This window comes from uncultured Flavonifractor sp., assembly GCF_944385615.1.
GTDB lineage: Bacteria > Bacillota > Clostridia > Oscillospirales > Oscillospiraceae > Flavonifractor.
In genome coordinates this window covers 1-56,179 of sequence record NZ_CALWXV010000010.1, presented here as the reverse complement: position 1 = coordinate 56,179, position 56,179 = coordinate 1, and the positions used below count along the sequence as shown (strand labels likewise).

46 protein-coding genes and 1 pseudogene are annotated in these 56,179 nt (G+C 59.2%); 33 read left to right on the top strand and 14 right to left on the bottom strand.

The genetic code is table 11. The annotated features are described in order from the left end of the window. The 4 genes from Q0J75_RS04610 to Q0J75_RS04595 form a co-directional block, all read right to left on the bottom strand. Nucleotides 1-318: phosphate ABC transporter ATP-binding protein (locus Q0J75_RS04610; protein ID WP_297197336.1), on the bottom strand; the 318-nt coding region annotated here is incomplete at its 3' end. A 12-nt stretch (nt 319-330) separates the two neighbouring features. Next, a complete protein-coding gene (pstA, locus tag Q0J75_RS04605; protein WP_297197342.1) occupies nt 331-1,191 on the bottom strand; it encodes a phosphate ABC transporter permease PstA in 861 nt (286 codons plus the stop codon). Between the two features lie 15 nt (nt 1,192-1,206). Then, on the bottom strand, nt 1,207-2,073 hold the full coding sequence (gene pstC / locus Q0J75_RS04600) for a phosphate ABC transporter permease subunit PstC (RefSeq protein ID WP_297197332.1): 867 nt from the start codon (nt 2,071-2,073) through the stop codon (nt 1,207-1,209). Between the two features lie 86 nt (nt 2,074-2,159). Continuing rightward, the gene (locus Q0J75_RS04595; RefSeq protein ID WP_297197329.1) at nt 2,160-3,032 is read right to left on the bottom strand and encodes a phosphate ABC transporter substrate-binding protein; all 873 of its coding nucleotides are present in this window, start codon (nt 3,030-3,032) and stop codon (nt 2,160-2,162) included. A gap of 395 nt (nt 3,033-3,427) precedes the next feature. On the opposite strand from Q0J75_RS04595, the gene Q0J75_RS04590 reads away from it, so the two are divergent. From Q0J75_RS04590 to Q0J75_RS04550, 9 genes are all read left to right on the top strand, one after another. Continuing rightward, nucleotides 3,428-4,000, top strand: coding sequence for an inorganic diphosphatase (locus tag Q0J75_RS04590; RefSeq protein ID WP_297197325.1), 573 nt, complete (start codon nt 3,428-3,430; stop codon nt 3,998-4,000). A gap of 99 nt (nt 4,001-4,099) precedes the next feature. Next, complete coding sequence (glf, locus tag Q0J75_RS04585) at nt 4,100-5,269, top strand: UDP-galactopyranose mutase (protein WP_297197322.1); 1,170 nt, start codon at nt 4,100-4,102, stop codon at nt 5,267-5,269. 12 nt (nt 5,270-5,281) lie between these two features. Then, a complete protein-coding gene (locus tag Q0J75_RS04580) occupies nt 5,282-6,310 on the top strand; it encodes a glycosyltransferase family 2 protein (RefSeq protein ID WP_297197319.1) in 1,029 nt (342 codons plus the stop codon). A 37-nt stretch (nt 6,311-6,347) separates the two neighbouring features. Continuing rightward, nucleotides 6,348-6,671 (top strand): hypothetical protein, encoded by a 324-nt coding sequence (locus tag Q0J75_RS04575; protein WP_297197317.1) that lies wholly within the window; start codon nt 6,348-6,350, stop codon nt 6,669-6,671. A 368-nt stretch (nt 6,672-7,039) separates the two neighbouring features. Then, nucleotides 7,040-8,227: a substrate-binding domain-containing protein gene (locus tag Q0J75_RS04570; RefSeq protein ID WP_297197314.1), complete on the top strand. Its 1,188-nt coding sequence runs from the start codon at nt 7,040-7,042 to the stop codon at nt 8,225-8,227. Between the two features lie 111 nt (nt 8,228-8,338). Beyond that, nucleotides 8,339-9,838 carry a sugar ABC transporter ATP-binding protein gene (locus tag Q0J75_RS04565; RefSeq protein ID WP_297197311.1) on the top strand — a complete coding sequence of 500 codons (1,500 nt, stop codon included), beginning with the start codon at nt 8,339-8,341 and terminating at the stop codon, nt 9,836-9,838. Nucleotides 9,839-9,857: 19 nt separating this feature from the next. Beyond that, a complete protein-coding gene (locus tag Q0J75_RS04560) occupies nt 9,858-10,940 on the top strand; it encodes a galactose/methyl galactoside ABC transporter permease MglC (RefSeq protein ID WP_297197308.1) in 1,083 nt (360 codons plus the stop codon). Beyond that, entirely contained in the window at nt 10,940-11,380 is a 441-nt protein-coding gene (locus Q0J75_RS04555; protein ID WP_297197305.1) for an InlB B-repeat-containing protein, read from the top strand. The genes Q0J75_RS04560 and Q0J75_RS04555 overlap by 1 nt, the downstream gene beginning before the upstream one ends. Nucleotides 11,381-11,608: 228 nt before the next feature. Continuing rightward, on the top strand, nt 11,609-13,309 hold the full coding sequence (locus tag Q0J75_RS04550; RefSeq protein WP_297197302.1) for a methyl-accepting chemotaxis protein: 1,701 nt from the start codon (nt 11,609-11,611) through the stop codon (nt 13,307-13,309). 78 nt (nt 13,310-13,387) lie between these two features. On the opposite strand, the gene Q0J75_RS04545 is transcribed toward Q0J75_RS04550, so the two are convergent. After that, the gene (locus Q0J75_RS04545) at nt 13,388-14,098 is read right to left on the bottom strand and encodes a DUF554 domain-containing protein (RefSeq protein ID WP_297197299.1); all 711 of its coding nucleotides are present in this window, start codon (nt 14,096-14,098) and stop codon (nt 13,388-13,390) included. A gap of 150 nt (nt 14,099-14,248) precedes the next feature. Between Q0J75_RS04545 and Q0J75_RS04540 the strand changes: the two genes are divergently transcribed. Then, nucleotides 14,249-15,778: a putative polysaccharide biosynthesis protein gene (locus Q0J75_RS04540; protein WP_297197295.1), complete on the top strand. Its 1,530-nt coding sequence runs from the start codon at nt 14,249-14,251 to the stop codon at nt 15,776-15,778. 4 nt (nt 15,779-15,782) lie between these two features. On the opposite strand, the gene Q0J75_RS04535 is transcribed toward Q0J75_RS04540, so the two are convergent. After that, nucleotides 15,783-16,712: a CPBP family intramembrane glutamic endopeptidase gene (locus Q0J75_RS04535; protein ID WP_297197292.1), complete on the bottom strand. Its 930-nt coding sequence runs from the start codon at nt 16,710-16,712 to the stop codon at nt 15,783-15,785. 216 nt (nt 16,713-16,928) lie between these two features. On the opposite strand from Q0J75_RS04535, the gene Q0J75_RS04530 reads away from it, so the two are divergent. The 10 genes from Q0J75_RS04530 (at nt 16,929) to Q0J75_RS04485 (ending at nt 30,986) form a co-directional block, all read left to right on the top strand. Beyond that, the gene (locus Q0J75_RS04530; protein WP_297197289.1) at nt 16,929-19,229 is read left to right on the top strand and encodes a vitamin B12-dependent ribonucleotide reductase; all 2,301 of its coding nucleotides are present in this window, start codon (nt 16,929-16,931) and stop codon (nt 19,227-19,229) included. Nucleotides 19,230-19,347: 118 nt separating this feature from the next. Continuing rightward, complete coding sequence (gene bsh, locus Q0J75_RS04525; protein ID WP_297197286.1) at nt 19,348-20,316, top strand: choloylglycine hydrolase; 969 nt, start codon at nt 19,348-19,350, stop codon at nt 20,314-20,316. Nucleotides 20,317-20,620: 304 nt separating this feature from the next. Next, a complete protein-coding gene (locus tag Q0J75_RS04520) occupies nt 20,621-21,397 on the top strand; it encodes an enoyl-CoA hydratase-related protein (protein ID WP_297197283.1) in 777 nt (258 codons plus the stop codon). Between the two features lie 103 nt (nt 21,398-21,500). Then, nucleotides 21,501-22,352, top strand: coding sequence for a 3-hydroxybutyryl-CoA dehydrogenase (locus tag Q0J75_RS04515; RefSeq protein ID WP_297197280.1), 852 nt, complete (start codon nt 21,501-21,503; stop codon nt 22,350-22,352). Between the two features lie 93 nt (nt 22,353-22,445). Next, nucleotides 22,446-23,606, top strand: coding sequence for an acyl-CoA dehydrogenase (locus Q0J75_RS04510; RefSeq protein ID WP_297197279.1), 1,161 nt, complete (start codon nt 22,446-22,448; stop codon nt 23,604-23,606). A gap of 23 nt (nt 23,607-23,629) precedes the next feature. Next, on the top strand, nt 23,630-24,430 hold the full coding sequence (acrB, locus tag Q0J75_RS04505) for an acryloyl-CoA reductase electron transfer subunit gamma (protein WP_087187835.1): 801 nt from the start codon (nt 23,630-23,632) through the stop codon (nt 24,428-24,430). A 19-nt stretch (nt 24,431-24,449) separates the two neighbouring features. Next, the gene (gene acrA / locus Q0J75_RS04500; RefSeq protein WP_297197276.1) at nt 24,450-25,553 is read left to right on the top strand and encodes an acryloyl-CoA reductase electron transfer subunit beta; all 1,104 of its coding nucleotides are present in this window, start codon (nt 24,450-24,452) and stop codon (nt 25,551-25,553) included. Nucleotides 25,554-26,021: 468 nt separating this feature from the next. Next, entirely contained in the window at nt 26,022-28,883 is a 2,862-nt protein-coding gene (locus Q0J75_RS04495; protein WP_297197273.1) for an EAL domain-containing protein, read from the top strand. Nucleotides 28,884-29,092: 209 nt separating this feature from the next. Further along, entirely contained in the window at nt 29,093-29,341 is a 249-nt protein-coding gene (locus Q0J75_RS04490; protein WP_297197270.1) for a DUF6514 family protein, read from the top strand. Between the two features lie 259 nt (nt 29,342-29,600). After that, on the top strand, nt 29,601-30,986 hold the full coding sequence (locus Q0J75_RS04485) for a sodium-dependent transporter (protein ID WP_297197267.1): 1,386 nt from the start codon (nt 29,601-29,603) through the stop codon (nt 30,984-30,986). A gap of 46 nt (nt 30,987-31,032) precedes the next feature. Here Q0J75_RS04485 and Q0J75_RS04480 read toward each other — a convergent pair whose 3' ends face one another. The 3 genes from Q0J75_RS04480 to Q0J75_RS04470 all read right to left on the bottom strand — a co-directional run bounded on the left by Q0J75_RS04480 (nt 31,033) and on the right by Q0J75_RS04470 (nt 34,495). Next, nucleotides 31,033-31,761, bottom strand: a complete 729-nt coding sequence (locus Q0J75_RS04480; RefSeq protein WP_297197264.1) for a polysaccharide deacetylase family protein — start codon at nt 31,759-31,761, stop codon at nt 31,033-31,035. A 79-nt stretch (nt 31,762-31,840) separates the two neighbouring features. Next, nucleotides 31,841-32,518 carry a DUF2461 domain-containing protein gene (locus tag Q0J75_RS04475; RefSeq protein WP_297197260.1) on the bottom strand — a complete coding sequence of 226 codons (678 nt, stop codon included), beginning with the start codon at nt 32,516-32,518 and terminating at the stop codon, nt 31,841-31,843. A 102-nt stretch (nt 32,519-32,620) separates the two neighbouring features. Further along, complete coding sequence (locus Q0J75_RS04470) at nt 32,621-34,495, bottom strand: VanW family protein (RefSeq protein ID WP_297197257.1); 1,875 nt, start codon at nt 34,493-34,495, stop codon at nt 32,621-32,623. A gap of 367 nt (nt 34,496-34,862) precedes the next feature. Between Q0J75_RS04470 and Q0J75_RS04465 the strand changes: the two genes are divergently transcribed. Then, a complete protein-coding gene (locus Q0J75_RS04465; RefSeq protein ID WP_297197254.1) occupies nt 34,863-35,981 on the top strand; it encodes a 5-bromo-4-chloroindolyl phosphate hydrolysis family protein in 1,119 nt (372 codons plus the stop codon). 291 nt (nt 35,982-36,272) lie between these two features. Here Q0J75_RS04465 and Q0J75_RS04460 read toward each other — a convergent pair whose 3' ends face one another. Both Q0J75_RS04460 and Q0J75_RS04455 read right to left on the bottom strand, forming a co-directional pair. Further along, nucleotides 36,273-37,238 carry an Ig-like domain-containing protein gene (locus Q0J75_RS04460; RefSeq protein WP_297197251.1) on the bottom strand — a complete coding sequence of 322 codons (966 nt, stop codon included), beginning with the start codon at nt 37,236-37,238 and terminating at the stop codon, nt 36,273-36,275. Nucleotides 37,239-37,417: 179 nt separating this feature from the next. Beyond that, nucleotides 37,418-37,834: a hypothetical protein gene (locus tag Q0J75_RS04455; protein ID WP_191435275.1), complete on the bottom strand. Its 417-nt coding sequence runs from the start codon at nt 37,832-37,834 to the stop codon at nt 37,418-37,420. Between the two features lie 182 nt (nt 37,835-38,016). Here Q0J75_RS04455 and murI point away from each other — a divergent pair, with 182 nt between their 5' ends. The 7 genes from murI to Q0J75_RS04420 all read left to right on the top strand — a co-directional run bounded on the left by murI (nt 38,017) and on the right by Q0J75_RS04420 (nt 47,881). Then, the gene (gene murI / locus Q0J75_RS04450) at nt 38,017-38,832 is read left to right on the top strand and encodes a glutamate racemase (RefSeq protein WP_297197242.1); all 816 of its coding nucleotides are present in this window, start codon (nt 38,017-38,019) and stop codon (nt 38,830-38,832) included. A gap of 89 nt (nt 38,833-38,921) precedes the next feature. Beyond that, nucleotides 38,922-39,365 carry a DUF1934 domain-containing protein gene (locus Q0J75_RS04445; RefSeq protein ID WP_297197239.1) on the top strand — a complete coding sequence of 148 codons (444 nt, stop codon included), beginning with the start codon at nt 38,922-38,924 and terminating at the stop codon, nt 39,363-39,365. 55 nt (nt 39,366-39,420) lie between these two features. After that, nucleotides 39,421-41,169, top strand: a complete 1,749-nt coding sequence (gene argS, locus Q0J75_RS04440) for an arginine--tRNA ligase (RefSeq protein WP_297197236.1) — start codon at nt 39,421-39,423, stop codon at nt 41,167-41,169. A 320-nt stretch (nt 41,170-41,489) separates the two neighbouring features. Then, entirely contained in the window at nt 41,490-42,764 is a 1,275-nt protein-coding gene (locus Q0J75_RS04435) for a glycosyltransferase family 2 protein (RefSeq protein WP_297197233.1), read from the top strand. A gap of 133 nt (nt 42,765-42,897) precedes the next feature. Continuing rightward, nucleotides 42,898-44,121: a homocysteine S-methyltransferase family protein gene (locus Q0J75_RS04430; protein ID WP_297197230.1), complete on the top strand. Its 1,224-nt coding sequence runs from the start codon at nt 42,898-42,900 to the stop codon at nt 44,119-44,121. A gap of 221 nt (nt 44,122-44,342) precedes the next feature. Then, nucleotides 44,343-46,664, top strand: a complete 2,322-nt coding sequence (locus Q0J75_RS04425) for an anaerobic ribonucleoside triphosphate reductase (RefSeq protein WP_297197339.1) — start codon at nt 44,343-44,345, stop codon at nt 46,662-46,664. Between the two features lie 14 nt (nt 46,665-46,678). Beyond that, on the top strand, nt 46,679-47,881 hold the full coding sequence (locus tag Q0J75_RS04420; RefSeq protein ID WP_297197227.1) for a class I SAM-dependent rRNA methyltransferase: 1,203 nt from the start codon (nt 46,679-46,681) through the stop codon (nt 47,879-47,881). Nucleotides 47,882-48,096: 215 nt separating this feature from the next. Here the strand turns inward: Q0J75_RS04420 and Q0J75_RS04415 are convergent, their stop codons facing one another. From Q0J75_RS04415 to proB, 3 genes are all read right to left on the bottom strand, one after another. Continuing rightward, on the bottom strand, nt 48,097-48,438 hold the full coding sequence (locus Q0J75_RS04415; protein ID WP_297197224.1) for a hypothetical protein: 342 nt from the start codon (nt 48,436-48,438) through the stop codon (nt 48,097-48,099). An 87-nt stretch (nt 48,439-48,525) separates the two neighbouring features. Continuing rightward, on the bottom strand, nt 48,526-49,773 hold the full coding sequence (locus tag Q0J75_RS04410; protein WP_297197221.1) for a glutamate-5-semialdehyde dehydrogenase: 1,248 nt from the start codon (nt 49,771-49,773) through the stop codon (nt 48,526-48,528). Nucleotides 49,774-49,808: 35 nt separating this feature from the next. Next, nucleotides 49,809-50,621, bottom strand: a complete 813-nt coding sequence (gene proB, locus Q0J75_RS04405; RefSeq protein ID WP_297197217.1) for a glutamate 5-kinase — start codon at nt 50,619-50,621, stop codon at nt 49,809-49,811. Between the two features lie 192 nt (nt 50,622-50,813). On the opposite strand from proB, the gene Q0J75_RS04400 reads away from it, so the two are divergent. From Q0J75_RS04400 to eno, 5 genes and pseudogenes are all read left to right on the top strand, one after another. After that, nucleotides 50,814-51,308: a tRNA (cytidine(34)-2'-O)-methyltransferase gene (locus Q0J75_RS04400; RefSeq protein WP_297197213.1), complete on the top strand. Its 495-nt coding sequence runs from the start codon at nt 50,814-50,816 to the stop codon at nt 51,306-51,308. Further along, entirely contained in the window at nt 51,305-52,495 is a 1,191-nt protein-coding gene (locus Q0J75_RS04395; RefSeq protein WP_297197210.1) for a phosphoglycerate kinase, read from the top strand. The genes Q0J75_RS04400 and Q0J75_RS04395 overlap by 4 nt, the downstream gene beginning before the upstream one ends. Nucleotides 52,496-52,723: 228 nt before the next feature. Continuing rightward, nucleotides 52,724-53,497 (top strand): triose-phosphate isomerase, encoded by a 774-nt coding sequence (gene tpiA, locus Q0J75_RS04390; protein ID WP_297197207.1) that lies wholly within the window; start codon nt 52,724-52,726, stop codon nt 53,495-53,497. Between the two features lie 65 nt (nt 53,498-53,562). After that, nucleotides 53,563-55,083 carry a 2,3-bisphosphoglycerate-independent phosphoglycerate mutase gene (gpmI, locus tag Q0J75_RS04385; RefSeq protein ID WP_297197204.1) on the top strand — a complete coding sequence of 507 codons (1,521 nt, stop codon included), beginning with the start codon at nt 53,563-53,565 and terminating at the stop codon, nt 55,081-55,083. A gap of 329 nt (nt 55,084-55,412) precedes the next feature. Further along, nucleotides 55,413-56,179, top strand: a pseudogene (gene eno / locus Q0J75_RS04380) (phosphopyruvate hydratase); the annotation flags it as partial.

Here is a 56,179-nt window from a genome sequence, read left to right as displayed (position 1 = left end):
GTTGTCATAGATGGACATGGGGAAGGGGTTGGGCTTCTGGAACACCATGCCGATCTGCTTGCGCAGCCAGGTCACGTCCACCTTGGAGTCGTAGATCTCCTGGCCCCGGTACTGGATGGAGCCGGTGATCTTGATGCCGGGCACCAGGTCGTTCATCCGGTCCAGGGTTTTGAGGAAAGTGGACTTGCCGCAGCCGGAGGGGCCGATGAGGGCGGTGACCTGCTTTTCGGGAATGTCCACGCTGACGCTTTTCAGAGCCTGGGTGGGGCCGTACCACAGGTCCAGGTCCCTGACAGACAGAATCGTATTTTCATCCATAGGGGAAACTCCTTACTTTCTCTTTAATTTCTTGCCCACCAGCTTGGCGGTCAGGTTGATGACCAAGGTGAGCAGCATCAGGATGGCGGCGATGGCAAAGGCCACGTCGAACTCGGCCCGCTCCTTGGCGTACACATACAGAGCCACGGTGAGGGTGGCGCCGGAGGAGTGGATGAAGTTGTCAAAGGAGGAGAAGAAGCTGTTGAGGGCCATACCCATACCAGCGGTGAAAAGCAGGGCGGCGGACTCGCCCACGATGCGGCCGATGGACAGGATACAGCCGGTGACGATGCCGTCCACCGAGGAGGGGAGCACCACAGTGCGGATCATCCGCCACTTTCCGGCGCCCAGGCCCAGAGCAGCCTCCCGATAGGAGTTGGGCACAGTCTTCAGGGCCTCCTGAGTGGTGCGCACGATGGTGGGAAGGGTCATAATGACCAGGGTAAGAGCGCCGGCCAGCAGGGAGGACTTCAGGCTCAGGAACTGGCAGAAGAAGAGCATACCAACCAGACCGAAGATGATGGAGGGGATGCCGGTGAGGGTCTCGGTGGCAAACTCGATGATGGACACCAGCCGGCGGTTCTGGGCGTACTCGGTCAGGTAGACGGCGGCGCCCACGCCCAGGGGCAGGATAAAGATCAGGGTCACCACGACGATATACACAGTGTTTAGAATATTGGGAAGAATACCAATTGTATCCTTAATATAGCTGGGAGATGAGGATAAAAAGTCCCAGGTGATGTTGGGCAGACCTTTGATAAAGATATAGCCGATGACAAACACCAGCAGAGCGCAGGTCAGGATGGCACAGAAATAGAGCAGGAAGCGGAGCGTACGGTCATAAGCCTTCCGCTTTCCAGAAAGAGGCTGCATGGTTATCACAGTATATCACCCCTTCTTCCGTTTGAGAAGTGTGTTGAGAATGACATTGATGAGCATGATGAAGAGAAAGAGCACCAGGGCGATGGAGAACAGGGCCTGGCGCTGGAGGCCGGAGGCATAGGACATCTCGCTGGCCACGGCGGTGGTGAGAAAGCGAACGGAGGAGAAGAGGGAGGGCATGTTGGCCACGTTTCCCGCTACCATGATGACCGCCATGGCTTCGCCGATGGCCCGGCCGATGCCCAGCACCACAGAGGCGGCAATGCCGCTGGAGGCGGCGGGGACGGATACCCGGAACACCGTCTCGATGTGGGTGGCGCCCAGGGCCAGGGAGGCCTCCTCGTACTCCTTGGGGACCGCCTTCAGGGCGGTCTCAGACACGCTGATGATGGAGGGCAGAATCATGATGGCCAGTACGATGATGGCACAGAACAGGCTGGCGCCGTCAGGCAGGTTGAAGAGCTCCCGGACGGCGGGCACCAGCACCATCATGCCGATCAGACCGTATACCACCGAGGGGATGCCCGCCAGCAGGTCCACGGCGGTGCGCACGGCGGCGGCCAGCTTGGGAGGCGCGATCTTGGCCAGGAAAACCGCCGTCATAAAGCCCACCGGAACGCCCAGCACGATGGCGCCGGCGGTGCCGTAGATGGAGGTCAGGATAAAGGGAAGGATACCGAAGGAGGGCTCCGCCGCTGTGGAGGCCCACTTGGTGCCAAAGAGGAAGTCCACCAGCCCGATCTCCTTGATGGCGGGCAGACCGGAGATAATCAGATAGATGCTGATGAACAGCACAAAGACGACCGCAATGAGACCGCACAGGAAGAACAGCAGGTTCATAAAGACTTCCAGCGGTCGGAGCTTTTGTTTCATGGTAACTAACCGGCCTTTCGTAAAGAGTTGATAGTATGGAGATTGCCCCCTCGCAGCCGAGGGGGCAATCCGGAAATCGGGCGTGGTTACTTGGCCACAGGCACCGCGCCAGCGCCGGCGATCAGATCGGCGGCTTCGGCGGAGGTGGCCCAGTCAATGAAGGCCTGAGCCGGGTCGGAGAGCTCGGTGCTGTCGCTGACGATGAAATTGAAGTTACGCTGAATGGCATAGGTGCCGTCCAGAACGGTCTCCTCGGTGGGAGCCACACCGCCCACGGTGATGGCCTTGACGGTGTCGTCCACAGCGGACAGAGAGGCGTAGCCGATGGCGTTGGGGTTGGAGGCCACGTTGGCGATGACCTCACCGGTAGAGGTCAGCTCGTTCTGGTACTTGCAGGCGTCCTCGGTGCCGGTGATGGACTCAAAGCCGTCCCGGGTGCCGGAACCGGCCTCGCGGCCGATGAACACCACCTGGCCGTCGTTGCCGCCCACCTCGGACCAGTTGGTGACCTCACCGGTGGCCAGCTGGGCGATCTGCTCCACGCTCAGGTCGGCCACAGGGTTCTGGGGGTTAACAATGATGGCGATGCCGTCCTTGGCCACGGTGATCTCCTTCACACCGGTCTCCTCATCCTTCAGGTCGCGGCTGGCCAGACCGATGTCGGCGGTGCCGTCCTGGGCGGAGGTGATACCGGCGCTGGAACCGGAGCCGGTGTACTGGATCTGGACGCCAGGCTGTACCTCACGGAAGGCCTCGGTCAAAACGCCCATCAGGCTCTCCATGGAGGTGGAGCCGTTGGTCACCACGGTGCCGGACAGCTCAGTGGTGTTGCTGGAAGGGGTCTGGCTGCTGCCGGCGGCGGGGGTGCTGGTGTTGCCGGTATCGCCGCCGCCACAGCCGGCCAGCATACCCACACACAGGGCGGTGGAAAGCATCAGCGCAAGCGTTCTCTTTTTCATGTCCATTCAATCTCCAATCATGCAATGTATTCTTGGTGTCTTGGAACAAGCTACAGTATATCGGGCGATTGTAAAGTTGTCCCTCAGCCGATTGTAAAGAATCGGTAAAGTCACTCTCCCGCAAGGGGTTGCGGACTTTACAATGTAGCATGTCCCGATTTTTCCGGGAGATACGCCGCCGGAGGGAGAATCGGCCGGTGATATACAAAACGTGGAAAATTGCGGGGGGCAAGGTATTGTATTCTTTTTGCGGGAAAGTTATAATGACAATAATGTCTGCTGAATCTGCCGCGGAGCGGCCTGCTTTTTATAGGTATGCCCCTGTCACCGGAAGGGGTGTTTCCGGCGGACAGAGCGCGGTATCAAACAGACGATAGGATAAAGGAGAAAATACGATGTCGAATATTTGGCATGATATCAGCCCCAGCCGCATCCAGCCCGAGGACTTTGTGGCGGTCATTGAGATCCCCAAGGGCAGCAAGAAGAAGTACGAGCTGGACAAGGAGACCGGCCTTATCATCCTGGACCGGGTGCTTCACACCTCCACCCACTACCCCGCCAACTACGGCTTTATCCCCCGGACCTACGGCGACGATGGCGACCCGCTGGACGTGCTGGTGCTGTGTTCCGAGTCCATGGACCCTCTGACCCTGGTGCGCTGCTATCCCGTGGGCTATATCTCCATGCTGGACGGCGGTAAGAACGATGAAAAGATCATCGCTATCCCCTTCTCTGACCCCACCTATAATGACTATCAGGATTTGATGGAGCTGCCCGGCCACATTTTTGACGAGATGGCCCACTTCTTTACCGTCTACAAGGCCTTGGAGGGCAAGGAGACGGTGGCTGGCGACGTCAATGACCGGAAGGCCGCTATCCAGGTCATTCAAAAGGCGATGGACCATTATGCCGAGTGCTTTCTGGGTGGGGCGACGCCCCGGGCGGATCATCGCTTTTCGGATCGGTAAAGGGTCTGTTAAGGAAATCTTAATGGATATTTTGCTTCAATTTTTTCCGTGCTGTGTTAAAATTGGGCCATGCCTTGTTTAAAAAGGAGGACGGATCCCATGGACCATCCATTTGACTGCCTGGTCATTGGCGCCGGTATGGCGGGTGCGATATGCGCCCGGGAGCTGGCCGAGCGGGGAGGGAAAAAGGTGCTGGTGCTGGAGCGCCGGGACCATGTGGGCGGCAACGCCTATGACTGCTTCGACAAGGCCGGTGTGCTGATCCACCGGTACGGCCCCCACATCTTCCACACCAATGACAGCCGTGTGTTTGAATATCTCTCCCGTTTTACCACCTGGTACAGCTATCAGCACCAGGTGGTGGCCAACATTCCGGCGGAGGGGGGCCGGATGGAGCTGCCGGTGCCCTTCAATCTGATCTCTTTGGAGGTGGTTTTCGGCCCGCATAAGGCCGCCAGCCTGGCCAAACGGCTGATTGCCGCCTATGGTGTGGAAAAGAAGGTCACCATTTTGGAGCTGCGCCAGCATCCCGACCCGGAGATCGCCGCTCTGGCCGACTATGTCTATGAGCACGTGTTTGTCCACTACACCATGAAGCAGTGGGGACAGCGCCCGGAGGAGATCGACCCCAATACCACCGCCCGGGTGCCGGTGTTCCTGTCTGAGGACTGCCGCTATTTCCAGGACCTGTACCAGGGAATGCCCATAGAGGGTTATACCCCCATGTTCCAGCGGATGCTGGATCATCCTGATATCACCGTGGCGCTGGGCGCCGACGCCGGGGACCGCCTGACCCTGGCGGAGGGAACAGTGCTGCTGGACGGGGTCCCCTTTGACGGCACGGTGATCTACACCGGCGCGGTGGACGAGCTCTTCGGCTGCAAGTACGGCCGGCTGCCCTACCGTACCCTGCGGTTCCAGTTTGAGACCCACCCGGTGGATTTCTGGCAGAGCCATGGCACGGTGAACTACACCATGGACCAGGAGTATACCCGTATCACCGAATTCAAGTATCTCACTGGTCAGGAGCTGCCCGGCGTGACCACCATTATGAAGGAGTACTCCGAAGCCTACACCGGTGAGGAGGGCCAGGTGCCCTATTATGCCATCATCAATGAGGCCAACAACGCCCTTTATGCCCGTTACCAGGCGGAGGCCGCCCGCTACCCCCGGTTCCACCTGCTGGGCCGGCTGGCGGAATATAAATATTACAACATGGATGCCATTGCCGCCCGGGCTTTGGCGCTGTGTGACGATCTGCTGAAGTGAGGAAAGGTACCTATGTCAAAGCTCATCACGTTTGCCGTACCCTGCTATAACTCCGCAGCCTACATGGAGCACTGCGTGGAGACACTGCTTACCGGCGGGGAGGACATTGAGATCATTCTGGTGGACGACGGCTCCACCAAGGACGACACCCCCGCCATCTGCGACCGGTACGCCGCCCAGTATCCCGATATTGTCAAGGCCATCCACCAGGAAAACGGCGGCCACGGCGAGGGAGTGAACCAGGGCCTGCGCAACGCCACCGGCTTTTATTTCAAGGTGGTGGACTCCGACGACTGGTTGGACGAGGAGGCGCTCCAGAAGGCGCTGGCCAAGCTGCGTAAGTTTGCCAAGATGGAAAAGCCGGTAGACCTGTTTATCGCCAACTATGTCTATGAACATGTGGAGGACAACACCCAAAAGGTCATCCGCTATACCAACGTATTTCCCGAGGAGAAAATCTTCAGCTGGAGCCGGATGGGCCGTTTCCGGCCCTCTCAGTACCTGCTGATGCACTCGGTGATCTACCGTACCCAGATGCTGCGGGACTGCGGCCTGGAGCTGCCCAAGCACACCTTTTATGTGGATAACATCTTTGTGTATCAGCCCCTGCCCTATGTCAAGCGCATCTACTACATGGATATTGATCTGTACCGCTATTTCATCGGGCGGGAGGATCAGAGCGTCAATGAAAAGGTAATGGTCACCCGGGTGGACCAGCAGCTGCGGGTCACCCGGCAGATGATCGAGAGCCATGATTTGCATAAGCTCCACCAGGAGCAGCCCAAGCTGGCCCGGTACATGAGCAGCTATCTGTCCATGATGATGACCATCTCGTCCATTTTCCTGATTTTGGACGGCTCCCCTGAGGCGCTGGGCAAAAAGACTGAGCTGTGGGAGTATCTGCGCACCCGGGACGTGGGGCTGTACCACAAGTATAAATACCGTTCTCTGTCCTTCGTGGGCAATATCCCCGGCTATCAGGGCCGCAAACTGTCGGTAAAGCTGTACCGGCTGGCCCGCAAGATCTACAAGTTCAACTGACCTTCGGTCGGTTTTCCATTGTCAGGAGCGTGATTCTATGGCCTTCAAACGCCGCCCCAAGCGGGAGTTTCGTCCCTCTGCCCATGCCACCGTCTATCTGCTGGGTTTGCTCTACCTGGGGTATCTGCTGGTACGGATGATTCTGGACGCCAGGGCCGACGGCCCGGATGCCCCTACGGTCCTCCATCTGGTGGCCGGAGGCGTGGTGCTGGGTGGTGGAATGGTCTTTCTGGCTGTTCTGGCCTGGCGGATGAGCCGGATGCCGGTACCAGAGCAGAAGGAAGAGGCATCCCCTTCGGAAGATGTCCCGGAAGCGGATGACGAGGACGACTGGGAGCGGGAGTCAGACTCCAAGGAATAAACAGAAGCGGGGCTGAACCACTTCGTACGATATGGGCAGTATGCATAAGAGCCGCCGTCTTTTTCCTTGACGCAAGGGAAAAGACGGCGATTTTTTGTCGAAAAGTCACCAGAGGACAAAAAAGCAAATACAGACATTTGGCTTGATTTTTTGGATTAGAACGTGAATAACGGAATTTTTATTAAAATTTCAGGAGTTTTAGGCTGAGAATTGCTTTTCCTATAAAAAATAAACGAAGCGTTTTGTGACATTATGACAAGTTTGGCAAAAAGATTGGTAAATTTATATTGAAATTTATACCTGACTAGCAGTATAATAAGGGCGCCGGATCTGTCCGGCAGCTACTCATAAAAAGGAGGATACTTGCGATGAACAAGAAAAAGCTCGTCTCTCTGCTGCTTGCGCTGGCCATGGTCTTTGCCCTGGGTGCCTGCGGTGGCGACACCCAGGGTAATCAGGAGAGCCAGACCCCCAGCACCTCTTCCCCCAGCGGAGAGAACAACGCCAGCAGCGGTGATGCCAAGGTGGCTGTGTTCTACTACAACTACGCGGATACTTACATTGCCAGTGTGCGTACCGCTCTGGATGCCGCTCTGGACGCTGCCGGCGTGACCTATCAGGACTTCGACGGCAACAACAACCAGACCACTCAGAACGAGGCCATTGATACCGCTCTGGCCGACAACTACAACATCCTGGTGGTCAACATGGTGACCACTGGCTCTTCCGACACTGCCAAGGCCATTCTGGACAAGGCTGCCGCCAAGGGCGCCAAGGTCATCTTCTTCAACCGCGCCATCGAGGAAGACGGCGCCGAGGGCTCCGTGCTGGGCGCTGACACCTACAAGGACATGGTTTCCTTCGTGGGCACCGACGCTCCCGAGGCCGGCCATCTGCAGGGCCAGATGATCGGCGAGTACCTGCTGGAGAACTATGACACCGTGGACCTGAACGGCGACGGCGTGATCAGCTATGCTATGTTCAAGGGCGACGAGGCCAACGTTGAGGCCATTTACCGCACCCAGTACGGCGTTGAGGACGCCAACAAGGTTCTGACCGAGGCTGGTAAGCCCGAGCTGGCTTACTTCGACCCCGCCAGCTCCTCCGGCTATCAGGTGGACATGGGCGGCGCCTGGTCCTCCGCTGCCGCTCTGGAGTACATGACCACCAACCTGGCCCAGTACAATGAGACCAACGGCAACATGATCGAGCTGGTCATCTGCAACAACGACAACATGGCCGAGGGCGCCATCTCTGCTCTCCAGGCTGCCGGCTACAACACCGGCGCTGAGGGCTCCAAGACCATCCCCGTGTTCGGCGTGGACGCCACCGATTCCGCTCAGGCTCTGATCGCTCAGGGCGTGATGACCGGTACCGTCAAGCAGGATGCCGAGGGTATGGCCAACGCCATCTGCGAGATGGTCACCTCCACTGCCGCCGGCACCTCTATGGCCGACGCTGCTGCCGCCATTGCCTCCTCCAACGAGATCTACACCGTGGCCGAGGGCATCGACAACAAGCTGTATGTGGCTTACGCTCCCTTCACCGGGAAGTAATCCCATTCGGTACAGCACTGTAATGTGAAAGCCGGGGGCTGCCGCTTTGGCGGCAGCCCCCATTTCATCACAAAAGCAACGCGAGAAAAGAGCGAGAAAGGAGGATTGCAGATGGAGCAGGACGTATTACTCCAAATGACTGGTATCTGCAAGAGCTTCCCCGGTGTCAAAGCGCTGGACAATGTGTCACTGACCGTCCGCCGCGGTACCGTACATGCCCTGATGGGTGAGAACGGCGCCGGCAAGTCTACCTTGATGAAGTGTCTCTTCGGCATTTACTATAAGGAAGAAGGAAGTATCCAGCTGGAGGGGAAAGAGGTCAGCTTCAAAAGCAGTAAGGAGGCTCTGGATAACGGGGTTGCCATGGTCCATCAGGAGCTGAACCAGGCCCTCAAGCGGAGCGTCATGGATAACCTGTGGCTGGGCCGCTACCCCAAGACCGGCGGCATCATGGTCAACGAGCACAAGATGTACGAGGAAACCAAGCGGGTGTTCCAGGAGCTGGAGATCGATGTGGACCCCCGGCAGAAGATGAGCACCCTTCCTGTGTCCAAGCGTCAGATGGTGGAGATTGCCAAGGCTGTCTCCTACAATGCCAAGGTCATCGTGTTTGACGAGCCCACATCCTCTCTGACCGAGCAGGAGGTGGAGCACCTGTTCAAGATCATCAACATGCTGCGGGACAGAGGATGCGGCATCATTTACATCTCCCACAAGATGGCTGAGATCCTGCGGATCTCCGACGACATCACCGTCATGCGGGACGGCAAATGGGTGGCTACCAAACCGGCTGCCGAGCTGGATATGCCCACCATCATCAAGCTCATGGTGGGCCGCGAGCTGGGCAACCAGTTCCCGCCCAAGACCAACAAGCCGGGAGAGGTCTCCCTGGAGGTGGAGGGGCTGACCGCCCAGTACTCTGCCCTCAAGGATGTTTCCTTCCAGGTCCGCAAAGGTGAGATCCTGGGACTGGCCGGTCTGGACGGCAGCGGGCGTACCGAAGTGCTGGAAAACATTTTCGGTATCGCCACCCGGCATGCCGGTACCATCAAGCTCAACGGCAAGGAAGTCAAGAATAAGAATTCCAGACAGTCCATCAAGGCGGGCTTTGCCCTGCTGACCGAGGAGCGCCGGGCCACCGGTATCTTCGGGATTCGGAGCATCCGGGACAATACGGTTATTTCCAGCCTGAAGAAGCACTTGATTGCTAACATCTGGCTGAATGAGGGGACCATGCGGAAAGATACCGACTGGTCGATTGACGCCATGCGCATCAAGACCCCCACCCAGGAGACCAAGATCCGGACTCTGTCCGGCGGCAACCAGCAGAAGGTGATTCTGGGCCGGTGGCTGCTGACCAACCCCCAGGTCCTGATGCTGGACGAGCCCACCCGCGGCATTGACGTGGGTGCTAAATATGAAATTTATCAGCTGATCATTGATCTGGCCGCCCGGGGCACTACGGTGCTGATGGTTTCCTCCGAGATGCCGGAGCTGCTGGGTGTGTGTGACCGTATTCTGGTCATGAGCGGCGGCCGTCTGGCCGGCGAGGTGGACGCGCGGAACACCACCCAGGAGGAGATCATGACTTTGGCTGCGAAATACGTGTAAGAGAGGGAGGCTTAACGCTATGACAAATCCAGTCACTTCCCTGAAGCGGATCAGCGATCACTATAAGACCCTGGACGCCAAGGACAAGCGATCTTTCTGGATCGACGGACTGCTGAATAACGCCATCTATATCATTCTGGTGGTGTTCGTCATTTATACCGTGATCAAAAACCCCAGAGTGGCTACCAAGGACAGTATCATCAACCTCATCAGCCTGGTGGCGGCCAACCTGCCCATGGCCCTGGGTATTGGCGGATGTATCGTACTGACCGGTACCGACCTGTCCGCCGGCCGTGTGGTGGGCCTGACGGCGGCCGTTTCCGCTTCTCTGCTCCAGGCCACCGACTACATCAACAAGTTCTGGGACAACCTGGGCGAAGTGCCCATCGTGGTGGTCCTGCTGGTGGCTCTGCTGATCGGCGGCGTGGTAGGTATCGTCAACGGCTTCTTCGTGGCCAAGTTCCAGCTGCACCCCTTCATCGTGACTCTGGCCACCCAGCTGATGGTGTACGGCGCCTGTCTGCTGTACTTCATGTCCAACGACAACAACGGCCAGCCCATTTCCGGCCTGTCCCAGACCTATAAGGATGTGGTCACCGGCAGCATCATCGGCGACCTCACCGGCGGCGCTCTGGTCCTGCCCAACTACGTGATCTATGCCCTGGTGGTGTTGGCTATCATGTGGTTTATCTGGAACAAGACCACCTTCGGCAAGAACATGTTTGCCGTGGGCTCCAACCCCGAGGCGGCCAACGTCTCCGGCGTCAACGTGTTCATGACCACCATGATGGTCCACGCCCTGGCCGGCGTGACCTACGGCTATACCGGCTTTATCGAGGCTGCCCGTATCAGCTCCAACCAGCCCGGTACCGGCCTCAACTATGAGTCCGACGCCATCGCGGCCTGCGTCATCGGCGGCGTGTCCTTCGTCGGCGGCACCGGTACCATCGGCGGTGTGGTGCTGGGCGTGTTCCTGCTGCGCATCATTTTCGTGGGCCTGAACGCGCTCTCCATTGACAACAACATGCAGTATATCATCAAGGGCGCCATCATCCTGCTGGCCTGCTCCATTGATATGCGCAAGTATCTGTCCAAGAAGTAATGGAAGACAGACCCCGGCAAACCCCTGCCCAGGAGGAGTCTAGCGGCGGCAGCCGCCGGCGCTACGGCCTGTTCGGCGTGTCTGCCTATCCCCAGAAGAGCGGGATGGACGACAAACAGCGCAAGAGTATGGTCCGTTGGGCCAACGCCGTGGTGGCGTTCATTGCCCTGGCGGTGGTGGCCCTGGTGGTGGTGGGCACTCTGTCCTCCGCAGGGCTGACTGTTACCTTCGATACCCAGGGCGGCAGCGAGGCGGCCATCCAGTCCATTCAGCACGGAGGCAAGGCCACCCCGCCGGAGGCGGTGGTCCGGCCGGGCTATACGCTGGCGGGCTGGAGCGTCACCCCAGACGGCAGCGAGCCGTGGAATTTTGAGGAGGATACGGTCACCCAGCCGCTGACGCTTTATGCTATCTGGGTTCCGGAGGGGGCGCAATCCTAGAGCGAATATCCAGACGGAAACTACAAATTGCCGGGGACCGGCCTGACAGGCTGGTCCCCGGCTTTTTCGTTCTCACAGACGGCAAGTATGATTCTTTCGGCAAAGAAGGATTTTCCATAGTCTGATATTGACACAGGTTTCTTTTGTAGAGTAAAATAATGTCAAAGCATAAAATCCATCTGGGAGTATTGATATGTTGAAATGGGGCGATGGCATGTGAAACGAAGCATGAAGCAATCTACCCTGATGTCCATTCTGAACTTTGTCACCATTGGGCTGGCGCTCTTGTTGGTGGCTTTTTTCCTGTTGGTGATGCTGCTCAATACCAGGGTCCTCAGCGAATGTCAGAATCAACTGAACCTGACCCAGTATGCCCAGCAGTTCATTGACGCTTCTGAACGGCTGACCGAAAAGGTCCGCGCCTATGCGGCCTCGGGGGACAGCATCTATTATGATGAGTACAATCAAGAAGTGGATGTGGATCAGAACCGGGAGAAGAGCGTCACGGCCATGGAGGAGATCGGCATTACCGATGCCGAAGCCCAGATGATTCAGAATATGTCCGATCTGTCCAATCAGCTGGTCCCGTTGGAGCTGGAAGCCATGGAGATGGTCCGCAGCGGCAACACGGAAGGCGCCATCAACTATGTGTACGGCAAGGAATACTGTGATACGCTGGACCAGATTCACGACCTGCAAAGCCAGTTCCTGGAGGAGATCCAGGCCCGCACCCAGGCAGAGATCAACAATCTGGAGACGGTCACCCTGCTGCTGGAGGGTCTGGCCATTGTTTTCGCCGCCATCGTGGTGGCCTCTCAGGTGTTTGGCCTGATTATCACCCGTAAAAAGATCATCCGTCCCATCCAGACCATTTCCAGCGAGATGCTGGAGCTGTCCAAGGGCAATCTGACCCAAAACTCCTCCCTGAAGGGGGATACCTCTGAGCTGGGTATGCTGGTCCATGCCATGCAGACCACCCGGGAGACCTTGCAGCAGTATATCTCCGATATCCGGGAGAAGCTGACCGAGATGGCCCGGGGCAATATGGACCAGCGGGTGGAGCTGGAGTACATCGGAGATTTTTCCCAGATCAAGGAGTCCATGGAGACCATTCTGGCCTCTCTCAGCGAGACGCTGTACAACATTGACCAGTCCGCCGAGAACGTCAACATGAACGCCGACCAGGTAGCCAGTGGCGCCCAGGCCCTGGCCCAGGGCTCTACCGAGCAGGCGTCCGCTGTGGAGGAGCTGGCCGCCACCATCAGCGAGGTCAGCCACCAGATCGCCAACACCGCCCGGCGTGTGGACGAGGCCATGCAGGAGATCAACCACTCCAGCGAAGAGGTGGTTCGCTGCAACCAGAAGATGCAGGAAATGACCGGGGCCATGGATGAGATCCGTACCACCTCCCTGCGCATCAGCGAGATCATCAAGACCATTGAGGACATTGCCTTCCAGACCAACATTCTGGCTCTGAACGCGGCGGTTGAGGCCGCCCGGGCCGGTACCGCCGGCAAGGGCTTTGCCGTGGTGGCTGACGAGGTGCGCAATCTGGCCGAAAAGAGCGCCGCCGCCAGCCAGCAGACGGCGGCCTTGATCCAGAACTCCTCCCAGGCGGTGGACAAGGGCGTGCGCATCACCACCGAAACAGCCGAGATGCTGACCAATGTGGTCCAGAGTATCCAGAAGAGCGACAGCTATATGTCCGAAATCTACGAGGAGAGTAAGGTACAGGCTGAGTCCGCCGCCCAGATCAACCAGGGTGTGGACCAGATCTCCAGCGTGGTGCAGACCAACTCCGCCACCGCTGAGGAGAGCGCCGCCGCCAGCACCGAGCTGGGGGGACAGGCCAGAAAGCTGAAGATGATGGTCAACCGCTTCCATCTGCGCCAGGACACGCAGTACACCTCCTTCCAGTCGGAGTCCTGAAGAAACGACATAAGCCAAACAAACCGCCGCCGCGCAACCTTCTGATTGCGCAGCGGCGGTTTTATCATGCCGTTTTGGTCAGGCCATCAGTCCCGCCAGCCAGTCCCGCAGAGGCAGATAGGCCAGGGGCAGGAAAATGGCGGGCAGCATGTTGCCCACCCGCAGCTTTTCCTTGAGCAATCCCAGCATATTGAGCCCGATGCCCACGATGATGGTGCCTCCCACGGCGCTCATCTCTGTGACCGCCGCCGGGTCCATGCCCTGGCCCACGGCGCTGAAGATCAGGGTCAGCCCGCCCTGATAGAGCAGAATGGGCAGGGCGGCGAAGGCCACCCCCACCCCCATGGCGGCGGCAAAAGTGATGGAGGTCACCCCGTCGATCACCGCTTTGGAGATAAGGATATCATAGTTGCCGTTCATGCCCGCCTCCATGGAGCCGTTGATAGCCATAGCTCCTACGCAGAACAGCACCGAGGCATTGACAAAGCCCTCCACAAACCGGCTGTTGCCCTCTCCCCGGATCAGCTTACGACGAAGCAGGGTGCCCACCGAGTCCATCCGCTTTTCAATGTCGATCAGCTCCCCCAGCAGGGTACCGATCACCATGCATACGATGACGCACAGGGTATCCGCCGTGGAGATCATGCTGGAGATGCCGATGCCCAGCACACACAGTCCCAGGGCAAAGGTGATGCCCGAGGCAAAGCGGGCGCTGATGCGGTTTTTGAACAAAAGGCCCAGAAAACTGCCCAACAGGATCAGGACCACATTGATGACGGTGGCGATCATAGGGATTCCTCACTTTTATACTGCAATTCGTTAAAATGTGCAAGTACTATCATAGGACAAAATTCCCTGTTTGTCAAAGCATTTCTCCCCGCATGGGGGACAGCCCTTCCCGAATACAGTAGAGTGAACCGCTGAAAGGGGGAGAGACTGTTGAAACTGGACCGGACGTCCATGCTGTACGGTACTCTGCTGCTCACCGGCACCGGCATTGCCGGGCAGTTTCTAGGCTTTGTCTACCGCATTTTGCTCTCCCGGCTCATCGGGGCGGAGGTCATGGGATTGTACCAGCTCATTATGCCGGTGTATTCCGTCCTGCTATCCCTCACGGCGGTGGGACTGACGGCGGCAGTGTCCAACCTGTCCGCCGGGTATTTTGCCCGGGGGGAACGGGGGGGAGCAGCCCAGGTGCTCCGCCGGTGTCTGGTGGGTTTTCTGGTGCTCTTTGCCCTGCTGGCCACCGTCACCGCCCTGCTGTACGATCCCATTTCAGTGTATCTGTTGGGGGACGCCCGTACCCAAACCGGGCTGCTGCTGCTGCTGCCCTGTATCCTCCTCACCGGGGTGGAGAATTTACATAAGCATTTCTTCTACGGCACCGGCGCTATCCGGCCGCCGGCGGCGGTGGAGCTGTGCGAGCAGGTGATTCGGGCGGCGGCGGTGCTGGGCTTGCTGGTCCTTTTCCTGCCCCAGAACCCGGAGCGCACCGTGGCCATCATTGTGCTGGGTATGATTCTCTGCGAGCTGTTTTCCTCGGTGACTCTGGTTCTGTTGGCCCGCAGGCGGCTGGCGGGAGAGCGGCTGCAAGAGCCGGGGGCCTCCGCCCGGATGAACCGGCAGATCCTGTCTATCGCTCTGCCGGTGGGACTTACCAGCCTGCTGGGTAATCTGATGGGCTCGGCCAACGCGGTCCTCATCCCCCAGCGGCTGGTGGCCGCCGGAGCGGAGGTGAGCCGGGCCATGGAGGAATTCGGTGTGCTGTGCGGCATGACTATGCCCATGCTCTGCCTGCCCACCGCATTCATCGGGGCTCTGGGGCTGGTGCTCATGCCCAAGCTGGCCCAGGGCACCGCTCTGGGCAGCGGCGGGCTGGTCCGGCGGCGGATTGACCGGTCCATGCTGGCTACCTCGGTGCTGATGTTCCCGGCTCTGACCTTGCTGGTGGTGTTGGGACCCACCCTGGGCCAGCTTCTGTTTCAGGAGGAGAACGTGGGGCGGCATCTGCTCCCTCTGGCAGTAGGGGTGCTGCTGTCCTGCTGGCAGGCGGTGCTGGGCTGTGCCCTCAACGGTCTGGGCCGACAGCGGGGAGCTGCCCGCAGCTCCATTCTGTCCGGTGGAGTGCAGCTGGCCTGCACCTATGTATTGCTGGGTACCCCCGGCGTAGGGGTGGGGGGCTATGCGGTGGGAGTGGTGCTGTCCTCTGCCCTGGGGGCGCTGCTCAACTGGGCACAGGTGCGGCGGGCTACCGGCCTGAAGCTGAGGCTGTTTGACTGGGGCGTGGCCCCCGGCCTGGCCGCCCTGTTGATGGGACTGACCTGCAACCTGCTCTTCCACATCCTGCTGGACGCCGGGGCTGGGGATCTGGTTGCCATAGGGGCCTGTACCCTCTTTGGGGCGGTGCTCTACCTGGCTGCCCTCCAGGCCCAGGGAGTCCATCTGGTAGGCCTGTTCCGCCTGAGATAACAGATCACAGGAAATAGCTGGCCGCCAGTACAAAGGCCAGAAGGCAGAAGCACAGCATGCCGGGATTTTCAAAGAAGAGCCGCCATTTCCAGCCCTCGGACAGGGATACGCTGCCCCGCTCCAGCCGCAGGTCCCGCCAGCTGGTGATTAAAAAGGTGATGCCCACCACGATGGACCCCAGCACCAGCAGGGAGGTAAGCTGCTCGCCCACCTCTCCCAGCAGCTCCAGCAGGGGGACCAGGGCAACGGAAGAGGCGTTGGTCAGGGCGTGGAGCAGGATGGACTGCCACAGGCAGCCGGTGCGCAGCACCACATAGGCAAAGAGCGCCCCCACCGCAAAGGCGTAGAAGAACTGGTTCAGATTGCCGTGGAACAGACCAAAGCACAAAGCGGAGGTCAGAATGGCAAACCGGTCGCCATAGGGCCGCAGCCGCTCCAACAGCAACCGCCGGAAGAGCAGTTCCTCTGACACGGGGGCGATGACGCACCCCAGCAGGATGTTCAGAACGGTGGGGTAGGAGGCCAGGCTATCCACCGGGTTGGTCACCGCCGCGCCCCGGGCCAAGCCGATTACCAGAGTGAGCAGCAGAGTGAGCAGATTGGCCAGGTAGATCAGCCCCAATGAAATAATAAGGGCTTTGCAGAAGGACAATGGACCCATGGGGCGGCGGGCTGGCGGCGTAGGGGCGGGCGTTCCCCGCAGGACCAGGCAGAAGGCGGGAACGCCTGCGCCGTAGGCCGATCCCACCGACAGCACCCAGAGAAAGATTGGCTGGGTCAGGAGGGAGGGGAAGAGGATACGTACCAGCACACTGACCAACAGCTGGACCACTACCATGGAGGCCATCTGGGCGAACAGGGCCCAGCCCAGGCGGGAAAAGTGCTGGCAATGCGCCCGCAGCAGGGCGGCTTGATTTGGCTGAAGAGGATACATTCCGTCACCTCGCACAAAAATAAATGGGGCGGCGTGTGTTTCCGACGGAAAAAATCCGGCCGGAAAGGCCCACCCGCTTCGGACACAAGGGTTCCAGGGTCCCATTATAGCAAGAAAGGGAGAGAAGGGCAAGAAATCGGACATATTGACAAGTTTCGGTTTCATGATACAATATCTTGTGTTTGAATTTATTACAACTCAGAGGAGAGATCGTATATGCCCATTTCAGAAAACGCCAAGGCCGTGCTGGAGCGGCGCTACCTGGCTCGGGACGAGCATGGAAATCCTACCGAGACAGTGGACGGGCTGTTCCGGCGGGTGGCCAACGCGGTGGCCGAAGGGGACCGGCATTTTGATCCCAAGGCCGACGTGGTGGCCACGGCGGCTGAGTTTTATGAGATGATGACCAATCTGGACTTTCTGCCCAATTCCCCTACCCTGATGAATGCCGGCCGGCCCCTGGGTCAGCTGTCCGCCTGTTTTGTGCTGCCGGTGGACGACTCCATGGAGGATATTTTTGACGCCATCAAAAACGCTGCCCTTATCCACAAAAGCGGCGGCGGTACCGGCTTCTCCTTCTCCCGGCTGCGGCCCAAGGGCTCCACCGTCAACTCCACCGGCGGCGTGGCCAGCGGCCCCATCTCCTTTATGAAGGTGTTCAACGCCGCCACCGAGGCGGTGAAGCAGGGCGGCACCCGCCGGGGAGCCAATATGGGTATTCTCCGGGTGGATCACCCCGATATCATGGAATTTATCACCTGCAAGAACGACACTGCCGAAATCACCAATTTCAACATCTCTGTGGGCATCACCGAGGCCTTCATGGAGGCGGTGAGCACCGGCGGAATGTACGATCTGGTGGACCCCGCCACCGGGCGGATCATGGGCCAGCAGAATGCCAAGGAGGTCTTTGAGGCCATCGTGTCCTCCGCCTGGCAGACCGGCGAGCCGGGCATCATCTTCCTGGACCGGCTCAATCGGGACAACGCCGTGCCAAGCCAGGGGGAGATTGAGTCTACCAACCCCTGCGGTGAGCAGCCCCTGCTGCCCTATGAGAGCTGCAACTTGGGGTCCATCAACCTGGTCAACCACCTGATGAAGACAGTGGCGGGCTGGGTGCTGGACCGGGCCAAGCTGGAAAAAACCATCCGCACCGCCGTCCACTTCCTGGACAACGTGATTGAGGTCAATCAGTATCCCCTGCCCGAAATCGACAAGATGACCCGCTCCACCCGGAAGATCGGTCTGGGCGTCATGGGCTTTGCGGATATGCTCCTCTATATGGGCGTGCCCTACAACAGCGAGGAGGGCGTGGCCCTGGCCCGGGAGATCATGGATACTGTCAACACCATCGGCCATCGGGAGAGCGAGCGGCTGGCGGAGACCCGGGGAGCCTTCCCCCTCTTTGACAAGAGCATCTACAAGGACGGCAAGCCCATCCGTAATGCTACCGTCACCACCATCGCTCCCACCGGCACCCTGTCCATCATCGCCGGGGTGTCCTCCGGAGTGGAGCCGGTCTTTGCCTACGCCTATATCCGCAACGTGATGGACCACACCCACCTGATCGAGACCAACCAGATTTTAAAGGACAAGCTGGTGGAGGCGGGCGTTTACTCCGAGGATTTGATGAAGCAGATCGTGGAGCAGGGCTCCCTGGCCCATGTGGACGGCATCCCTGAGGAGATCAAGCGGGTGTTTGTATGTGCCCACGATGTGTCCCCCATCTGGCATGTAAAGATGCAGGCCGCCTTCCAGGAGTATACCGACAACGCGGTGAGCAAGACGGTGAACTTCCCCAACTCCGCCACAAAGGCCGAGGTGGCCGAGGTCTACCGGCTGGCCTATACCCTGGGGTGCAAAGGCACCACCATCTACCGGGACGGCAGCCGCAATGAGCAGGTGCTCAACATCGGCAAGGTCAACGACGGCAAGCAGGCTCCCGTCTCTGCCGGCCGGGTGTGTGAGGAGTGCCAGATCCCCCAGGAGACCTACGGCCATATCCAGCCCCGGCCCCGTCCGGCGGTAACCACCGGCTTTACCGAAAAGGTGCATATCGGCTGTGGCAACCTGTATATCACCGTTAATTATGACGAAAACGGCATCTGCGAGGTGTTTACCAACACCGGGCGAGCGGGGGGCTGCCCCAGCCAGAGCGAGGCTACCGCCCGGCTGGTCAGCGTGGGCATTCGCTCGGGCATGGACCCCAAGGAGATTATCCAGCAGCTCAAGGGCATCCGTTGCCCCTCCTGCCTGCGGCAGCCAGGGGTGCCGGTGACCTCCTGCCCTGACGCCATCGCCAAGGCGCTGGAGAAGGTGCTCAAGGTGTCCCAGAAGCCCCACGAGCCCGCTCCCGCTCCCATCAGCGCCGCCCCTCCGGCAGCGCCTGTCCCCCATCCGGGGATGACCCCCGCAGAGGCCAAGCTGGCCAAATTCTGCCCCGAGTGCGGGTCTATGCTGGAGCATGAGGGAGGCTGCGTCACCTGCCGTGACTGCGGCTATTCCAAGTGCGGCTGAGAAGGATCAGGGCCTGTCGCGTTTCCCCGCGGCAGGCCCTTTTCTCATAGGTTTGGGGATAGTGTTGGGATGAGTTCGCCACACTAGATAAGATCATATGAAATGGGAGGCGTCAGCCATGTGTACCAGCATTACCTTTACCACTTCCGACCCCTATTTTGGCCGGAACCTGGATCTGGAGTACCACTTTGGCCAGCAGGTGGTCATTACGCCAAGAAACTTTCCGCTGACCTTCAAGCAGATGCCCACGCTGGAGCGGCACCACGCCATCATTGGCATGGCCACGGTGGCGGAGGGCTATCCCCTCTATGCCGAGGGGGTCAACGAGAAGGGGCTCTATCTGGCAGGGCTCAACTTTCCAGGCAACGCCTGTTATCCCTGCGGCCCGGCCGACGGCATCCCTGCCGCCCCCTACGAGCTCATCCCCTGGCTGCTGGGCACCTGTGAGACGGTGGAGCAGGCGGCGGAACAGCTGCGGCGCACCCGCCTGCTGGATCAGCCCTTCCTGCCCGACCTGCCCTCCGCCCCTCTCCACTGGCACCTGGCCGACGCCAAACGGGCGGTGGTGGCCGAGCCTATGGCCGACGGCCTGAAGCTGTTTGAAGACCCGGTGGGAGTGCTTACCAACAACCCTACTTTTGACTTTCACCTGACCAACCTGAACCAGTACCTGGGCCTCTCCGCCGGCCAGCCGGAGAATCGGTTCGGCGGGCTGTCGCTCAAGCCCTTTGGACAGGGAATGGGGGGACTGGGGCTGCCTGGGGATTACTCTCCCGCCTCCCGGTTTGTGAAGGCCGCCTTCCTCAAATGGAACAGTGTCTGCGAAGGGGATGAGGCGTCCAGCGTCAGTCAGTTCTTTCACATCCTGGACGGAGTGGCCATGCCCCGGGGGGCGGTGCGCACCCCGGAGGGGAAATGGGATATCACCGACTACGCCTGCTGTGTCAATGGAAGAACGGGCACCTATTATTATAAAACCTACGACAACAGCCAGATCACCGCCGTCCCCATGGACGAGAGCAAGCGGGAGGGAAGCGCGTTGATCTGCCATCCTCTGGTAACCGCCCAACAGTTCCGGGTGGAGTGAACGGCGACAGGCCGGGGCGGCCCGCCCCGGCGGTTGTACACATTGCCCAAAAAACGGCGGAATCTCTTGGGGGACAAAGGGGGAAGCCGGGCGGAAAACCAGGTATTTTGCAAAATCGGACCAGAGTAGGCCGGGGTTTTCAAAAATGAGTTGTGCAGATTGCCTATAATCATTGATAAAAAAATAACGAAATTCTGCTGCATTTTACTTGCCTGTTGGCCGGGGGTGCGTTATACTTATTAGGTAAGAAGTTGTTAAAAATATAACAATTCTGCATAGGTTACAGGACAAGGAGGCACAACAAATGGGTTTTGTAAAGCTGGAAAAGCAGGGCCATGTAGGTGTGGTCACCATTGACCGGCAGGAGGCGCTGAACGCGCTGAACAGCCAAGTGCTCAGTGATCTGGACGCGGTCATCGATCAGGTGGCTGCCGACGACGAGATCTATGTCATGGTCCTCACCGGTGCGGGCCGCTCCTTCGTGGCGGGCGCCGACATCGGTGAAATGAAGGGCTTCTCTTCCATCGACGGCAAGAAGTTCGGCGTTCATGGCAACAGTGTGTTCCTGAAGCTGGAGAATATGGCCAAGCCCGTCATCGCGGCCATCAACGGGTTTGCACTGGGCGGCGGCTGTGAGCTGTCCATGGCCTGCGATATCCGTCTGGCCAGCGAGAAGGCCAAGTTCGGTCAGCCCGAGGTGGGCCTGGGTATCACCCCCGGCTTCGCCGGCACGCAGCGGCTGCCCCGCATCGTGGGCATCTCCAAGGCTATGGAGCTGATCCTCACCGCCAAGGTCATCAAGGCCGACGAGGCCAAGGCCATCGGCCTGGTCAGCGAGGTCTATCCCCCCGAGGAGCTGATGCCCAAGGCGCTGGAGCTGGCCAACGCCATCTGCGCCAACGCTCAGATCGCCGTGCAGGAGTCCAAGCGCTGCATCCGTATGGGTATGCAGACCGACATCGCCACCGGTTCCGCCTTTGAGGCCGAGGCCTTCGGCGTCTGCTGCGGCACCGCCGACAAGGACGAGGGCATGGGCGCGTTCCTGGAGAAGCGCGCTGAGAAGCACTTCCAGAACAAGTAAGACAGGTTAAACAAACCAGTTACTTATGAGCCCTGTAATTGGGAATCCATCAGACCAAGTTTGGAATATCTTCATAAATCAAATTGAAAAGAGGTTTTTTGCTATGAAGAAGATCGTTGTTATCGGCGGCGGCACCATGGGCCTGGACATTGCTCAGGTTTTTGCCAAGAAGGACTTTGACGTTGTGGTCCGCGACATCAACGACGACATCATCAAGGCCTCCGAGGCCCGCCTGAACAAGAGCCTGGACAAGCTGGTGGCCAAGGGCAAGATGGACGAGGCCAAGAAGGCCGACATCCTCTCCCACATGAGCTTCACCACCGATCTGGGTGCCGCCGCCGATGCCGACCTGGTTGTTGAGGCCGCCATCGAGAACCTGGACATCAAGAAGAGCATCTTTGCCGATCTGGACAAGATCTGCAAGCCCGAGACCATCCTGGCCTCCAACACCTCTTCTATCTCCATCACCGCCATTGCCGCCGCCACCAAGCGGGCCGACAAGTTCATCGGCATGCACTTCTTCAACCCCGCCACTGTCATGAAGCTGGTGGAGGTCATCCGGGGCGCTCATACCTCCGACGAGACCTTCAAGATCATCAGCGACCTGTCCGTGGAGATCGGCAAGGAGCCCGTCGAGGTCAATGAGGCCCCCGGCTTCGTGGTCAACAAGATCCTGATCCCCATGATCAACGAGGGCATCGACCTGGTGTACACCGGCGTGGCCAGCGTGGAGGGTGTTGACACCGCCATGAAGCTGGGCGCCAACCACCCCATGGGCCCTCTGGCTCTGGGCGATCTGGTGGGCCTGGACGTGTGCCTGGCCATCATGGACACCCTGTACAATGAGACCCACGATCCCAAGTATCGCGCCTCCCTGCTGCTGCGGAAGATGGTCCGCGCCGGCAAGCTGGGCCGCAAGACCGGTATCGGCTTCTACGATTACACCAAGAAGTAATATCTGCGTCTGATTACGCGCAAAACGACGGGCGGGAGCCAAAAACACTCCCGCCCGCCGTTCTGAAATACATATCTAGGAGGAAGGCAACAAATGGATCTGCACCTTTCCAAAGAGCAGGAAATGCTCCGCAAGATGTACCGTGACTTTGCCGAAAACGAAGTCAAGCCCCTGGCCGAGTGGGTGGACGAGAACGAAGCGTTCCCCGAGGAGACCGTCAAGAAGATGGCTAAGCTGGGCATGATGGGCATCTATTTCCCCAAGGAGTACGGCGGCGCCGGCGCGGACGTCCTGTCCTACGTCATGGCTGTTGAGGAGATGAGCAAGGTCTGTGGTACCACCGGTGTTATCATCTCTGCTCACACCTCCCTGTGCTGCGCTCCCATCTATGAGAACGGCACCGAGGAGCAGAAGAAGTACTACCTGCCCAAGCTGTGCTCCGGTGAGTGGATCGGCGCTTTCGGCCTGACCGAGCCCGGCGCCGGCACCGACGCCCAGGGTCAGCAGACCACCGCCGTGAAGGACGAGAACGGCAACTGGGTGCTCAACGGCTCCAAGATCTTTATCACCAACGCCGGCTACGCCAACGTGTTCGTGATTTTCGCCATCACCGGCATCACCACCGACAAGCGCGGCCGCAAGAAGAAGGAAATCTCCGCCTTCATCGTGGAGCGCACCGATCCCGGCTTCTCCGTGGGCAAGCACGAGAAGAAGATGGGCATCAAGGGCTCCTCCACCTGTGAGCTGATCATGGAGGACTGCACCATTCCCGCCGACCGTCTCCTGGGCAAGCAGGGCAAGGGCTTCGGCATCGCTATGAAGACCCTGGATGGCGGCCGTATCGGTATCGCTTCCCAGGCTCTGGGCCTGGCTGAGGGCGCTATTGAAGAGACCATCAAGTACACCAAGGAGCGCGTTCAGTTCGGACGCCGCATCTCCCAGTTCCAGAATACCCAGTTCCAGCTGGCTGATATGCATGCCAAGACTGAGGCTGCCAAGTGGCTGGTTTACTCCGCCGCTATGAAGAAGCAGAACCATGAGCCCTACACCATGGACGCTGCCATGGCCAAACTGGTTGCCGCTGAGACTGCCAGCGACGTGACCCGCCGCTGCGTGCAGCTGTTCGGCGGCTACGGCTACACCCGCGAGTACCCCGTGGAGCGCATGATGCGCGACGCCAAGATCACCGAGATCTATGAGGGCACCAGCGAGGTCCAGCGGATGGTCATTTCTGCCAACCTGGGCGTGAACTAAAGGAACTGGAGGGAAGTTACGATATGAAAGCAATCGTTTGTGTCAAGCAGGTCCCGGATACCTCCGGTGTGGTGGCGGTGAAGGAAGACGGCACCATGGACCGTGCCGCCATGGCCACCATCACCAACCACGACGACCTGGCCGCTGTTGAGGCCGCTCTGCGCATCAAGGACGCCACCGGCTGCAAGGTAGTCGTGGTCTCCATGGGCCCCCCGCCCGCCGAGGGTATGCTCCGCGAGCTGCTGGCCATGGGCTGCGACGAGGCCGTTCTGGTCTCCGCCCGTGAGTTCGGCGGTTCCGATACCTACGCCACTTCTCAGATCCTGGCTGCCGCCATCAAGAAGATCGGCGTGGACGACGACGACATCGTGTTCTGCGGCCGTCAGGCCATCGACGGCGATACCGCTCAGGTCGGTCCTCAGATCGCTGAGAAGCTGGGTATGCCCCAGGTTTCCTATGTGGCTGAGATCAACGTGGACGGCAAGGCTGTCACCGTGAAGCGTCTGCTGGAGGACGGTTACATGACCATCAAGGTCCAGACCCCCTGCCTGCTGACCTGCGTGAAGGAGCTCAACGACGCCCGTTATATGAGCGTCGGCGGCATCATGGAGTGCTACCAGAAGCCTCTGGAAGTCTACAACTATGAGACTCTGAAGGACGATCCCCTGATTGATGTTACTACTATCGGCCTGAAGGGCTCTCCCACGAATGTGTACAAGTCCTTCTCCCCCCCGGTGAAGGGCGCCGGTATGATGATGGAGGGCGCCGATAAGGCGACTGTCGAGAAGCTGGTCTCCATCCTCAACGACAAGCACATTATCTAATTGAAAGGAGAGCAATAGAATGGCTTTCAATAGTAGCGATACCGCCGCCTTCAAGGGCGTATGGGTTTTCTGTGAGCAGCGCGAGGGCGTTATCATGTCCACCAGCTACCAGCTCCTCTCCGAGGGCCGTAAGCTGGCCAACGATCTGGGCGTGGAGCTGTGCGGCGTGGTCCTGGGCAAGGACATCAAGGAAGAGTATCTGAAGGCCCTGGGCGGCTATGGTGCCGACAAGGTCTACTACTGCAACCATGAGCTGCTGGACGTTTACACCACCGACGCCTACACCAAGGTCATCTGCGACCTGGTGGAGGACAAGAAGCCTGAGATCTTCCTCATCGGCGCCACCAACATCGGCCGTGACCTGGGCCCCCGCTGCGCCGCCCGGCTGCACACCGGTCTGACCGCCGACTGTACCCACCTCGACGTGGACGTGGCCAAGTACAAGGAGTTCCTGAAGACCACCTCCACCATCGACGTGGACAACACCGTGTTCGAGGAGAATACCAACCTGAAGATGACCCGTCCTGCTTTCGGCGGTCACCTGATGGCCACCATCATCTGCCCCCGCTTCCGTCCCCAGATGTCCACCGTCCGTCCCGGCGTGATGCAGACCCAGCCCTATGACGAGGCCGGCGCTGCCAAGACCGTCATTGAGAACGTGAATGTGGCCCTGTCCAAGGACGACATCCATGTGGATGTCATCGAGGTCAAGAAGGCCGCCAAGAAGCTGGTCGATCTGATCGGCGCCGACGTGGTGGTCTCCGTGGGCCGCGGCATCTCCAAGGACGTGGAGGGCGGCATCAAGCTGGCCGAGGAGCTGGCCGGCGTCCTGGGCGGCGTCGTGGGCTCCTCCCGTGCCTGTGTAGACGCCGGCTGGATCGGCGCCGACCATCAGGTGGGCCAGACCGGCAAGACCGTCCATCCCCGCATCTATGTTGCTCTGGGTATCTCCGGCGCCATCCAGCACCTGGCTGGTATGCAGGACTCCGAGTGCATCATCGCGGTGAACAAGAACGAGTCCGCCCCCATCTTCGACGTGGCTTCCTACGGCATCGTGGGCGATCTGTACAAGGTCACCCCCATGCTCATTGAGGCGATCCGGGCTGCCAAGGCTGCCAAGTAAGAGCCTTTATATGGTTGCCGCACCGGTCAGTAAACCAAGGATTCGATGGTCAGCTGAACGGGCAAGCATTTTTAAAGTAAAAAGGGGTTGCTGCAATAGGTTGCAGCAGCCCCTTTTTTTGTCTGCCTGAATCTCAGCGGAGAGTGAGTTACAATGGCTGTTGTCCGTAAAGTGGAAATACTTGATATAAAAGTATAACTGTAGTAAAATAAGAAAGATGAAAATAAAAGAAATGCTTTCACAAGTATGAGCAAATTGAAACATCGTACAGAAAGAAATTAGTTCTTATATTGAAGACACTTTTGTGGTGATAGAGGGGGTTGCCCATTTGCTGCGCTCCATTCCACAGCGTAATTTGCAGAAAGACTTTTCCGCCCAGCCAATCATATTTCATGCGCTGGGCCTGGTTCTTTTGTGACGAAAATATAAACAAGGTGATACGCCTTGATGGACAAAGAGATGCGGTCTATGAAAAAAGTAAAAAATATGGTGGTTGTACTGGCGGTAGGTATTGCATTGATGGGGAATTTTGGTGCAGTCCATGCACAGGTGCCATCTGATACCGTGGTGCGGGTTGGCTTCCCGATTCAGGACGGCATATCCTATATCGATGAAAACGGGAATTATGCCGGATATCTGGTAGACTATATGAACCAACTGACCCTGTTTACTGACTGGGAGATTGAATATGTCCAGGCAGAAGGCGATGTGGATACCCAGTTGTCTACGCTGTTGGATCAACTGGAGGCTGGCGAAATCGATATGATGGGGACTATGAATCGTAACGCCGTCCTGGAAGAGATATTTCTCTACCCCAGCTACAGCTATGGGTCTACCTATACCGTTCTGGCTGTCCGGGACGACTCCAGCTATATTTCGGAGAACTTTTCCAACTGGGATGGGATCACCATTGCATCCTATCCCGGCATGGCCCAAAGAATGGAACTGCTTGCGCAGTATGCAAAGGTCAATGGTTTCACTTATGAAGTGGTGGATTATGAGACCTATGAAGATATGATGAACGCTGTCTTTTCCGGTGAGACAGATGCAGTGCTTCAAGTGGACATTTCATTGCCGGAAGGACTGAAAAGTATAGGGCGTTTTTCTCCTTCGCCTTATTATTTTGCGCTATCCCCGGAACGGGAGGACTTGCTGCCGGAGCTCAACGCTGCGTTGGAGATCGTTTCAACTTCCTATGAAAATCTACAGCATGAGCTATATGAACGATATTTCGCGGATTCTGATTTTTTCGGTGCCTCTAAGGAGGAATTGGAGTATATTCAGTCATTGGGTACCCTGCGCGTGCTATTTTTTACTGGAAACGCCCCCTTCCAGTATATCAAGGAAGATGAGCTGACAGGATTTGCCGTAGAATACTTTGAGGACTTTGCCACAAAGGTTGGACTGAAATATGATCCGGTGATTGAGGGTGATCTGGATAAAGCCATTCAACTGGTGAAAAATAATGAGGTTGATTTGATTGCCTGTGTGGCAACTGATTCCGCCCTTTCCTATGAAAACGGAATCCGTCTGTCGCTTCCGTATTTTAACAGTTATGCAATCCGCACGTATTCTACGGAACACGACGATGCAGAGGAACAGGCGTCGGAATTTGATATGAACACAGAGGAAGCGCTGGAAAAAGTATTGTCCGATGATACCTGCTGTGCCTGGATGGATGGATATTCTCTGAATTACTACCTCCGCAAAAATGTAGTCTATGATAACATTGTGACCGACTGGTCGGATACCAGAGAATTTTCCTATGCGGTGGCTGTGACAAATAACCTTCCCAATGCCAGTAAGATGGTCTCTCTTTTAAATCAGTTTGCCAGCTCCATCAGCGATCAGGATACACAAGCCCGTCTGTCCACCTATCTTTTGGATGAAATCGAGTATACGCCAAAAGAGTGGATCTTGGCCAATCGGTCGGCTATTTTGGTGGCCTCCACCAGTATCATTTTACTGATTGCTGTGCTTACCTTCTATGTTTACCACAAAAAAATGGCATACAAGACCTTGGCCAGCGAGAATAGACTGCTTCATCTTTCCATTTATGATGAATTGACAGGAGCCTATAACCGGACCTATTTTTGCAAGCTGGTGGAGCAGAGACTTTTACAGCGTAAGCCAGGGGCGCTGATTGCCTTAAATATCCACAATTTCAAGTACATCAATGATACCTATGGAACCCATCGTGCAGATCAGCTTCTCTGTAAAATGAAGGAAATTTTAGAGGGCAATCTGAGAGACGGCGAGTTGATCTGCCGTCCCTCAGCCGATTGCTTTTATCTTTGCATTTTTGACGATCTGCCGGAGGACATCAATGGCCGTGTGGACATGATTCAATCCCAGCTGAAGGCCATGGCGGAGGAACTGTTGGATGGTTATCGAATTTTCGTCTACTGTGGAGCGGTTTCTTCTGTTACCTCTCCAGATTTATCCAGCGCGCAGGCAAATTTGAATTGCCTTATGGTGGCATTGGCCTATGCAAAGCGGGCAGGCGGCTCCCAGGTCTGCATGTATAACGATTCCATGCATAAGGAGGAGCAGCTAAGGCAGTATATCGAAGCCAATATGTACCGCGCTCTTGAGGAGAGTGAATATCAAGTCTACCTCCAGCCCAAAATGAATCTGCATACCGGTCAGATAGACAGTGCGGAGGCCCTGGTGCGGTGGCAGACAAAGGAGCGGGGCCTCCTCTTCCCCGACAAATTCATCCCCTTATTTGAAGAAAACGGATTCTGCAAGCAGCTGGATCTTTACATGCTGGAGAAGTCCTGTCAGCTATTAAGAAGCTGGATGGATGCGGGGATTCCGCCCATTACCATCTCCATCAACCAGACCAAGGCCCTCTTTGTCAGCGATGATTATGTTGAAAATCTGCTGGAAATTACATCACGTTATCAGGTACCACCCCAGTATATTGTACTGGAAATCCTGGAAGGTCTGGCGTTTGAAAATCTTGCGGAGTTAAACGATACCATTGCTCGCCTGAATCACGCCGGTTTCCACGTGTCTATGGACGATTTTGGTTCCGGCTATTCCTCCCTGAATACCCTTGGAAAGCTGCATATCGATCAGATTAAATTGGATCGCATGTTCTTGATGGATTTAAGAAAAGAACAGAGAAGCTCCCAATATGAAGTGATGTTTTCCATTTTTGCAATGGCAAAAAAATTAGGAATTGAAACGGTTACAGAGGGTGTGGAGACAAAGGAGGACCAAGAGTTAATCATATCTATGGGATGTGACTATGCACAAGGCTATTATTACAGCAAGCCAATCCCAGCAGAGGATTTCCGCAATATGTTTTTGAAAAAGAACTGAGTTTCGCTCTCTATGAGCATGAAGGCAAAAAGATCGGCTGGACAGCCCTTTGGCTGTCCAGCCGATCTTTTTGATAGCCTTGTTTTGCAACCTGATAGGATGCGGCCCTGAATGGCAGAAAGTGTCGAAAAAAGACGAACGGTAAAACTTTACAAATAATTCTAAATATGTATAATTAAGGTAAGAAATGAACAGAGGGGGAGAGTGCTATGAGAGAACTGTTGGTGGAGAGCCCGAGGGACTGCGGCTATCGCTATATGATTCTGGTGGATGAGATGACGGTAGGCGGGATGAGCTGTGAAAGCTATGGCGTTCGGGTGACCGGGCCGGATGGGGAGTGTGCGGAAATACCCAACATTACGGTGAGCGCCGGGCGGATTGATGAACTGGTGGACCTGCTGCGCCGCAATCAGGTGTCGCCGGTGACTCTGAGGGATGTGGTAGACGACTGGCTGTAACAGATGTGGATAAAAATACATGGTTATTCACCTGTAATGATTGACAGCGCCGACAAAATCCGCTATGATAATGTCTGCTGAATCGACCGCGCCGCAAAAGGGAGGACCGGTGAAACAGGGTTAGGCCCTTTGCGTGCAGATCGTTCCCGCGGCTTTGTGCCGCGGGAATTCTTGTACCTGCCGGGAAGATGCAGTGGGCGGGAGAAAACCACTCCCCCCAAACGGCCGCCGGGAGCGGCCGATTCAAGGAGGAAGAGTTGTGAAAGAGAGAGAGACCTTTGCGTCCCGGTTGGGCTTCGTGCTCATCTCCGCCGGGTGCGCCATCGGCCTGGGCAACGTCTGGCGGTTCCCCTATATTGTGGGGCAGTACGGTGGCGCGGCCTTTGTGCTGATCTATCTGGTGTTTCTGGTGGCCATGGGCCTGCCCATCATGGCGATGGAGTTTGCCGTGGGCCGGGCCAGCCGGAAAAGCATCATTGTGTCCTTCCAGGAGCTGGAGCCCAAGGGAACCAAATGGCACTGGTACGGCTGGTTTGGTATGGCGGGCAACTACCTGCTGATGATGTTTTATACCACCATTGCCGGCTGGCTGCTGATGTACTTCTTCAAGATTGCCGCTGGTCAGTTTGACGGACTGGACCGGGCGGGGGTGGAGCAGAGCTTTAACAGCATGGTATCCCAGCCCGGGCTTCAGCTGCTCTTTATGGTCGTCGTGGTGGTGCTGGGCATGGTGATCTGTAGCCGGGGCCTGCAAAACGGCGTGGAAAAGGCCAATAAGTTTATGATGCTGTGCCTGCTGTGCCTGCTGGTGGTGCTGGCCATCCGGGCTATTACCCTGCCCGGTGCTATCAAGGGCCTGGAGTTTTATCTGGTACCTAATTTTAATAACCTGATGTACGACGCTCAGGGCAATTTCCGCCTGGGTGAGGCCATCTATGCCGCCATGGGTCAGGCGTTCTTTACCCTGAGCTTGGGCATCGGCGCCATGGCTATTTTCGGCAGCTATATCGGCAAAGACCGCCGGCTGTTTGGGGAGACCATCAGCGTAGGCGTGCTGGACACCTGTGTGGCTTTTGTGTCCGGTCTGATTATTTTCCCCTCGGCCTTTGCGTTTGGGGTCAATCCGGACGCCGGCTCCAACCTGATTTTTATTACCCTGCCCAACGTGTTCAACGTCATGCCCGGCGGACGGCTGTGGGGCGCATTGTTCTTTGTGTTCCTCTTCTTTGCGGCCTTGTCCACCATCACCGCCGTGTTTGAAAATATTCTGGCCTGCTGGATGGATAAATGGGGTGTGTCCCGTGGCAAGGCGGTGGCCATCAACCTGGTGCTCATTTTCCTGTTGAGCCTGCCCTGTCTGCTGGGCAACAACCTGTGGAGCGGCGTCAAGCTCCTGGGTATGGACGTCATGAGCTTTGAGGACTTCCTGGTGAGCAACAATCTGCTGCCCATCGGCTCGGTGATCTACCTGCTGTTCTGCTGCCTGTCCAAGAAGATCGCCTGGGGCTTTGACGGCTTCTTGGCAGAGGCCGACCAGGGCAGAGGCGTCCGTTTCCCCGCTAAGCTGCGGCTTTATTTCACCGTGGTGGTGCCTATTATTGTCCTGATTATCTTCATCATGGGTTACATCGAGAAATTTGCATAAACGGCCAACAAAAAAGGACCTGCTTTTGGCAGGTCCTTTTTTCTGTTTATGGGTAGGCGTTCCAATAGACCTCGCCGTCCTTCAGAGGGAGACCCCGGGCGGCAAAGAGCTGGTCGATGGTGCAGAAATAGTAGCCCTGGGCGTGCAGCTGGTCTACAATTTCCAGGGCGGCGTCCACCGATTCAGGATAGATGTCGTGGAGCAGAATGATCCCCCCGTCCCGGGCCTGGGATACCACCTCCGTTACCACTCGGTTGGTGTCCTTGTCGTCCCAGTCCTCCGGGTCAATGGACCACAGGATAATGGGGCAGCCCGCCCGGAGCCGCACTCCCTCGTCCCACTTTCCGTAGGGAGGGCGGAGCAGGAAACCGTCGTGGCCCAGCAGCTCAGTCAAAAGGGTGCGGGTCTTGTCCACCTGGGCGGAAAAATCCGTCTGGTTCAGTTCGTTCAGCTGAACATGGTCAAAGGTGTGGATGCCGATCTGATGACCTTCCCGGTCCATGCGGCGGATCACATCCTCGTTGTCCGGAATTTGGCGGCCAATGAGGAAGAAAGTAGCCTTTACGCCCCGCTCCGCCAGTCCGTCCAGCAGGCGAGTGGTGGTGGAACGGCGGGGACCATCATCAAAGGTGAGGGCGATGAGCTTTTGGGTGGGAATCTCTGCCGGTCCGTCCGCCGGTACGGCGTCCAGCCAAAGGCAGGCCGAGGGGGGCAGCACTGCCAGCAGCGCCGCCAGCAGCACCACCGCCCACCGCCGTCTGGAATGGCTGGTCATATCCTCACCCCCGTTTTACCGATTACCTGCGTTAGTATGTGCGGTAAAACGGCGGGCCTTTCACACAATATTTGTAAATTCAAGCCTGCCGGGGATCGGGATCGCCGCTGAGAGAGAGGACATACTGGTAGTAGGGCAGCAAAAAGGTAAAGCTGTCCAGCAGCGTGTCGGCCAGGGCATGGCTCCACAGCAGGTCCTGATGGGGGGCGCTGTGGGAGAGCGCAAAGCTCTTTTTTCGGTACCAGGGATCCAGCAGGGGAGAAGGGGCGGGCTTGGGACGCTTGTAGTCCTCTCCCTCCAAAAGAAATTGCTCCTGCTTGTTGAAACGGCGGGCCAACTGCTCCATGGGCTTGGGGTCCCGGTCCATCCGGGCCCGGAATTTGGCCATAGTGAGGGGCGGGGCCATCCAGAAGCCCATGCCGCAGGACCATTCCTCGGGCGCCAGTTCAAACCAGAATACTGGCTCGGAGCCCGCCTCCACATGGGGACGGACCAGGCTGAGCCACAGATGATCCTTGTATGGACCACGGCCAAAGAGCCGCCGGGCGTCCCGGTAGATACGGGAAACCTTACACACCAGGTCCAGGTCGGGATGCTCGTCCAGGAAACGGGTATAGACCTCATTGGCCAGCTCCTTCATGGGGCGCTGGAAATGGGTAATATAGTCCTCTTTATGGGCTTCAAACCAGGACTTTTCGTTGTTGAAGCGGATGCCCCACATAAAGTCCACAGTAGCGCCGGAAAAGCCTTGAAACATGGTGGATTCCTTTCTCAAACAGAATATTTTTATCAAAAAGAACAGAAGCGAGGTCCCCGCTGGGCGGGGACCTCGCAGGGATATTTCCCGGGAAACGACCGGTCAGGCGGCGGGCGAGGCGGTCTCCGATGCGGATGAGCCGTTCTCAGGCTCCATACCCGGACCAGTGGACGGAGTGGCCGCCGGAGTAAAGACCGGTGTGGGGGTGGGTGCCGGCGTCGGTGTGGGGGTCGGCGTGGGGGTCGGTGTAGCGGTAGCCGCCGGTGTGGGCGTGGGTGTAGCGGCAGGGGTGGGGGTGGGCGTAGGAGTAGGCGTAGCGCTGGGGGTAGGCTCCACCGGGGTCAGGGTTTTCAGGCCGGTAGAGGGATCAATGCCCCAGCGGGCCGCGTCGGCGGGGTTGTAGTAGTATACCGCGTCAGAGGATTTATAGCTGTTGCGGTACAGGAAGATGGTGTCCACTGTGTTACCGTTTTTGTCTACCAGCTTCTGGTACACGTCCACTGTGATGCCGTTATAGCGGGAGTAGTTGGGGTCCCGCTGAGGCTGGGTGCCCTGGGGGATGGAGGCATTGGGCTTGTAGGTGTTCTTATAGGGAGTGGTGGAAATGGTGACGGAGTAGGGCTCCCCGTGGATGCCGGTGGTGTCGGTGCCGTAGATGGTGACGTGCAGCTTGTGGCTGCTGTCCTGATAAGCCTCGATCTTGATGGGGTAGTCGGTGTCGTTCTTGAACTTGAAGTCGATCTGGTTGCTCCACACGGTGGCGTCAGTGCCTACCACCGGCATATAGCCGCCGTTAAAGGCGTGCTTGGAGCGCTCCACCGTCTCCAGATTGGCCTTCAGAGTGACCCAATAGAGGGTGGAGGACAACTGGCAGATGCCGCCGGCGGTGGCGTCGATGCTCTGTCCATTCTGGTAGGTGCCTGCGTCCTTGTAGCCGCTGGACTTGGTGTAGGGACCGGCCAGGGCGTTGTAGGAGAACACCTCGCCGGGCAGCAGGATGGTGCCGTTGATCCGGCTGGCGGCCAGACTGATGTTATACCACCGGGCGGAGGGACCGGCGCAGGTGGTAGTGCCGGTACCCAGCACGTCCTTAAAGAGATTGGACTCCAGCTTGGCGGTGGTCATTTCGGGCTCGGTATAGGTCAGGGGAACGGTGACCTGGGTGCCCTCCTCCGCGCTGTCCAGGGCGGACTTGGCGGCGGCGGTGTCCAGGCTGACGCCGGTGACAGAGGGGACAATGGACTTGGTCTCCTTGTCTAAGTAGGCGTCCACCGGCTCCACGGCCACCTCGCTCTGGATGGCGTCAAAATCCGGGTCTACCGGAGCGGCGGTGGTAACTTGGGCCTCGATGGGCTCCCCGCTGTCGCCGCCGCTGAGCTGCTGGCTCAGTTCCTCCTCCAGCGCGTCGGTAAGGGCATTGGCGTCAATGGTGCGGCCGGTGACTCCCTTGTGGAGCACCAGCTGGTTGTCCTGGATCTCCCAGGTGGTCTGGGCGTCCGGGTCGGTACACTCCTCGATGGCGCGGGTCACCTGCTCGGGGGTGTCCTCCAAGGTCACCTGGGCGGGGTACTGGCTGCCCCCGGCCAGAGAGACCAAAAACTGCCCTCCCCGGGTGAAAAAGGAGCCGGACTGGCTGTCCAGAGCCGACTGCACCGCGGTCTTTGTGTCCACGGAGGCGCCGGTGCCGGTGACGGTGTACTGCTTGCCCTCACAGGTGAAGGTGGCGGAGAGCTGAGACAGACGCTGGGGGAGCTGCTCCTCCAAAACGGAGAGAGCTTCGTCCTGCGTGCGGCCTCCCACGTCGATCCCGGCGATGGTGGTATTGGGAAGGAAGGTGCCGCTGCCGGCCATAGCGCACAAAATCAGGTAGCCGGCGATTAAGGCCGCCGCCACGACCAGTGCGATCACCAGGGCGGCCTTACTACCGCCCTGGGGCTTTTTGGCCTGCGCGGTTCGCTTTCCCGCTGCTTGTGCCATATTGATCACTCCAACTCATATTGTCGCCCGTTCCAAAAAACGGACCCTGAATCCGGTAGATGAAGCAGAGAGGGAAAAAAGGCCCGCTCTGCCGGGATTCCAAGCAAAAGGATTCAGTAAATCATATTATAGGTGTTTCCTGGGAGAAAAGCAATTACAGAATGGTTACATACAGGACCGGCCAAAAGCGCTTTACAGCAAAGCCAATTCCGTGTATGATGATATGCAGACGGACAGGCGGAGAGAAGTTCCGTTCCGCCTATTCAGCATGGTCCGATGGAGGACGACCTATCCATCGAAACTTTGTCACTTTTGTGATTGAATAACAGTATTTTTTTCATTTGACTGCAAAAGGAGCGCGGTATATATGCCATATCAGTGGGACCGGCGTCCAGACGAGAACAGGGATTTGTTTTCCTGGATCGTCACATTGATTCTGCTGGTCAGCCCGCTGTGGTTTGTGGGGCTGATCCTGCTGTTTCGCAAGCTCAACGGCCTGCAGCGCAGGCCGCAGTTTCCCTACCTGGGGCCCAGTCCTGTCACCGGGGGAGGACCCAGGACTCCACCGCCGGGCGCCGGTGGAAAACGGCCCAGCCTGAATAAGGGCAGGATCATGACCATCGGCGGGGCCGCCATGGCCATTCTCTTCGGTATCGCCGGGATGTGCGCTCTGCCGGTGGTGACCGGCATCTGGGGCTTTCCCCTGTCGCTGGCCATCCTCTCCCCGCTGATCGGCCTGTGCGCCGGCGGGTTGGTCCTCATGCTGGCGGGGAGCCTCAGCACCCGCAAGGTACGGCGTTTCCGAAAGTATCTGGCCCTTATTGGACGCCGGGAGAGCGTTTCGGTGGTCCAGCTGGCCCACGCTATGCCTGTGCCGGTGCGCAAGGCGTGCAGCGATTTGCAGGAGATGCTGGACGAGGGCATCCTGCCCGCCGGGTATCTGGATATGTCCTCCCATCAGCTCATCCTCAGCGACGAGGGACTGCGGGATGAGCCGGAGCCGGAGCAGTGGGCGGAAGGCCCCAAGGACCAGAAGGAGGAAGAGCCCCTGGACATCCGGGATGACGACGCCGTGCTGCGGGAGATCCGCCGGCTCAACGACGATATCGACGATGCGGAGATGAGCCGCAAAATTGACCGTATTGGGGAGATCACCAGCAAAATCTACGCCTATGTCAAGCAAAATCCGGGCAAGGAGGATCAGCTGCGCTCCTTCCTGAACTACTATCTGCCCACCACCCTGAAGATCCTCAAGGCCTATGCCCGAATGGAGGACCAGGGCGTGGAGGGAGAGAACATCCGGGCGGCCAAGGCCCGCATCGAGGGCATGATGGACAAGGTGGTGGACGGCTTTGAAAAGCAGCTGGACCGCCTCTTTGAGGTGGACACCATGGATGTTACCGCCGACGTACAGGTGCTGGAGCAGATGCTGGAGAAGGACGGTCTGTCCGGCGGCATTGAATTTGGGCAGAAGGAGTCTTCATAAAACGTTTACACAAGGTCCAAAAATTGTCCAACACTCGACAGGGCGGCTGTGCTATTCTATGAGCACAGCCAAGAAATACGGCAAGGGCGCCGCGCCGGGAGCGTGCGGAGGACAAATGCCATCCGGAGCGCGTTCAGCAAACCAGCCCGCCCTTGTGACTGCCCCCCGGCTGTGGGGGCAGACCAAAAACAACACCGGCCCGGCCGAGTGATTGATATACAGTAGGATTCCTCCCAAACCCCAGACAGAAAGGAGCCCCGGACAAACGTCCGGGGCTCCTTTTATGTTGGATCAGTTGCAGCGTACGATGCAGGTCAAGGTCTGACCGTCCACCGAGCAGGTCAGGGTGGTCTGTCCCTTGCTCACATAGGTGACGGTGCCGTTGCTGGACACGGTGGCCACCGCGCTGTTGCCAATGCTCCACACCGGGGTGGAGGAGGTGCCGCTTACCTTCACCTGGAAGGAGGGGTAGGTCTTGCTGAGTGTGAAGTCGGTCCGGTTCAGGGACAGGGAAGCGCTGCCGGTACTGGTGCCGGTGTTGGTCTCGGTAGAGGTGCCGCCGGTGGTCACGGAATTGTGGACCAGGCAGGTGTGGGTCACGCCGCCGGGCATGGTGGCGGTGATGGTGGCGCTGCCCGTCTTGGAACCGGCGCTCACCTTGCCGGTATCGTCCACCGCAACCACCTCGGGATCACTGCTGCTCCAGGTGATAGTACCAGTGGAGTCGGCCGGGATGAAGGTGACCGTCAGGGTGATGGGGTCGGGATAGCGGTTGCTGAAGGAGAACTCCGTCAGGCTCAGGGTGAAGTCGGTGGCCGTCTGGTCCGCCGGGATGGTCTCCACAGGAGCGGCAGAGTCGGTGGGGGCGGGGGAGTCGGTGCTGGGCGTTACCGATTCCACAGGCTGGCTGCTGGGCAGCGTGAGCGGATCGCCTGCCGAGCTGCCTTTGGTGACCAGGGGCATAATAAACCAGATCACAATGATGACCGCCGCCAGGATGATGGCCAGGGAGATGATGATTCCGATCAGCCGCAAAGGCGAAGGGCTCCGGCCATAGCCGCCGCCCCGGGTGTTGGTGACCAGACGCTTGCCGCCCCGGGCGCTGTGGGAGGATTCGTCCTCTCCATCGCCGCCGGCCTCGTCCATGGGGATCTCATCACAGAAGGGACAGTGCTTATAAGTAGAGGCGTAATCTTCGCCGCAGAATTCACAGTGGATCATGGTGGGACGGTCGTCCCGATTCCGCTTGGATGCCATAGGAAATCCCTCCAATCGACATAATTCATTTTATTGTACAACGTCAGACGGCGGCCCGTCAACGGTACTTCTGGAATTGTAAAAGTTTGTTCACAATTCGTAGCGTTCTTGTCCGTGGAGCCCAGAGGGCAAAAAAGCCCCCTGCCGCCGGTTATGCCGGGGCAGGGGGAGGGACTGCCTTACAGATGGTCGCTGTCCACCAGGATATTGTCGGTACCGTGTTCCTCAAATTCCGCGATATAGGCGTCGATGCGGCTGGCCAGTTCGTCATAATTGCTCTCGTCGATGGGGGCGTCGTCCATGTCCCGGCGGGCCAGGTCCTCCGCCAGAATGTCAAAAAAGACGTTGTTCTCATATTCCATGATGGCCTCGTGGATGCCGCCCTCGGCGAAGGCGCGGGAGGGGACCACCTCGCCCTGCCAATCTTCGGCCAGCATAGGCATGCCCTCCGCCCGAGCCTTGGCAAAGAGCAGGCTTTCCACCTCGTCATAATCTCGGAACCGGTCGTCGCCCCGGGTGGAGTTCAGAATCCAGTTGCCGATATAGGCCATATCCAGCAGACGGCGAAACTGCTTGGTCGTCAGTTCCAGCTTCATACCAATGCGACCTCCTTGCTGTCATGACGTTAGGGCACGGGGGACCATACCCCACTCTCATATTATAGTCGCCCCCGGAGAAATGTCAAACCAGGGAAGGAAAAATGTGAAAATAACCCCTTGTTTTCCGCCTCTGTTTCCCCTATGATTAAAAGAACCACAGTAGAACAGGAGGGAGCGCCTTGGATGGACGACCCATCGGCGTATTTGACTCAGGGCTGGGAGGCCTGACCACGGTGCGGGAGCTGTGCCGCCTGCTGCCCGGAGAGGATATCGTCTACTTCGGAGACACCGGCCGGGTGCCCTACGGCAGCCGCTCCCGGGAGACCATCGTCCGGTATGCCCGGCAGGATGTGGCCTTTTTGCGTACCTTTGATCTGAAACTGATCGTCATCGCCTGCGGTACCGTGTCCACCACGGCGCTGGAGGTGCTGGCCCAGGAAAACCCCATCCCGGTGCTGGGGGTGGTAGCTCCCGCCGCAGCAGCAGCAGCCAGGGCCACCCGAAACGATAGAGTGGGCCTGATCGGCACCCAGGCCTCCATCCGTAGCGGGGCCTATGAGGCCCTGATCCACAAAGAGGATCCGGCGGCCCAGGTCTTTTCCCAGCCCTGTCCTCTCTTTGTGCCCCTGGTGGAGAACGGACGGTTCAAGCCAGGCGATGTGGTCATCGAGACGGTGGCGGCGGAGTACCTGGCCCCCTTGAAGGCGGCCGGGGTGGACACGCTGGTGCTGGGCTGTACCCATTACCCGCTGCTGGAGGGGGTCATCTCCGCCCAAATGGGGCCCGAAGTGACTTTGGTCAATGCCGGGGCCGAGGGCGCCTGGGCGGCAGCGGCCCGGCTGGCAGAGCTGGACGCTCTCTCCGGCCGCGATGGGGGCGGGACCTGCCGCTATTTTGTCAGCGACCGGCAGGAGGATTTTTCCCGTCTGGCCTCCATTTTCCTGGGCTGGGACGTGACCGGAGCGGTGGGTCAGGTGGATATCAGCCGCTATTGAGGTCTGCCCCCTTTACATTGGGGCTGGAATTGGATATAATATGGTGCAATTTGCGGCCGAAACGGCCGGTAAAGAGGGAACACAGAACCATGGAGAACAATGTTATCATATCCATTCAGGGCAAGCAGTCCTTTGAGGACCAGGAGCCCGAGGTGATCGAGTTGGTGACTGAGGGGCGGCTGGCCCCCGACGGAGCGGATGGGTACACCCTCAGCTATCAGGAGAGCGAACTCACCGGGCTGGAGGGCACTTTGACCACCTTCCAGATTGAGCCCGAGCGGGTAACCCTGCTGCGGATGGGGGAGGTCAACTCCCAGATGGTCTTTGAGGAGGGCAGGCGGCACCTGTCCATGTACAATACCCCCTATGGGGCCCTGGCCGTGGGGGTCAGCACCAAGAAGATGCGTGCCCAGCTCAGTCCCGACGGAGGCAGCATCGAGATCAACTACGCCCTGGAGATCGACCATGCGGTGGCGGGAGAGAATCTCTTCCATATCCAGGTGCGGCAGAAAGGGAACGGCATCCGGCAGTGAGCGCAAGGCGCTCCAATGCTTGCATTTTTGAGAAATCAAAGAAAAGGTGATAGAAATGTCCAATATGATCCAGGCGGCCCGGGAGCAGGTCGCCCAGCTGACCCAGGCGGCCTATGAGAAGGCCGCGGCGGCCGGCCTGCTGCCCGCCGGGGCGGAGGTCAAGGCCACCATTGAGATCCCGAAGGACCCCACACATGGGGACTACGCCTCCTCCTTTGCCATGGCGGGGGCCAAGGCGCTCCACAAGGCACCCCGGCAGATCGCCCAGACCATTGTAGACAACCTGGAACTGGCGGGTACCTTCTTTGATAAGGTGGAGATCGCCGGACCGGGCTTTTTGAACTTCACGCTGGGCAGCAAGTGGTACGGCGAGGTGCTGACCGACATCCAGGCCGAGGGGAACACCTACGGCGCGGTGGATGAGGGCCACGGCGAGAAGGTGATGGTGGAGTTTGTCTCCGCCAACCCCACCGGCCCCATGCACATCGGCAACGCCCGGGGCGGCGTGCTGGGCGACGCTCTGGCCAGCGTGCTGGAGCGGGCGGGCTACGACGTGTGGCGGGAGTTCTACGTCAACGACGCAGGCAACCAGATCCACAAGTTTGCCATGTCTATTGACGCCCGCTATCTCCAGATCGTGCTGGGGGAGGAGAATCACTCCTTCCCTGAGGACGGCTACCACGGGGACGACATCAAGGAGCTGGCCCAGGCCTTCTACGACCAGCACGGCCCCTCCTGGAAGGACAAGCCGGAGGAGGAGCGGCAGGCCGCCATGGCCCAGTACGGCCTGTCGGTCAACATTCCCAAGATGAAAGCGGATCTGCGCCGGTACCAGATCGAGTATAATGAGTGGTTTTTGGAGTCCACCCTCCACGAAAGCGGCTATGTGGCCGAGACGGTGGGGATGCTGGCCGACAAGGGCTGGACCTATGAGAAGGACGGAGCCTTGTGGCTCAAGACCACCGATCTGCTGAAGCAGAAGTTTATGAATGAGGGCAAGACCCAGGAGCAGGTGGACAAGCTGGACCTGAAGGACGATGTGCTCCGCCGGGCCAATGGCTTCTACACCTATTTTGCCGCTGATATCGCCTATCACCGCAACAAGCTGGAGAAGCGGGGCTTCTCCAAGGCCATCAACATCTGGGGCGCCGACCACCACGGCCACGTGGCCCGGCTTCAGGCTGCTCTGGACGGCCTGGGTCTGGACGGCTCCCACCGGCTCGTTGTGGTGCTGATGCAGCTGGTCAACCTGCTTCAGGACGGGCAGCCCGTCCGTATGTCCAAACGCTCCGGCAAGGCCATCGCCCTGCGGGACCTGCTGGACGAGGTCAGCGTGGACGCCGCCCGGTTCTTCTTTAACTCCCGCTCTTCCACCTCTGCTCTGGACTTTGACCTGGACCTGGCGGTGCGGCAGGACTCGGACAACCCGGTGTACTATGTGCAGTACGCCCACGCCCGGATCTGCTCTCTGGTGAGCCGCCTTACCGAGGAGGGGGCTCAGGTGCCCGATGCGGCGGCAGTGGACGCCTCTCTCTTCACCACGGCGGAGGAGAAGGCCCTCATCAAGACCCTGTCCCAGCTGCCCGAGGTGATCCGTATCTCTGCCCGGGACTACGACCCCTCCCACGTCAACCGCTATCTCATCACCCTGGCTGGCGATTTCCACCGGTTCTACAACGCCTGCCGCATCAAGGGCGAGGAACCCCACGTGCTTTCCGCCCGGCTCAAGCTGGCCGATACCGTGCGGGCAGTCATTGCCAACTGTCTGGCCCTCATCGGCGTTACCGCCCCTGAGAAGATGTAACAAAACAACCTCAGGCCCCGCCTTTCTGTGAGAGGCGGGGCTTTTTGTTTCTCTGTTCAAGAAAATAGTTTCTATATTATGTATACATAGAAAAACGATATAATGTTTCCAAAAACGGAGAAAGTTGTGACAGTGGAATCCTTTTACAGAGATGAGGGAGGAAATCTTACATTTGTATAAAAGAAATAAAAACTTTCCCTTAATCTTCTGTTAATTGGTATGTAACACTCTTGTAATCTTTTCGGGGTGTGGTATGATATGCAATACACGCAGACGTACTGCGGTTTCCTTCAGCCATCGACAGACGGAGGATTACTGGAATGATGATACTGGAACTTGTAAATGATTTGAATTTTGCGGTAGTGGTGCTCTTCACCCTGCTCTATTTGTACCAAGGCTTTTATGTGGTAGTAGGTCTGGTACGCCGGCGCTGGAAAGACAGCCATCAGCCCCAAACGCTCCACCGGTTTGCCGCCATCGTATCCGCCCGCAATGAGGCGGCGGTCATCGGAGAACTGTTGGACAGTCTGAACAAACAAAACTATCCCAAAGAACTGCTGGATCTGTATGTGGTAGCCGACAACTGTACCGATGATACCGCCGGTGTGGCCCGCAAGGCCGGCGCTTTTGTATACGAGCGCTTTGACCAGCACAAAAAGGGCAAGGGCTATGCCATGGATTACCTCTTCCACCGGCTGGAGGAGGAGGGCAAAGACGTCTACGACGCCTATTTTGTCTTTGACGCCGACAATCTGGTGGACCCCAACTTTGTGTCCGAGATGAACCGTACCTTTGACAAGGGGTATGACGCCATCACCTGTTACCGCAACTCCAAGAATTTCGGGGATAACTGGATCTCTGCCGGCTATTCCATCTGGTTTTTGCGGGAGGCCCGCTTCCTCAACTTCCCCCGCACCCTGCTGGGCACCAACTGCCATGTGTCGGGTACCGGCTTCCTGGTGTCTGCCCAGGTGATCCGGGACAACGGCGGCTGGCCCTTCCACCTGCTGACCGAGGACATTCAGTTCTCCGTGGACTGCGCCATTCAGGGCCGGAAGATCGGCTACTGTGACACCGCCGTGGTGTATGACGAGCAGCCCACCACTTTCCGCCAGTCCTGGGACCAGCGGCTGCGGTGGTCCAAGGGCTTCTATCAGGTGGACCGGGAGTATACCGCTCCCCTGCTGAAGGGCTGCTTCCGGCCCGGCCGGCTGGGTACCTCCTGCTATGATATGTTTGTTACCGTGGCCCCCGGTATGCTGCTTACCCTGGTGATGATCCTCTTCAACGGCATCATCCTGGCCACCTGCATGACCCAGCCTGCTTATCTGGCCGCCCGGGTCATTGACGTGACCGTGGGCTTTATGTTCTCCGCCCTGTGGAACTTCTATGTGGGACTGTTCTGCTATGGTATGCTGACCGTCCTCTCCGAGTGGAAGCATATCAGCACATCTCCTCTGCGGAAGCTGGGCTATGTGTTTACCTTCCCCATCTTTATGTTTACATACATCCCCATTTCCATTGCCGCCCTGGTGAAGAAGGTAGAGTGGAAGCCCATCTACCACACCGCCACCAAGCGCCTTGGCGCGGGCTGAGCCAAGCTGTTTCCAGAGACCTGCCGTATAGGGCGGCAGGTCTCTTTTACGCCCTCCGGGCGGGGTTGCATTGCGGTAAGAGACTGTGCTATAATAGCACCCAAATGTGCAATGCAGGAGGAACAACGCAATTATGGACACCATTCCCATCTCTCTGCCCATTTTGATGGACGGCGCCACCGGCACTGAGCTGCGCAAGCGGGGTATGCCCGCCGGAGTCTGTACCGAGCAGTGGGTGCTGGAGCACCCCCAGGTGCTGCTGGAGGTACAGCGGGGCTATGTGCGGGCAGGCAGCCGGGTCCTGCTGGCCCCCACCTTCGGCGCCAACCGGGCCAGTCTGGAGCGCAGCGGGATCACCGGGCAGGTGGGAGAATATAACCGCCGTCTGGTGGAACTCACCCGGCAGGCCGCCGGAGAGGGCGTGCTGGTGGCGGGAGATCTGGCCCCCACCGGGCTGGCGCTGGCCCCCTTTGGCGAGAGCAGCTTTGAGGAGCTGGTGGCGGTATACACCGAGCAGGCCGCAGCGTTGGAAACTGCCGGGGTGGACCTGTTCCTAGTGGAGACTATGACCAACATGGCGGAGGCTCGGGCGGCGGTGCTGGCCTGTAAGAGTGTGTCCTCTAAGCCGGTATGGGTGAGCTTTGTCTGCGACGACGAGGGCCGTACCCCCGGGGTGGGTACCGATGTGCTGGCCGCCCTCATCGTCATGCAGGGCATGGGGGCCTCTGCCTTTGGCCTCAACTGCACCAGCCCCGCCGACACGGCGGAGCAGCTGGAACGGCTGGCCCCCTATGCGTCCATACCTCTGATTGCCAAGCCCTCCGCCGGGCTGCCCGGGGCCTGCTGCGCCCCGGAGGAGCTGGCGGCTTTTGCCCCCCGATATGCCGCCGCCGGTGCCCGTATTTTTGGCGGTTGCTGCGGCACCACGGAGGGCCATATTGCCGCCCTGGCCCGGGCGGTAGGCCAGGTGGATTTCGGGGCCTTTCCGCCGGTGGAGCGGGACCCTGACGTGATCCCCTGCGCCAGCGAGAAGGAGGCCCGCTTTATTACCCCCGATGTGGACGTGGGGGAAACCATTGAGTGTACCCCTGATCTGATGGAGGACATTCTGGAGGCGGAGGAGCAGTCCCCCCAGGGGGCGCTGAAGATCGCCATCCTGGAGGAAGACGATCTGGATATCTTTGCCGAAAATCAGTATGTGGTAAAGGACGCTTTGTGCCTGTGGTCCGACGTGCCCGAGCTGCTGGAGCAGGCCCTGCGGCTCTACCAGGGCCGGGCCTTCTGGGACGGCACCGGGGATCTGGAGGAGGAATTTCTCCAGAAAATGGCGGCCCGGTATGGGCTGGTCCTGCTGTAAGGGCCTCTGTCAAGGACCGGCCGGAACAAGAGAGAAAATCAGCGAAACAGACAAAAAGCACGTCCCCTTTTTGGGACGGGCTTTTTGTTTTGTGCCTTGACGGGGATATCAAGATACGGTATCATGGATGTTGCGCAAAAAAGAAAAACACAAGATATTGTGTCGAATTAGGACGAACAGGCATGACCTGCATCAGCGGAGACGGAAAGGAACGGATCGCAATGACACTCACCAAGATCAGAAAGCGGGACGGCCGGCTGGCGGACTTCAACGAGGACAAGATCGCCGGAGCCATTGACAAGGCCTTCCAGGCCACCTACAAGCCGGGCAAGGAGGTAGAGGCCAGACGGCTGGCCGATGAGGTGCTCTCCATCCTGGAGGTGGAGGGGGAGAAGCAGCCCGACGTGGAGCATATCCAGGATCTGGTGGAGCGGGTGCTGATGGACAACGGCTATATCCAGACCGCCCGGGCCTATATCCTCTATCGGGAGGAGCGCAGCCGGGCCAGAGAGATGAACACCCGCCTGATGAAGACCTACGAGGACATTACCTTCTCCGCGGCCAAGGACTCCGACATCAAGCGGGAGAACGCCAACATCGACGGCGACACCGCCATGGGCTCCATGCTGAAGTTCGGCTCTGAGGGAGCCAAGCAGTTTTACGATATGTTCGTCCTCAACCCCGACCACGCCCGGGCCCACCGGGAGGGGGATATCCACATCCACGACCTGGACTTTCTGACCCTCACCACCACCTGCTGTCAGATCGACATCAAGAAGCTGTTTGAGGGGGGCTTTTCCACCGGCCATGGCACCCTGCGGGAGCCCAACGACATTGCCTCCTATGCCGCCCTGTGCTGCATCGCCATCCAGTCCAACCAGAATGACCAGCATGGCGGCCAGAGCGTGGTGAACTTTGACTACGGAATGTCCGACGGGGTGCGCAAGACCTTCAAGCGGGTGTACCGGCAGAACCTGGCCCGTGCCCTTATGCTGCTGGAGGATGAGAGCGACCCTGAGGGGGTGCTGAAGGAGATCATGGCCAAGCTGGAGCGGGAGAACGGCCTGTGCCCTGTATTGGCGGGGGATGAGGCCTATTTTGCCGCCGAGCGGGCCGCTCTGGTGCCCCAGTTCGGGGACGAGGCCACCGTGGAGAAGGCCCAGAAATTTGCCCAGCAGCGGGCGGTGAAGGAGACCGACCGGGCCACCTATCAGGCCATGGAGGCCCTGATCCACAACCTGAACACCATGCACTCCCGGGCCGGGGCCCAGACCCCGTTCTCCTCCATCAACTACGGCATGGATACCTCTCCCGAGGGCCGTATGGTGATGAAAAATGTGATGCTGGCTACCGAGGCCGGCCTGGGCGGGGGAGAGACCCCCATTTTCCCCATTCAGATTTTCCGGGTGAAGGAGGGGATCAACTACAACCCCGGCGAGCCCAACTATGACCTGTTCCAGCTGGCCATGCGGTGCTCCGCCAAGCGGCTGTTCCCCAATTTCTCCTTTATCGACGCCCCCTTCAACCTGCAATACTACAAGCCCGGCCACCCTGAGACCGAGATCGCCTACATGGGCTGCCGCACCCGGGTTATCGGCAACGTGTACGACCCCAGCCGGGAGATCTGCAACGGCCGGGGCAACCTGTCCTTTACCACCATCAACCTGCCCCGGCTGGCCATCAAGGCCAAGGGGGACCTGAACACCTTCTTCGAGTCCCTGGACCGGATGATGGACCTGTGCGTGGACCAGCTGCTGGAGCGGTTTGAGATCCAGTGCCGCAAGCATGTGTACAACTTCCCCTTCCTCATGGGCCAGGGGGTGTGGCTGGACAGCGACAAGCTGGACTGGGAGGACGAGGTGCGGGAGGTGCTCAAGCACGGCACCCTGTCGGTGGGCTTTATCGGCCTGGCTGAGACACTGAAGGCCCTTATCGGGGTCCACCACGGAGAGAGTGAGAAGGCCCAGGTGCTGGGCCTGGAGATCATCTCCCACATGAGGGCCCGGATGGATCAGGAGAGCGAAAAGCGGGGGCTCAACTTCTCCCTGCTGGCTACCCCTGCCGAGGGGCTGTCCGGCCGCTTTGTGCGCATGGACAAGGCCCGCTTCGGGGAGCTGGAGGGGATCACCGACCGGGATTATTACACCAATTCCTTCCATGTGCCGGTGTATTACCCTATCTCGGCCTACGACAAGATCCAGATCGAGGCCCCTTATCACGCCCTTACCAACGCCGGACATATCAGCTACATCGAGATGGACGGCGACCCCACCGACAACCTGGAGGCCTTTGAAAAGGTCATCCGCTGCATGAAGGAGAGCGGCATTGGCTACGGCTCGGTCAACCACCCGGTGGACCGGGACCCGGTGTGCGGCTTCTCCGGCATCATTGGGGACCGCTGCCCCGGCTGCGGCCGCACCGAGGCCGACGGGGTGCCCTTTGAGCGCATCCGCCGGATCACCGGTTACCTGGTAGGCACCCTGGACCGCTTCAACAACGCCAAGCGGGCCGAGGAGCGCGACCGGGTGAAGCACGGCGTATAAGGAGAGATTGGAAAATGACAGACGCAGCCATCCGCCTGAAGCGGGGAGAGGGCCGGTCCTTCAAGGCGGGCGGCCCCTGGATCTATGACAATGAAATCGGTGAGATCTTGGGCGATCCCGCCGACGGCGGCATTGTCCGCATTGAGGATTACAATGGTTACCCGCTGGGTGTGGGCTTTCTCAACCGTGCTTCCACTATCGCGGTGCGGGTCCTGTCCCGCAAGGCGGATACCGTCATCGACGAGGCGTTTCTGGAAGGGAGGGTCCGGGCTGCCTGGCAGTACCGCAAGGACACGGTGGACACCTCCTCCTGCCGGGTTATCTTCGGAGAGGCCGACTTCCTGCCTGGTCTGGTGGTGGACAAGTTTGCCGACGTGCTGGTGGTGGAGTCCCTGGCCCTGGGCATTGACAAGCTGAAGAAACCCATTGTGGACCTGCTGGTGAAGGTGCTGGCCGAGGACGGCGTGACCATCCGGGGGGTGTACGAGCGCAGTGATGCCAAGGTGCGCCTGAAGGAGGGCATGGAGCGGGTGAAGGGCTTCTTGTCCCAGCCCTTTGACCCGGTGGTGGAGATCGTGGAAAACGGGGTCCGCTACCTGGTGGACGTGGCCGAGGGGCAAAAGACCGGCTTCTTCCTGGACCAGAAGTATAACCGGCTGGCCATCCAGCCTTTGGCAAAAAACGGTCGGGTGCTGGACTGCTTTACCCACACCGGAGCCTTTGCCCTCAACGCCGCCAAAGGCGGCGCCAGAGAGGTGCTGGGTGTGGACGCCTCCCAGCTGGGGGTGGATCAGGCCACCCGGAACGCCCAGCTCAACGGCATGAGCGACCGTGTGCGGTTTGAGTGCCATGATGTGTTTGAACTGCTGCCCGCCCTGGAAAAGCAGGGGGAGCGATTCGACCTGGTGATTTTGGACCCGCCTGCCTTTACCAAGTCCAGAGCCTCGGTAAAAAAGGCGGTGACCGGCTACCGGGAGATCAACCTGCGGGGCATACGCCTGGTGAAAAACGGCGGCTATCTGGCCACTTGCTCCTGCTCCCACTTCATGACGCCGGAGCTGTTCACCAAGACCATCGGGGAGGCCGCCCGGGATGCCCGACGCCGCCTGCGGCAGGTGGAGTACCGCACCCAGGCCGCCGACCACCCGGTGCTGTGGGGGGCGGACCAGTCCCTGTATCTGAAATTCTATATTTTCCAGGTTTTGGAGGAGCAATAAACGATGGGGCCGCTGCCATTGGCAGCGGCCCCTGTCAGCTTGTTAAGAAAGCCTCGCAGAGTTTGCGCCTACAGGCGCAAATCAAATAAATCAGTTTTCCGCGGCGACATGCGCGTCGCGGAAAACACTTCTCAGCCCGCAAGTGTGGAATTTATCCGCTAGCGGCGGATAAATTATGCGCGCGGCGGGCTGCATTCTTCTCCATCAAGTGGCAATTAGCCACTTGATGGAACGAAAAGACAGCGCTCGTTCCGGTCTATATAGTGGGCATCGGCCCGCAGGGTGAGGGGATGGCTGACCCCCTCCGGCAGGTAAAAGCGCAGGCCGGTGAGCGTTACATCGGCGGCGGCTGGCTGGTGGTGGGGCGGGACGGTAAAGAGCCGCGCCCCCAGACAGGTGTCTCCGTCCATCAGCTCGGCGGCCAAAGCCACCCGCCGCTCGGGCAGCACCCCGGTCAGGACCAGGGAGCAGTCGATGATCTGCCCGCCGCCGGGCTGGAGGGCGCCCAGGTCGCAATATACCACGCCGCCCTCCGGCATAATCTGGCGTTCCAGCATGGAAGCACCCCCTACAAATTCATACGGCGGGCACACCTGCCCGCCGTATGTAAGATGAACCTTGTATGGGGCCGCTCCATGCTATGCTCAGCGGATCTGGCCGGTGCCGTAAATCACAAATTTGCTGGAGGTCAGCTCCTCCAGCCCCATGGGACCCCGGGCGTGCATCTTCTGAGTGGAAATGCCGATCTCCGCCCCCAGGCCGAACTCGTTGCCGTCGGTAAACCGGGTGGAGGCGTTGACGTACACCGCCGCTGCGTCCACCTGGTCCAAAAACTGCTGGGCGGCAAAATAGTTGTTGGTGACAATGGCCTCGGAGTGGCCGGTGCCGTGGGCGTGGATGAATTCCACCGCCTCCTCAAAGCCGCCCACCACCTTGACGGCCAGGATATAGTCGCCAAATTCCGTATCCCAGTCCACCTCCTGGGCGGGCTTGACAAAGTCCCCCAGAATGGCCCGGGTCTCAGGGCAGCCCCGCAGCTCTACCTGCTTGGTCTGGAGCAGCTGCCAGGCCATGGGCAGAAACTCACGGGCGATGGCCCGGTCCACCAGCAGGCACTCTGCGGCGTTGCACACCGAGGGCCGGGAGGTTTTGGCGTTGTGGATGATGCGGGCGGCCATGTCCAGATCGGCCTCCCCGTGGACGTACACATGGCACACGCCCACGCCGGTCTGGATTACCGGCACCTTGGCGTTTTCCACCACGCTCTTGATGAGTCCCGCGCCCCCCCGGGGGATGAGCACGTCCAGATATTCTGTCAGATTCATCAGCTCCGTAGCGCTCTCCCGGCTGGTGTCGGTGACCAGGGCCACACAGTCCCGGGGCAGACCGGCGGATTCCAGGGCGTCCCGCATGATGGAGACAAAGGCCAGATTGGACGCAAAGGCCTCCTTGCCGCCCCGGAGGATAACGGTGTTGCCCGACTTCAGGCACAGGGCGGCGGCGTCCACCGTCACGTTGGGCCGGGCCTCGTAGATAATGCCGATGACACCCAGCGGTACCCGGCGCTTGCCGATGATAAGCCCGTTGGGACGGGTGCCCATGTGGGTGACCTGTCCAATGGGGTCGGGCAGGGCGGCCACCTGCCGCACGCCGTCCACGATCCCGTCGATGCGCCCGGCATCCAGAGCCAGCCGGTCCTGAAGAGAGGGGCGCATGTTGGCGGCTCTGGCCGCCTCCATATCCCGGCCGTTGGCCGCCAGGATCTCATCGGTCCGCTGTTCCATGGCCTGGGCGATGGCCTCGAGCGCGGCATTTTTTTGGGCGGTGCCCGCGATGGACAGTACCCGGCTGGCATTTTTGGCCGCCAGCCCCTGCATTTCCAGCTGTGTCATGATAGTCACTCCTTTAAATGGTGATGCAGGCAGTCTTAAGGGGCTGCAAAGCGGGTGCCCACATCCTTGCCTGCCACAATATCATAGAGAGATTCGATGTTGTTCCCGTTGGCGATGACCATCTGGATGCCTGCGTCCAGGGCGATCTGGGCGGCGTTGAGCTTGGTAGCCATGCCGCCGGTGCCCCGCCAGGTGCCCGCGCCTCCGGCCATGGCCCGCAGCTCGGGGGTGATGGCCTCCACATGGTGGATGAGCTTGGCGTTGGGATGGGTCCGGGGGTCAGCGTCGTACAGCCCGTCGATGTCGCTGAGCAGCACCAGCAGATCAGCGCCGCACAACCGGGCCACGATGGCGGAGAGAGTATCGTTGTCGCCCAGCACCTTGCACTGGCCGGTCTCGATCTCGGCGGAGGACACCGAGTCGTTCTCGTTGACCACCGGGATGACCCCCAGCTCCAGCAGGGCTTCAAAGGTGTTGTGCAGGTGCTCCGAGCGGATGGGAGCGTCCACATCCTCACCGGTGAGCAGGATCTGGGCCACCGTCCGGTTATACTCGGCAAAGAGCTTGTCATAGATGTGCATCATCATGCACTGGCCCACGGCGGCGGTGGCCTGCTTCATCCGCAGCTCGGTGGGCCGGGCCTCCAGCCGCAGCTTTTTGGTGCCGATGCCGATGGCGCCGGAGGACACCAGCACCACCTGATAGCCCATGCCCTCCAGATCGGAGAGCACCCGGGCCAGATGTTCCATATTCTGAAGATTGAGGCTCCCGGTGTCCCGGGTGAGGGTGGAGGTACCCACCTTGACCACCAATCGATGTACCTGATGTTTGGACTGCAATGCGTTCATCCTCCTCGTTTGATCCGGTGTCTGGGAGCATCATACCATAGTTTTCTAGTACAGTAAAGAAAAGAAGCAGGGTTTGTACAAAGAAAACTGTACGTTTTACCGCTTTTTCACGCTTTTACGGTTGAAATCCCCGAGATTTTGGAGTACAATAGCCTGCGCTGAACAGTGATAGAGGTGTAAAGAGGGAGTAAAATGCTGAATATCGTGCTTTATCAACCGGAAATCCCGCAGAACACCGGCAACATTGCCCGTACCTGCGCGGTTACCGGGATACGGCTCCACCTGATCAAGCCGCTTGGCTTTGATATCAGCGACAAGGCGGTCAAACGGGCCGGCCTGGACTACTGGCATCTGGTGGATCTGCGGGTCTATGAAAATCTGGAGGACTTTTTTCAAAAGACCGGCGCCGAGGATATCTGGCTAGCCACCACCAAGGCTCCCAGACCTTACACGGAGGCTCAGTTCCGGGACGAGTGCTACCTGATCTTCGGCAAGGAGACCGCCGGTCTGCCGGAGGAATTCCGGCAGCGGTATCGCGACCGGTGTATCCGTATCCCCATCCGGGCCCAGGCCCGGTGCCTCAATCTTTCCAACTCAGCGGCAATCCTAGCGTACGAAGCCCTGCGACAACTGGATTTTCCCGGACTGACCGGGGAAGGCGAGATGAAAGGAGCTAGTATAGTATGAACTACAACAAGAAGACCGTGAAAGACATCGACGTGGCCGGCAAGAAGGTCCTCCTCCGCTGCGATTTCAATGTGCCCCAGGACAAGTCCACCGGCGCCATCACCGACGACAAGCGCATCGTGGCTGCCCTGCCCACCATTCAGTACCTGCTGGAGCAGAACGCCGCCGTCATCGCCTGCTCTCACCTGGGCAAGCCCAAGGGCGAGTGGAAGGAGTCCCTGACTCTGGCTCCCGTGGCCAAGCGCCTGAGCGAGCTGCTGGGCCGCGAGGTCATCTTTGCCAAGGACATTGTGGGCGACGACGCCAAGGCCAAGGCCGCTGCCCTTCAGCCCGGCCAGATCCTGCTGCTGGAGAACCTGCGCTTTGACAAGGGTGAGGAGAAGAACGACCCCGCTTTCGCCAAGAAGCTGGCCGACATGGCTGAGGTGTACGTATCCGACGCCTTTGGCACTGTGCACCGCGCCCACGCCTCCACCGCCGGTGTGGCCGCCTATCTGCCCGCCGTCTCCGGCTTCCTGATCGGCAAGGAGCTGGACATCATGGGCAAGGCTCTGGACGACCCCAAGCGCCCCTTCGTGGCTGTGCTGGGCGGCGCCAAGGTGTCCGACAAGATCAACGTCATCAACAACCTGCTGGAGAAGGCCGACACCATCATCATCGGCGGCGGCATGAGCTACACCTTTGCCAAGGCCAACGGCCACACCATCGGCAAGTCCCTGCTGGAAGAGGACAAGCTGGACTACGCCAAGGACATGATGCAGAAGGCCAAGGACAAGGGCGTCAACTTCCTGCTGCCCTGCGATAACCTGTGCGCCGTGGAGTTCTCCAAGGACGCCGAGCCTGTGGCCGTGGGCGAGGATATCCCCGCCGACCTGATGGGCATGGACATTGGCGCTAAGACCATCGAGGCTTTCTCCGCCGCCGTCAAGGGCGCCGGCACCGTGGTGTGGAACGGCCCCATGGGCGTGTTTGAGTTCCCCGCCTTTGCCGAGGGCACCAAGGCCATGGCCAAGGCTCTGGCCGAGTCCGGCGCTATCACCATCGTGGGCGGCGGCGACTCCGCCGCAGCTGTGGAGCAGCTGGGCTATGCCGATAAGATGACTCACATCTCCACCGGCGGCGGTGCTTCTCTGGAGTTCCTGGAGGGCAAGGAGCTGCCCGGCGTGGCCTGCCTGCTGGATAAGTAAGAAGCGCGGAGGGCCCGCAGCAGGCGGATAAGACCCGGAGCGGAGCAAACGGACCGGAGGCCCGAGGGGGCCGCAGGCCGGCTTGCAAAGCCGGAGGGGCTTATCCGCCGCGGCGGAGGGCCCGCAGCGTGACAGTAATAAAGATAATAAAGCGCAAATTTTTCCCGCCAGACCCATCCGGGTCAAAAACCAAGAGAGAAGAATAGAAGAAAGGGGCCCAGCCTACCCATGAACAGAAGATATCGCAAGACCATTATCGCCGGCAACTGGAAGATGAACAAGACCCTCTCCGAGACCAAGGCTTTTGCCGAGGAGCTCAAGCCCCTGATCGGCAAGCCCAAGTGGTGTGAGGTGGTGCTGTGCGTGCCCTCCGTGAACCTCCAGGCTGCTGTGCGCCTGTTCAAGGAGAGCCGCGTGGCCATCGGCGCTGAGACCTGCCACTATGAGTCTCACGGCGCTTTTACCGGCGAGGTTTCTCCTGAGATGCTCAAGGAGATCGGCGTGAAGTACGTCATCATCGGCCACTCCGAGCGCCGTCAGTACTACAATGAGACCGACTTCACCGTCAACAAGAAGGTCCACGCCGCCCTGGAGGCTGGCCTGTATCCCATCGTGTGTGTGGGCGAGAGCCTGGAGCAGCGGGAGCTGGGGGTCACCATGGACCTGATTTCTTACCAGGTGAAGGCCGCTCTGTCCGGCGTGCCCGCCGACAAGATGCGCCATGTGGTCATCGCCTATGAGCCCATCTGGGCCATCGGCACCGGCAAGACCGCCACTGCCGAGCAGGCCAACGAGGTGTGCGAGGCCATCCGCGCCGTTATTCGCAAGCTGTACGGCGCCCGCGTGGCCCGCTCCGTCACTATCCAGTACGGCGGCTCCATGAACGCCAAGAACGCTCAGGAGCTGCTGGCTCAGCCCGACGTGGACGGCGGCCTGATTGGCGGCGCTTCCCTGAAGGCTCCCGATTTTGTGGAGATCATCAACGCCGCGAATCAGGAATAAGAAGCGTGACATCAGGCGCATTGAAGCGCTTTGCCAGCTTTCAGAACAGAGAACAGAGGTAAACTATGAGTAAAACACCGACCACACTCATTATTATGGACGGCTTTGGCCTGCGGGACGACAAGACCGGCAACGCCATCGCCGCAGCCCACACCCCCAACCTGGACAAGATCTTTGCCGAGAATCCCGGCTGCAAGCTGGCGGCCTCCGGCATGGACGTGGGCCTGCCCGAGGGCCAGATGGGCAACTCTGAGGTGGGTCACACCAACATCGGCGCGGGCCGGGTGGTGTTCCAGGACCTGCCCCGGATCACCAAGTCCATCCAGGACGGCAGTTTCTTTGAGAATGAGGCCTATATTGAGGCCATGGACGACTGCAAGGAGCGGGACGGCGCGCTGCACGTGTTCGGCCTGCTGAGCGACGGCGGCGTCCACAGCCATATCACCCACATCTTTGCCCTGCTGGAGATGGCCAAGAAGCGGGGCCTGCACAAGGTGTTCGTCCACTGCTTCCTGGACGGCCGCGATGTGCCCCCCTCCTCCGGCAAGGACTATGTCCAGCAGCTGGTGAACAAGTGCAAGGAGCTGGGCGTGGGCCAGGTGGCCACCGTCATGGGCCGCTTCTACGCCATGGACCGGGACAAGCGCTGGGACCGTTTGCAGCGGGCCTATGACGCCATTGTCCTGGGCGTGGGCACCGAGAACCCCGACCCGGTGGACGCCGTTCAGAAATCCTACGACGCCGGGGTCACCGACGAGTTTGTGGAGCCCGTGGTATGCACCAAGGAGGGCAAGGTGAAGGAGGGCGACTCCATCATTTTCATGAACTTCCGCCCCGACCGGGCCCGGGAGATCACCCGGTGCTTTGTGGACCCCGCTTTCACCGACGTGGAGCGGAAGAAGGGCTATTTCCCCGTCACCTATGTGTGTACCACCGAGTATGACGCCACCATGCCCAACGTGCTCATCGCCTTCCCCCATCGGGAGCTGGAGAACATCTTTGGCGAGTATATCGCCCGCCAGGGCTACACCCAGCTGCGCATCGCCGAGACCGAGAAGTACGCCCATGTGACCTTCTTCTTCAACGGCGGCGCCGAGCAGGTCTTCCCCGGTGAGGACCGGTGCCTGATCCCCTCTCCCAAGGTGGCTACCTACGATTTGCAGCCCGAGATGAGCGCCCCCGAGGTCACCGAGGAGGCAGTCAAGCGCATCGAGAGCGGCAAGTATGACGTAATCATCCTCAACTTTGCCAACTGTGATATGGTGGGCCACACCGGCGTGTTTGACGCCGCTGTAAAGGCCGTGGAGGCCGTGGACACCGGTGTTGGCAAGGTGGTGGAGGCCACCACCAAGATGGGCGGCGTGTCTCTCATCACCGCCGACCACGGCAACGCCGACCGGATGCTGGACGACGACGGGACCACTCCCTACACCGCCCACACCACCAACCTGGTGCCCTTCTATATTGTGGGCGCCGATGTGAAGCTGCGGGACGGCCGTCTGGCCGACATCGCCCCCACCATGCTGGATCTGATGGGCCTGGAAAAGCCCGCGGAGATGGATGGGGAGACGCTGATTCTGAATTAAGGGATTTTCCAGGCTCATCTCCGCCGAAGGCGGGCGGCGCTTGCGCCGTCCAAGCGTTTTGGCCAAAGGTCAAAACCTTGATGCCGGGGCAATTCAGTTGCCCCGAGCAGATAAAAAAGAACGGGGTCCCCGCGCGGCCTGCCGCGTGGGGTGCCTGGAAAAGCCCGCTGAGATGGACGGGGAGACGCTGATTCTGAACTAAGCGGTATCCGGCGGAATTCCGCCGTACCAAATATATTGTTCCGGCGGACTGTATGTCCGCCCCCCACAATTCAATTCCCCTGTATGGCGGGATTTTCCCGCCGCCAATACGAAAGGAGTTTTCTACCATGAAGCAGATCATCGAGATCGTTGACGTGCTGGGCCGTGAGATCCTGGACAGCCGTGGCAACCCCACCGTTGAGGTGGAGATCTATCTGGAAGACGGCACCGTGGGCCGCGCCGCTGTGCCCTCCGGCGCTTCCACTGGTATCTATGAGGCCTGTGAGCTCCGCGACGGCGACAAGAGCCGTTACATGGGCAAGGGTGTCCTCACCGCTGTGAAGAACGTCAACACCGAGATCGCCGAGTGCCTGGTGGGCATGAACGTGCTGGATCAGACCGCCATCGACAAGGCCCTCATCGCTCTGGACGGCACCCCCAACAAGACCAAGCTGGGCGCCAACGCCATCCTGGGCGCCTCCCTGGCCTGCGCCAAGGCTGCCGCTGAGAGCCTGGGCACCAGCCTGTACAACTATATCGGCGGCGTCAACGCCAAGACCCTGCCCGTGCCCATGATGAACATCCTCAACGGCGGCGCTCACGCCACCAACAACGTGGAGATCCAGGAGTTCATGATTATGCCCGTGGGCGCCTGCTGCTTCCGCGAGGCTCTGCGTATGTGCGCCGAGGTGTTCCACACCCTGAAGAAGACCCTGAAGGAAAACGGTACTCCCGCCGCCGGCGTGGGCGACGAGGGCGGTTACGCTCCCAACCTGAAGAAGGATGAGGACGCTCTGAAGGTCATCGTGAAGGCCATTGAGGAGGCCGGCTTCAAGCCCGGCGAGGACTTCATGATCGCCATCGACGCCGCTTCCTCCGAGTGGTGGAACGAGGA

Bases quoted from the DNA above. Each gene is read 5' to 3' on its own strand.
- Q0J75_RS04480 (WP_297197264.1), bottom strand. From the start codon at position 31,761: ATGACCAGCCATTCCAGACGGCGGTGGGCGGTGGTGCTGCTGGCGGCG.
- pstC (WP_297197332.1), bottom strand. From the start codon at position 2,073: ATGAAACAAAAGCTCCGACCGCTGGAAGTCTTTATGAACCTGCTGTTC.
- Q0J75_RS04590 (WP_297197325.1), top strand. From the start codon at position 3,428: ATGTCGAATATTTGGCATGATATCAGCCCCAGCCGCATCCAGCCCGAG.
- pstA (WP_297197342.1), bottom strand. From the start codon at position 1,191: ATGCAGCCTCTTTCTGGAAAGCGGAAGGCTTATGACCGTACGCTCCGC.
- Q0J75_RS04460 (WP_297197251.1), bottom strand. From the start codon at position 37,238: ATGGCATCCAAGCGGAATCGGGACGACCGTCCCACCATGATCCACTGT.
- glf (WP_297197322.1), top strand. From the start codon at position 4,100: ATGGACCATCCATTTGACTGCCTGGTCATTGGCGCCGGTATGGCGGGT.
- Q0J75_RS04535 (WP_297197292.1), bottom strand. From the start codon at position 16,712: ATGTATCCTCTTCAGCCAAATCAAGCCGCCCTGCTGCGGGCGCATTGC.
- Q0J75_RS04470 (WP_297197257.1), bottom strand. From the start codon at position 34,495: ATGGCACAAGCAGCGGGAAAGCGAACCGCGCAGGCCAAAAAGCCCCAG.
- proB (WP_297197217.1), bottom strand. From the start codon at position 50,621: ATGAACGCATTGCAGTCCAAACATCAGGTACATCGATTGGTGGTCAAG.
- Q0J75_RS04420 (WP_297197227.1), top strand. From the start codon at position 46,679: ATGACAGACGCAGCCATCCGCCTGAAGCGGGGAGAGGGCCGGTCCTTC.
- Q0J75_RS04515 (WP_297197280.1), top strand. From the start codon at position 21,501: ATGAAGAAGATCGTTGTTATCGGCGGCGGCACCATGGGCCTGGACATT.
- Q0J75_RS04520 (WP_297197283.1), top strand. From the start codon at position 20,621: ATGGGTTTTGTAAAGCTGGAAAAGCAGGGCCATGTAGGTGTGGTCACC.
- gpmI (WP_297197204.1), top strand. From the start codon at position 53,563: ATGAGTAAAACACCGACCACACTCATTATTATGGACGGCTTTGGCCTG.
- Q0J75_RS04465 (WP_297197254.1), top strand. From the start codon at position 34,863: ATGCCATATCAGTGGGACCGGCGTCCAGACGAGAACAGGGATTTGTTT.
- Q0J75_RS04565 (WP_297197311.1), top strand. From the start codon at position 8,339: ATGGAGCAGGACGTATTACTCCAAATGACTGGTATCTGCAAGAGCTTC.
- Q0J75_RS04435 (WP_297197233.1), top strand. From the start codon at position 41,490: ATGATGATACTGGAACTTGTAAATGATTTGAATTTTGCGGTAGTGGTG.
- acrB (WP_087187835.1), top strand. From the start codon at position 23,630: ATGAAAGCAATCGTTTGTGTCAAGCAGGTCCCGGATACCTCCGGTGTG.
- Q0J75_RS04550 (WP_297197302.1), top strand. From the start codon at position 11,609: ATGAAGCAATCTACCCTGATGTCCATTCTGAACTTTGTCACCATTGGG.
- Q0J75_RS04455 (WP_191435275.1), bottom strand. From the start codon at position 37,834: ATGAAGCTGGAACTGACGACCAAGCAGTTTCGCCGTCTGCTGGATATG.
- Q0J75_RS04425 (WP_297197339.1), top strand. From the start codon at position 44,343: ATGACACTCACCAAGATCAGAAAGCGGGACGGCCGGCTGGCGGACTTC.
- tpiA (WP_297197207.1), top strand. From the start codon at position 52,724: ATGAACAGAAGATATCGCAAGACCATTATCGCCGGCAACTGGAAGATG.
- Q0J75_RS04545 (WP_297197299.1), bottom strand. From the start codon at position 14,098: ATGATCGCCACCGTCATCAATGTGGTCCTGATCCTGTTGGGCAGTTTT.
- argS (WP_297197236.1), top strand. From the start codon at position 39,421: ATGTCCAATATGATCCAGGCGGCCCGGGAGCAGGTCGCCCAGCTGACC.
- Q0J75_RS04395 (WP_297197210.1), top strand. From the start codon at position 51,305: ATGAACTACAACAAGAAGACCGTGAAAGACATCGACGTGGCCGGCAAG.
- Q0J75_RS04510 (WP_297197279.1), top strand. From the start codon at position 22,446: ATGGATCTGCACCTTTCCAAAGAGCAGGAAATGCTCCGCAAGATGTAC.
- Q0J75_RS04495 (WP_297197273.1), top strand. From the start codon at position 26,022: ATGAAAAAAGTAAAAAATATGGTGGTTGTACTGGCGGTAGGTATTGCA.
- Q0J75_RS04595 (WP_297197329.1), bottom strand. From the start codon at position 3,032: ATGAAAAAGAGAACGCTTGCGCTGATGCTTTCCACCGCCCTGTGTGTG.
- Q0J75_RS04560 (WP_297197308.1), top strand. From the start codon at position 9,858: ATGACAAATCCAGTCACTTCCCTGAAGCGGATCAGCGATCACTATAAG.
- Q0J75_RS04430 (WP_297197230.1), top strand. From the start codon at position 42,898: ATGGACACCATTCCCATCTCTCTGCCCATTTTGATGGACGGCGCCACC.
- Q0J75_RS04530 (WP_297197289.1), top strand. From the start codon at position 16,929: ATGCCCATTTCAGAAAACGCCAAGGCCGTGCTGGAGCGGCGCTACCTG.
- Q0J75_RS04445 (WP_297197239.1), top strand. From the start codon at position 38,922: ATGGAGAACAATGTTATCATATCCATTCAGGGCAAGCAGTCCTTTGAG.
- Q0J75_RS04555 (WP_297197305.1), top strand. From the start codon at position 10,940: ATGGAAGACAGACCCCGGCAAACCCCTGCCCAGGAGGAGTCTAGCGGC.
- bsh (WP_297197286.1), top strand. From the start codon at position 19,348: ATGTGTACCAGCATTACCTTTACCACTTCCGACCCCTATTTTGGCCGG.
- Q0J75_RS04490 (WP_297197270.1), top strand. From the start codon at position 29,093: ATGAGAGAACTGTTGGTGGAGAGCCCGAGGGACTGCGGCTATCGCTAT.
- Q0J75_RS04415 (WP_297197224.1), bottom strand. From the start codon at position 48,438: ATGCTGGAACGCCAGATTATGCCGGAGGGCGGCGTGGTATATTGCGAC.
- acrA (WP_297197276.1), top strand. From the start codon at position 24,450: ATGGCTTTCAATAGTAGCGATACCGCCGCCTTCAAGGGCGTATGGGTT.
- Q0J75_RS04400 (WP_297197213.1), top strand. From the start codon at position 50,814: ATGCTGAATATCGTGCTTTATCAACCGGAAATCCCGCAGAACACCGGC.
- Q0J75_RS04475 (WP_297197260.1), bottom strand. From the start codon at position 32,518: ATGTTTCAAGGCTTTTCCGGCGCTACTGTGGACTTTATGTGGGGCATC.
- Q0J75_RS04580 (WP_297197319.1), top strand. From the start codon at position 5,282: ATGTCAAAGCTCATCACGTTTGCCGTACCCTGCTATAACTCCGCAGCC.
- Q0J75_RS04410 (WP_297197221.1), bottom strand. From the start codon at position 49,773: ATGACACAGCTGGAAATGCAGGGGCTGGCGGCCAAAAATGCCAGCCGG.
- Q0J75_RS04570 (WP_297197314.1), top strand. From the start codon at position 7,040: ATGAACAAGAAAAAGCTCGTCTCTCTGCTGCTTGCGCTGGCCATGGTC.
- Q0J75_RS04575 (WP_297197317.1), top strand. From the start codon at position 6,348: ATGGCCTTCAAACGCCGCCCCAAGCGGGAGTTTCGTCCCTCTGCCCAT.